The organism is Mesonia aestuariivivens (assembly GCF_019311235.1).
Lineage (GTDB): Bacteria > Bacteroidota > Bacteroidia > Flavobacteriales > Flavobacteriaceae > Mesonia > Mesonia aestuariivivens.
Genome location: NZ_JAHWDF010000016.1, coordinates 1 through 57,671 on the forward strand (window position 1 = coordinate 1; position 57,671 = coordinate 57,671).

Sequence of the window (57,671 nt, forward strand, 5' to 3'; positions counted from 1 at the left end):
ACTAAATGGAAAAGAAGCTGGGGAGGTATATGAAAAAATGGAGAAGAGACTTACCAATTTCAGTCCATCTTGGGTTAAGACCTTGACTTTCGATAACGGAAAGGAGTTTGCACGGCATCAAAAAATAAGGGAGCTACTCAGCGCAAAAACATATTTTACCAGACCTTATACATCACAGGATAAGGGAACCGTAGAGAACAGAATAGGTGTAATACGGAGATTTTTCCCAAAGAAAACAGACCTGAGAAAAGTCTCAGAAAAAAGAATAAAAGAAGTTGAAAGATTACTAAATTACAGACCAATTAGAAAATTTAATTATCAAAACCCAATTGAAGTCCTAAAAAACAAATGTTTTGCACTTATGGGTTGAACTCAGCATATTAAAAAACTTACTATTTAAATTTTACAGGAAAACCCGAAGAAGCAATTCAACTTTTAACTCAATCTAAACCATCGTTTTTACCTCGACTGTTTTTAATAACTTGTTATATTCAACAAGCAGAAATAAAAAAAGCTTATAAAGTTTTATTACAATTAAATCATACTGATTATTGGTATACGAAAAATTATGATGAAATATGGTGCATCAAAAAAGATCTCATTGAAATTATCTTATTAATCGAGCTGAATGAATTTGATGTTTTTAATTCTAGAATCATTTCATTTCAAAAAAAAATTACTTAGTAGCGGCAGCAATAGAGTTTATCTATTCTCTAAAATAATTACTAAATATTACCTTCACGACAATAATCAAGATATTAATATAAGTCTTTTAGAAAATTCTAACCAAGAAAGGGAAGACATCTTCTTCATCTGCTTTTACGCTTAGCTAAAAGCAAAAGTAGAGAAAAAAAATTTGTATAAATTAACGTTAGAATTAATAACTAACAAATTATAATTTAATCGAAATGTTTAAAGTTATTGCTGTTATCATAAAATATACTATTTTTAACAAATAATCATAATATTAAAGCCCTATGAAAAAAATCATTACATTTTTTGCTATAACCATTGGTCTTCTAGTTTCAAGCGCAAATCTTTCAGCTCAAAATTCTAAAATGAGCACTGAAGAAATTAGAAAAGAAGCTCAACAAAAAGTAGTTCAACTTGATAAGCAATTGAATCTTTCTCAAGAACAGGAAAAACTCGTATCTAGACAATATTACAGCAGAATTTTAAATTATGATGAGCATCTTAATGGTCAAGAAAAAGATGAGAAGTATCGATTAAATAAAGAAAAATTTGATACCTCTTTCATGATGCAAATGAAAAAAATACTTGATGATAAACAATTTGCTAAATTTAAAAAATTAGAAGAAAAAAAATAGTAAAAACATACTATACTTATTTAAAAGCCGACTTATACTAGTTGGCTTTTTTTATGTTCTTCAATTAAACTATTATAAATAATAGTAGTCAAATATTTACAAAACAATAATTCATGACTTTTAAATTTAGTTCAAAAATCTACATTCCAATTTTTTTCTTGGTTTTTAGTAGCTGCGCCATTTTTCAACCAAAAAAAAATAAGGCATCAACACCAAAACAAGAGAAAAGCACTTCAGATATAAAAGCTTATCACAAGGTAATTACAGATAAAGCTAAAACTGATAAAGGCTTGTTCAATGTTCATTACTTAGATAAAAAATATTTTTACGAAATACCTGATAGTATTTTAAATAGAGAAATGCTTATGGTTACACGTATAGCAAAAACCGCTACAGGAATTGGTTTTGGTGGCGGCAAGCAAAATTCTCAGGTTTTACGTTGGCAGAAAAAGGGAGAAAATATTTTATTGAGAGTCGTTTCTCATGAAATTGTAGCTTCAGATTCCTTACCTATTCATCAAGCGGTTGTCAATTCTAATTTTGAGCCAATTTTGTATTCATTTCCTATCAAAGCTTTTCACAAAGATTCTGTAAATCAAGCTAGCGTAATTGATGTAACTACCTTTTTTGAAAAAGACGTACGAGCTCTAGGTTTAAGACAAGCACAACGAAAAAAATATAAAATTTCTAAAGTTGATAATAATCGTTCTTATGTAGACACGATTAAAAGTTTCCCTGAAAACATAGAAGTTAGGCATGTAAAAACCTATAATGCTGGCAATCCTCCTTCTAATGAAACCACAGGGTCTATCTCTTTAGAATTTAGCAACTCAATGATTTTACTTCCTAAAGAGCCCATGAAAAGAAGGTATTTTGACGAACGTGTGGGATGGTTTGCTAGAAGTCAAACCGATTATGGCTTAGATGCACAAAAAAGTAAAAAGGTTAAATACTTAGACCGCTGGCGATTAGAAGTAAAAGAAAAAGATAAAAAGAAATTTGAAAACGGAGAGTTAGTTGAACCAAAAAAACAAATTGTTTATTACATAGATCCGGCTACCCCTAAAAAATGGAGAGAGTATATCAAACAAGGAATTGAAGATTGGCAAGTAGCTTTTGAGGCGGCAGGATTTAAAAATGCCATAATTGCCAAAGATGCTCCTAGCAAACAAGAAAACCCAGACTGGAGTCCAGAAGATGTAAGGTATTCTGTTGTTCGTTATTTAGCTTCTCCTATACCAAATGCTAACGGTCCTCACGTTAGTGATCCTAGATCTGGAGAGATTTTAGAATCAGACATTAACTGGTATCACAACGTAATGACTTTATTAAGAAACTGGTATTTTGTACAAACCGCAGCTATTAATGAAGATGCACGTAACGTAAAATTTAAAGACGAAATTATGGGAAGATTAATACGCTTTGTATCCTCTCATGAAGTTGGTCACACCCTTGGCTTGCCTCACAATATGGGAAGCAGTGTAGCGTATGCTGTTGAAGATTTAAGAAGTCCAGAATTCACTAAAAAATATAGTACAGCTCCATCTATTATGGATTATGCGCGTTTTAATTACATCGCTCAACCTGGTGATGGTGATGTTGCATTAATGCCAAATATTGGTCCATATGACAAATATGCGATCGAATGGGGTTACCGACCTATTACCAACAAAACAGCTAAGGAAGAGAAGCCTATTTTAGATGAATGGATTTTAGAACACGCTGGCGATCCTCTTTACCGTTTTGGGAAACAGCAAAGAGGTGTAATCGATCCTACTTCTCAAACCGAAGATTTAGGTGACGATTCCATGAAAGCTAGTGCTTACGGAATTAAAAATTTAAAAAGGATTGTTCCTAAATTAATTGAATGGACTGCAGAAGATGGTAAAAATTATCAAGATTTAGACGATCTATACCTACAGGTATTAGCACAATACAATCGCTATATGGGTCACGTTACCGCTAATATTGGGGGCGTTGTAGAAACTTATAAAACTTACGATCAACAAGGTGCAGTTTATGAGCATGTAGAGAAAGAAAAACAAGAACGCGCGATGGAGTTTTTACAAGAACAACTTTTTGACACTCCAGAATGGTTATTAGATCAAGAAATTTTTGGCAGAATAGAGTTTGACGGAAGCATAGAACGCTTAAGTGATTACCAAACCAGAACATTAAAAAATCTTTTAGATTATGGCAGAATGGCTCGTTTAATTGAAAACGAAGAGCTTAATGGCAAACAAGCTTATGGTCTTTATACCATGATGAACGATCTAAGAAAAGGAATTTTTAGCGAGCTTAATCGAAATAAAAACATTAGCTTATACCGAAGAAACTTGCAACGTACTTATCTAGGTCGTTTAGCTTACCTAATGACAAATGAACAAGAAAAAATTCCCGCTCGTTATAGAAGTTGGGTAACTAGAAGTAATATTGATGTGAACCGAAGCGATATTAAAGCGGTAGTAAGAGCAGAACTAAAAACCTTACTTCGTAATTTAAAATCTTCTCAATACAAATTTTCAGATAACATGAGTAAAATTCACGTACAAGATTTAATAGAACGTGTAGATTTAATTTTAGATCCGAAAAAATAAAAGGTTCAATTGCTAAAAAGCCGACTCAAGAGTCGGCTTTTTTATATTTTCTTGGTAATAAAAAGCAGGAGTCAATGATAAAATTAATAAGGGCTGAATTAAAAACCTAAGAACATAAAATAATAAAAATGTAATTCTGGTTGCATCATGGTGAGCAAATACAAAATATTGGAGCTAAAACCAATAATAAAACACCATAAATAAGAAGAGAAAATTTAAATACGTTTTTAGAAAACAGTAATGTTAAAATACCAAGTGAAATAAATGTATTCAACAAATAACGAAAAATAGTAGTACCAAAAATTTTCCATAATTCAAAATCGGGGGCGGCAAGTTGATGATAATTCCCATGAAAAAAATTTAACAAAGGATCATAAAATATTTCCGATTCATAAAATCGAATTAAAGCTAAAAGTAAAAAACCAATAAATACTAATAGGTATTTAAAAAAATTATTCATCTACTTTCTTTTTATAACCAGCGGCTATTTTCACCCATAATAGCCATAAGGTAAAAACACTTCCGTAAATTATTGCTGGAAAAGCTATGTCATGCAGAAAATCTTGACTTTCTGGATATTTATAAATCCCTATTGCTAGTAAAGTAATACGAAGTACATTAAGTGCATATATTAAAACACTACCTGCGAGTAAATACAAAAAGGTTGCTTTAAATTTTGTATGAAACGCTATAATAAAACTTACAAATAAAATTAATATACTTATCGAGTTACACCCTTCTACAATTCGTACTATATAATTATTATTTATATAAAATTTCATCGAAGGGTTGTTGGGATGTTTAGAAATATAAGAATCATACCCAAAAACTTTAACAACATTAGAAGACTGTTCTGCTACTAAGTTAGTAAAATAATCAGGATAATATTCTGCAGAGCTTCCGTAGAATAAATACAACTTATAACAACCGGCTAGCAACAAATAGCAACCTAAAAAGAGTATCAAAAATTTAATGACCGCTTTATTTTTTAATAAAATATCTTTCAAAATTCAAGGTTTTACTGCAACAAAGTTATACAAATAAGTATATTGATTTCTAAAATATTAAATACTTTTGCCTAAAAAATATAGCAATGAATTTAGAAGAATTAAAACCAGTAGTCTCCAAAATTTTAGAAAAAGAGAAACTTAATGTTGAAGAAAAATTAGAAGAAATTTGTAACCTTTTGCGAGATAACATTTCTTACTACAATTGGGTAGGTTTTTATTTTAAAAATGGAGATAAAAACGAATTAAAACTGAGCTCTTATGCTGGTGAACCAACCGATCACACCATCATCCCATTTGGAAAAGGTATTTGCGGACAAGTAGCCGAATCTAATAGCAATTTTGTGGTACCAGATGTAAAAGCACAAGACAATTATATTGCTTGTAGCATTACCGTTAAAGCAGAGATTGTAGTACCACTATTTGTAAATGGAGAAAACATTGGACAAATTGATATTGACTCCAATACCATTGATCCTTTTACAGAAAAAGATGAAGAATTCTTAGAATTTGTAAATGCTGAAGTCGCTAAAGTTTTAGAAAAATAATTTGGGCGTTCCCTGCCGGGACGGGCTCTCGGCAGTCGCTTTTCTCGATTTCTGCAAATGCAGAAATCGCTAAAGAGCTCCAACAAAGCCTCGATCCCTAACGCGTTTTATAGTTTTGAGTAGTTGAGTTTATTAGTAAATACCTGTTACAGCTCACTAAAAAACTACCAACTGAATTACTATTCCACATAAAACAGATCAGCGGCAATACCATCACTTAAAAATTTACCCTTTCTTGTAATCAGTATTTTATTGTTTTCTTGTTTTAAAAGTCCTTTTTTAAAAAATAATTGGGCTTCTTTTTCAAAATAAGAAGCTAAGTTTTCTCCGAAAAGATTTTTAATCTCGGAAAGATTTACTCCAAATTGAGTTCTCAAGCGCGTCATTACATATTCATTATAACGATCTACTACGCTTAATTTTTCTACTTCAGAAGGTATAATTCCCGCCTGAATAGATTTCATGTATTTGGTGTTGTTATTTATATTCCAACTACGATGTTCCCCATCAAAACTGTGTGCCGAAGGACCAACGCCTAAATAAGGTTTCCCTAGCCAGTAAGCTGTATTGTTTTCAGAAAAATAATCAGGTTTTCCAAAATTAGAAAACTCATAATTTATATAACCAGCTTCTTCTAAAGTGGTTAATAAAATTTCAAAATGCGCTTTAGATTTTTCTTCATCTACCGGAGCTACTTTTCCGGTTTCTATCATTTTCTTTAAAGCTGTTTTAGGCTCAACTGTTAAGGCATAACTTGAAATGTGCGGAATTTGTAAAGCCAAGGTTTGTGCTAAATTTTCTTGCCAACGCTCATCACTCATTTCTGGAATGCCGTAAATCAAATCAATAGATATATTATTAAAATATTGCCTTGCTAATTGTATAGAATGTAAAGCTTCACTGGCATTATGCGCACGATTCATTAGCTTTAAATCTTCTTCAAAAAAAGATTGCACTCCAATACTGAGCCTATTAATCTTAGAATTTGCTAACGTTTGTAATACTTCTTCGGTTAAATCATCGGGATTAGCTTCTAGCGTGATTTCTAGTTTTTCGCTAACCGGGTAGTATTTAAAAACTGCTGTTAGAATTTGGTTCAATTCTTCAGCATTCAACAAACTTGGCGTTCCTCCTCCAAAATAAATTGTTGCTACTTCTCCTTTATTTTCTGCCTTTCTCATCTGCAATTCTGTGATTATTGCTTTCACCAAATCTCCTTTCTTTTTTAGAGAAGTAGAAAAATGAAAATCACAGTAGTGACACGCCTGCTTGCAAAACGGAATATGTATATAAATACCTGACATTATTGCTTTTCTAATTGATTTTTGGCTTCAATCCACTTCGACATATATTTGGTGCTTTGTAAGGTGTGGTGCATTAACATGGCTCCGAAGAAATTTTGATCACGATGCTTTTGAAGGTGATCTTGGATCTTAGTTAATACTTCAAAAAACTGTTCGTCAAATCGATTTTCTTGAAAACGCTCGTTAATAATATTAAATCCGTTTTGTTGTACTTTTTGCCAACGTTTTGGTTTTTCATAAATTTTAATCGCTTCTTCTGCAATCGCTTTATCTTCATTTGCAATTTCTCCAGGCCACGGATATTTTCCGCAAATACCTTCAGCTCCAATAGTGGTTGTTATACTTGGCGTACCGGCCAACATCGCATCGATAAATTTACCTTTTATACCAGCCCCAAAACGTAACGGAGCTAAAAGAACTCGTGCCTTTTTTAAAACTTCTTGTGCATCTTCTGCTCTTCCTTTTACGATAAATCCTTGGCGTTTGTTTTGTAATTGTTCTACCTTTTGAGAGGCATAAGCACCGTAGATGAATAAACGTGCTTTGGGTAATTCTTTGCGGATAAGTGGCCAAATTTTTTCTTTTAAATACAAGACCGAATCCCAATTGGGTTGGTGTAAAAAATTACCGATAAACACAAAGTCTTTTCGCTTTTCGTAACTAGGTAACTTCTTTATTTTCTCTTCTGAAATTGAAGGTGCCAATAACGGAATGTAATGTAAAATTGAAGGATTTATTTTAAAATTTCTAGCCAGTAAATCGACCTCAGCTTCAGAAATAATAAGCGACAAATCGCAGCGTAAAATACTAGCAATTTCTCGTTTCGCTTCGTCTGAATTTAAATCTTCTCGCAATAAAGTTCTCCCTTTTTTTAAGGCTTCGTAACGCGCTTTTCTGAAAAAATGAAGATCTTCTGTATCTAAAATTCGTACTGCATTAGGACAATTCTCTGCGACGCGCCAACCAAATTGCTCTTCCATCATAAAACGATCAAACATCACTACTTGCGGAGCTAATTCTTTTACATACTCATCAAAATCTGAAGAATTAGTAGTAATCTTTTTCTGAGTAATTTCTAATTCTTCAAAATTAATGGCATACATACTTTCTTTGGCTGGGCTTGCGTAAATTACTTCATACTCGCGTGCTAAGAATAATTTAATGAGCTGCATCATTCTGCTTCCAGCGGCAGATGATGCAGGCTCAGGCCAAACGTAACCAATGATAAGTAATCGCTTCATTTTATGTTTTTTTTCACAGTATTAAAAAAGAAATGCTAAAGTATTCTTCGTAATTTTACCGCAAATCTACGTTTATTCATGGCAGAAAACACACATCAGATTAATCCAGATCAATGGGTCGATGAATATTCTGACTACCTGTTTAATTATGCCATTGTAAGAGTGAACGATAGAGAGATTGCCAAAGATCTAATTTCTGAAACTTTTTTAGCAGGATTACGTTCAAAAAAATATTTTAAAGGGGAAGCTACAGAACGTACTTGGCTTATTTCTATTTTAAAACGTAAGATTATTGATCACTATCGAAAGATAAATTCTAAAAAAGGACAGGCTGAAGTAAAAATTAATTACACCGAAGAGGATCAAGAAGGAGAATGGCTGGAAGAAAAAGTAGCCGATAATTTTGAACAATCTGCAGAAGATAATTTAGTGAATAACGAATTGGGGGCTGCTATCTATGATTGTTTAGATAAAATTAACCCCAAACATGCTCAGATTTTTAAAATGAAAACCATCGATAACTTTGATACCGAAGTTATTTGTAATGAATTTGGCATCACTCCGTCTAACCTATGGGTAATTATTCACCGTGCTAGAACTGCTTTGGCAGAATGCATGGAAGAAAAATGGTTAAAATAATTTATGAGTTCAGATAAAACCGACAAGCAGTACTGTAAATGTTCTGAAGCAAATTGTTATTGCGATAAAGCACAATACAATGAAGTCAAAGATTGGGAAAGAGAACAATTAATTTCTCACTTAGACAAATGTCCTAAGTGTAAAGATTATTCTGAACGCAACAAGAAACTTACCGAGCTTTTCAACAAAGCTCAATTAACCACTCTCCAAGAAGAAGAACGCAAAGAATTAAAAAGGTTATTACAACAAAATTTAGATAAGTAATACCGAATCACTCCACCATAAAAAGCCCAACCAAAATATAGGGATAGACTCTACCCAAAAAGAAGCATAATATTTTGATTGCTCTTTTGAAGAAAAATAAATCATAATGCTAGTCACTAAGCTAATAAGTAGTGCCGATATTAAATTACTCCATTTAGTGCTAATTAAAAATTCAAATAGAAAAAAGCAGACCAGTAATAAATAGCCTAAGTGTTTAGTCTTTAAAACACCTATTAACTGCGGAATTGTTTTTAGCTCATTATTATCATAAGTAAGATCTCTAATTTCAAAAGGCAGCATTAAGGCCAGTATCAACACAAAAATTTGTAAAAATCTCCATAAAGTCGTTATGGATAAAATCAATTCAAATTTCTCTAGAGGTAACATAATAGCCGTTACTGCCCATACAAAAGCTATAATAAAAATCTTTAGTGTTTTTAAACTTCTTAAATTTTTTCCTTGAGGCAAAAAAGGAATGGCATACAATAAAGTAAATAAGCCCAAACCACCAGAAATAATCAAAACATTTAACGGCACATGAAAAGCTAGCCAAACTAATAGTATAAAATTTAGAAAAGAAAATGATTGTATTGCTTGAAGGTTTTTAGTAAGTGTACGGTGATGCAATCCTGCCAGACCTGCATATTTCACAAAATTATATCCCGTAATTGTACTCAAAAAAACAAAAGCTAGCAGTTCTAAAGAAACAGTAATATCAAACACATAAGTAGTAGTTAATACTAATGCACAAACTGCTAGTGAGACGTGAATACTACTATCGATATAAAATTTAAAAATTGCTTTTAACCAAGACATGAGGCAAATATAATCTATCATGAGGTAGACCTATTCATTTCTAAAGTAAAAATTAGACTTTTAGTATTAATAACATTTCTAATAATCATACTAAATTGTCTCGTTTCAAAAACAAAAAAACGATTTTAGAAATGTTCTATTAAGAAATTGTCAACAATTCATAGATTTAAAGTGAATAACTTCAATTAAAAATCAGTTTTAAAATTGTATTTTTGCACACCACAATCACAACAATTTTTAAAGCTAATGAATACAGATTCTTTTGCGTTAAGACACATTGGTCCAAGGCCTGAACATCTTTCAGAAATGCTAAAAACCATCGGAGTAGATTCTCTAGACCAGTTAATTTATGAAACTTTACCAGATGGTATTAAATTAGAAAAAGAATTAAACTTACCTGAAGCCCTAAGTGAACAAGAATATTTAGAGCATATCACGAAGTTATCTCAAAAAAATAAAATTTTTAAAACCTATATTGGCTTGGGCTATCACCAAGCAATTATACCTGCGGTAATTCAAAGAAATGTTTTTGAGAATCCAGGTTGGTATACCGCTTACACCCCTTACCAAGCAGAAATTGCGCAAGGGAGGTTAGAAGCTTTGGTAAATTTTCAAACCATGATTGTAGATCTTACCGGTCTAGAATTAGCAAATGCTTCTTTATTAGATGAAGCTACCGCTGCTGCAGAAGCGATGACATTGCTTTTTGCCGTTAGAGAACGTGCTCAAAAGAAAGACAATGTCGTGAAGTTTTTTGTTTCTGAAGAAGTATTACCGCAAACACTTGCTTTATTAGAAACCAGAGCAGAACCTCTAGCTATTGAATTGGTTATAGGAAATCACGAAGAATTTGAATTTTCTTCAGATTTTTTTGGAGCTTTAGTACAATATCCAGGAGCTTCAGGAAAGGTTTACGATTATGAAGATTTTATAAAAAAAGCAAATGATGCAGGTATTAAAGTTGCTGTAGCTGCCGATATTTTAAGTTTAGTAAAACTTCGTGCTCCTGGAGAATTTGGAGCAGATGTAGTTTTAGGAACTACACAACGTTTCGGAATTCCGCTAGGTTACGGTGGTCCACATGCTGCATTCTTCGCCACCAAAGAAAAATACAAAAGAAATCTTCCTGGAAGAATTATTGGAGTTACTAAAGATGTCGATGGCAAACCAGCTTTAAGAATGGCACTTCAAACCCGCGAGCAACATATTAAAAGAGATAAAGCCACCTCTAATATTTGTACAGCACAAGTATTATTAGCAGTCATGGCAGGAATGTATGCGGTATATCACGGACCAAAAGGTCTAGAACACATCGCTAATAAGGTACATCGCTCTACTGCAGAGTTGGCAAATGCACTTGAAAAACTAGGCTATTACCAAACTAATGAATTGTATTTTGATACCATTCAATTAAAAGCTGATACCAAAAAAATTAAAGAATTAGCAGAAGCGAGTGAAATTAATTTTTACTACCCAGATACAGACACCGTTTCTATCTCTATACATGAAGCTACATCTTTAAACGATTTAAACAATATTATTGCGGTTTTCGCTCACGTTGCTGGTAAACCATCAATCAAGATTACTACCTTAGAAAAAAGTGTAATAGAAGATCAAGCTGTTTCTCGTGATACCGAGTTTTTAACGAATGATGTATTTAATAAATATCATTCTGAAACCGAGTTGATGCGATACATCAAAAAATTAGAACGTAAAGATTTATCGTTAAACCATTCGATGATTTCGTTAGGTTCTTGTACGATGAAATTAAATGCAGCTTCAGAAATGCTTCCTTTAAGTTACCCACAATGGGGCAACATTCACCCGTTTGCTCCTGTAGAGCAAGCTGCTGGATACCAGGAAGTTTTAAAACGTTTAGAAGATCAGTTAACAGAAATAACTGGTTTTGCAGCAACTTCAGTTCAGCCAAACTCTGGTGCACAAGGTGAATTTGCAGGCTTAATGGTCATTAAAGCTTATCACGAATCTCGTGGCGATCATCATAGAAATATTTGCTTAATTCCTTCTTCTGCTCATGGAACAAACCCAGCAAGTGCAGTAATGGCAGGAATGAAAGTAGTAGTAACTAAATCTACCGACAAAGGAAATATTGATGTTGATGATTTACGGGAAAAGGCCATTAAATACAAAGACAACCTTTCTGCCTTAATGGTTACCTACCCATCTACACATGGTGTATTTGAATCTGCTATTCAAGAGATCACGCAAATTATTCACGATAACGGCGGACAAGTTTATATGGATGGTGCCAACATGAACGCTCAAGTTGGATTAACCAATCCAGGTAAAATTGGAGCCGATGTTTGTCACTTAAACCTACACAAAACTTTTGCAATTCCTCACGGTGGTGGCGGACCAGGAGTTGGACCAATCTGTGTTGCGAAGCAATTAGTGCCGTTTTTACCAAGTAACCCAGTGATTAAAACTGGAGGAGAAAATGCAATTTCTGCAATTTCTGCTGCGCCTTGGGGTTCTTCTTTAGTTTGTTTAATCTCTTACGCCTACATTTCAATGTTAGGACCAAAAGGATTAAAATCTGCTACACAACATGCTATTTTAAATGCGAATTATATTAAAGAACGTTTAAACAATCATTTTAAAACACTTTATTCAGGAGAACGCGGAAGAGCTGCACACGAAATGATTTTAGACCTAAGACCTTTTAAAGAAAAAGGAGTTGAAGTAGTAGATATCGCAAAACGTTTAATCGATTATGGTTTTCACTCACCAACCGTTTCTTTCCCTGTGGCAGGAACAATGATGATAGAACCTACTGAAAGTGAAAGCAAAGCTGAATTAGATCGTTTTTGTGACGCTTTAAATTCGATTAAAGAAGAAATTGATGCGATTGAAGATCAAGAAAATAATTTATTGAAAAATGCTCCACACACCATGGAAATGCTTACTGCTGAAGAGTGGAACCTTCCTTACTCTCGTAAAAAAGCAGCATTCCCTATGGCTTATGTTTCAGAAAATAAATTCTGGCCCTCAGTAAGACGTGTAGATGATGCATATGGTGATCGTAACTTAATGTGTACATGCGCACCTATTGAAAGTTATATAGATGCTGAATAATTTCAGTTATCATTTATAAGCAGAAAAGCCCGATCAAAAGATTGGGCTTTTTTCATAACCTGATTTTTATCATTTTCTCATAAATTAGAATGTTTTACTTTCAATTCTTCAACAAAATAAATTCTATTCACTTTTCTAATTGTATTAAAAAATTTTATGCTTAGTTTGGTAGTTAGATTGTAAAGCTCGTTCAGTTAAATCTAAAATGAGTTGAAATAAAATAATAATAATTCCGAAGTTAATTCGAAAATTTCAAATCTCGGTTATCGAGTAAAAAAGAAACTATGTCTATAAAAATAACAGGAGTTGGCAGCTGTATCCCCGAAACCAGAGTTAAAAATTCTGACTTTTTGGATCATGAATTTCTTAATGAAGACGGAACTCCTATTCCCGGTGAAAATGAATTAATTATTAGAAAATTCAAAAAAATCACGGGAATAGAGGAACGCAGGTATGCAGATAAAAATTTAACTGCTTCTAATTTGGCCTCTATTGCAGCAGAGAATGCGATAGAAGAAGCTCATTTAGATCGAGAAACTTTAGATTACATTATTGTTGCTCAAAATTTTGGAGACGTAAAATATAAAAACACACAAAGTGATGCGGTTCCCAGTTTAGCTAGCCGAGTAAAAAACTATTTACAGATTAAAAACCCTTCTTGCGTATGTTACGATGTGGTTTTTGGTTGCCCAGGTTGGTTAGAAGGTGTTATTCAAGCACAAGCTTTTATTAAAGCCGGAATTGCTAAAAAATGTTTAGTGATTGGTGCAGAAACCTTATCACGCGTGGTAGATACTCACGATCGCGACAGCATGATTTTTAGCGATGGTGCGGGTGCAACAGTTATTGAAAAAATTGAGGATGAAAATGATAACGGGATTATCGCTCATGAAAGTGCCACTTACGCTAACGATGAAGCTTTTTACTTAAGTTTTGAAGCTTCCTATAATCAAGAGCTCAAAAAAGAAACCCGTTACATAAAAATGAATGGGAGAAAAATTTACAACTTTGCACTCTCTTACGTTCCGCAAGCGATGAAGACTTGCTTAGAAAAAAGTGGGTATGGAATTGATGATGTAAGTAAAATTTTTATTCATCAGGCTAATGAAAAAATGGATCAAGCCATTTGCGAACGTTTCTATAAGCTTTTTGATAAAGAAATGCCAGCTGGCGTAATGCCTATGAGTATTGCAGAATTAGGAAACAGTTCTGTAGCCACCTTGCCTACGCTTCTAGACTTAGTGAAAAGAAATCAATTAGAAAATCAAGAAATAAACAAAGGAGATGTAGTTATATTTGCTAGTGTTGGCGCCGGAATGAATCTAAATGCGCTAGTTTATAAAATTTAAGCTTTGTACGAAAATACCTATCCCGATAAACGCTATCAAAAAACTTTAGCTTTTCTAGAAAAAGTACATCCTCAAAAAACAAGAGTCTTAGATTTAGGTGTAAAAAACCCTTTTTCTAATCTCATGCAAAACGAAGGATATGAAGTTGAAAATACAGCTGGCGAAGATTTAGACCTTGATTTTTCAAACGTTCAAAATTCAGAAGCAGAACTCGTTACCGCTTTTGAAATTTTTGAACATCTCATTGCGCCTTTTAATGTACTTAGAGAAATTAAAGCCAATAAATTAGTAGCCTCTATCCCATTACGCCTATGGTTTGCTCCTGCTTACCAAGGCAAAGAAAAATGGGATAGACATTACCATGAGTTTGAAGACTGGCAGTTTGATTGGCTGCTAGAAAAAGCAGGTTGGCATATTAAATCTCGAGAGAAATGGACAAATCCTGTAAATAAAATTGGGATTAGGCCTATACTTAGAAAATTTACTCCTCGTTATTATATAATTTATGCTAAGCGAAAGGGATAAGTTATGAATTTTTATATCGTAATTCCTGCTCATAACGAAGCTAATTGTATCGGTAGTACACTTCAGTCGTTGGTTGAACAAACACATTTACCTAAAAAAATATTGGTGGTTAATGATAATTCTACCGATGATACTTTAGCCGTAGTTGAAAAATTTTCAGCTAGATATTCATTTATAGAAATCTTCAATAACACATCTTCATCGGTACATTTACCTGGAAGTAAAATTGTGAATGCTTTTTATAAAGGGCTTCAGCAACTTGATGAGCATTACGATGTTATTTGTAAATATGATGCTGACTTAATTTTTCCGAAGAATTATTTAGAACGCTTAGCAGAAGTATTTCAGCAGAATCCAAAAATAGGAATGGCAGGAGGCTTTTGTTACATTAAAAAACAAGAAACTTGGAAGTTAGAAAATTTAACTAACAAAGATCATATTAGAGGAGCGTTAAAAGCATATCGAAAAGATTGCTTCATAGCTATTAAAGGACTTAAACCTTCGATGGGTTGGGACACAGTAGATGAGTTACTCTGCCTCTATCACGGTTGGAAAATAAAAACTCTTCCCGATTTAAAAGTAAAGCATTTACGCCCTACCGGAAACACTTATACCAAAGCTGCAAAATTTAAACAAGGGGAAGCTTTTTATAAATTAGGCTACGGCTTTAAAATTACATTTATTGCTTCTTTAAAACTAGCTTTTCGTAAAAAACAACCTCGATTATTAAGTGATTATCTACAAGGTTACTTGCAGGCCAAACAAAAAAAAATGCCTTCTCTGGTAAGTCCAGAAGAAGGCAAATGGATTAGAAAATACCGTTGGAAAAAAATAAAAGAAAAGATCTTTTAATTCTCTTTATCTATAATTTTATAGAGTACATCTCCCGTCATTCCGTTAGGGAAAGAAATGCCTAATAATGCAGAAATAGTTGGAGCAATATCGGTTACTTCTGTACGCTCAGTAGTAGCTCCGTTCTTGATTCCTTTACCAAAGAAAATAAGCGGAACGTGTGTATCGTGACTCAATGAACTACCGTGAGTAGAACCTTTTTCTGGATAAGAAATATAAGCAGGATCAAATTCAAAAGCGATATCACCACTTCTTTTTTGATTAAACCCATTTTGCACCAAAGCAGGTATACCATTTTGGTAGGTTCCGTTTTCTAACATTTCTCGAGTAAATACTTTATAAACATGTTTATAATTAAGCATGAAACGTTTTAAGTGATTGGCAAAGTCTGCTTCATCTATATTTCTGTTTTTTAAACTTTCGTGATTAAAAAACACCTGATTATTAGAGATATTCTCTATTAAGTCTATGGCTCCATATTCATTTCCTAAAAAGGCTTTCACATCTTCTTTAAACTCTCTCATTGAAAAATATCCTGAAGGTATTTTTTGAGCGCTTAAATAATTAGGCACATCTACCGCTCCATGATCTGCGGTTAAAAAAATAGTATAATTCCCTTCGCCTACATTTTCATCTAAAAAGTTTAAGACTCTTGCTATATCTTGATCTAATCTTAAATAGGTATCTTCAATTTCTTTAGAATTTACTCCAAAATTATGCCCTACATAATCGGTACAAGAATAGCTTAGCGTAAGTACATCTGTGAAATCATCTTTTCCTAATTGCTCTCCTTCAATTGCTGCTAAAGCAAAATCTGTAGTCAAATTATTTCCGAAGGGGGTATTTTTTAAAATACTATAACCACCATTATCGTTACTCAATTTTTTTAAATCGTAAGGGAACTCAGCTGAAGTACTATTTTTAAAACTATATTCATAAGTATTAAGATCGCTACCACTTTCAGCATAAGTATCTATAGGATAAAGCGTGTTCCAAGTTTTTAAATATTTTTCTGCATGGTGTGCTGCATTAAAAGTATTTACCCAAGTTGGTAATTCTTCAAAATAATAAGTACTCGAAATGAAGTTACCGCCAGTTGAACCTTCAAACCAATAAGCTCCATTAGCAGTGTGACCCGCAGGTAAAATCGCACCACGATCTTTTACAGAAACTCCAATAGTTTTTCCTTGAAACTGGGTGTGTAATCTATTTTGGTCTGCAAAACTGGTACTTAACATACGGTGTGGAGACATTTTTCCATCATCAGAAGTTGTTCCTAAAGAATTAACCGAAGGATCTCCAGCACAATACACCATTTGCTTTTCATATTTATTATACCAATCGTTAGCGATGATTCCATGATTTTTTGGAGTTGTACCAGAGAAAATAGAAGCGTGACCAGGTCCGGTCTTTGTAGGGGCATAATTATAGTGATTATTTTTACAATTATAGCCATCTGTAATTAGACGCTTAAAACCATCGTCTCTAAAACGATCCCAAAACCTACTGAGGTAATCGTATCTCATTTGGTCTACTACAATCCCAACGACTAGTTTAGGATTTTCATGAAGTGTATACTTATCTTTAATTACTTGAGTTGGAGTTGAAGTATTTTCAGTAGATTTACAACCGACTAACAAAATGCTCAACCAAAGTAAAACTTGAATTTTTTTCATAATAAATCTTAAATTTAAACTGCAAAAATAAGCATGTGAAAACATTTAAAGATTAATTCTTAGTTAAATACTTTTGTGCTAATTTTTTCTATTTTAGTTTTACAAAAACTGTGTGAATGAAATACCTTCATGATATAGGTGAATATTTTATAATGCTGAAGAAAGTATTCGGCAGAATGACTAAGCCTTCAGTGCTTAGAGGACTAATTTTTAAAGAAGTAGATGATTTAATTATCAGTTCATTAGGGATTGTTATTTTTATTTCTTTTTTTATTGGAGGTGTAGTTACCATTCAAACCGCATTAAACCTTAATAACCCGCTTATTCCTAAAAGTCTAATCGCTTTTACAGCAAGGCAATCTATTATTTTAGAATTTTCTCCAACCTTTATCTCTATCATTATGGCAGGTAAAGTAGGTTCTAACATTACCTCTAGTATTGGTACAATGAGAGTTATGGAGCAAATTGATGCCTTAGAGGTGATGGGAATAAATTCTGCCAATTATCTTATTTTCCCTAAGATTATAGCTATGCTTTTATACCCGTTTGTCATTGCTATTTCTATGTTTGTAGGTATTGCAGGTGCTTATGCTGCGGGAGTTCTTGGAGGCTTTGTACCAGGAGAACAATTTTTAAATGGTTTGCAAAACGATTTTATAGATTTTCATTTGATCTATGCTTTTATAAAAACCTTTGTTTTTGCCATTATATTATCTACCATACCAGCTTACCACGGTTATTATATGAGAGGAGGCGCTCTAGAAGTAGGTAAAGCAAGTACCACTGCGTTTGTTTGGACCAGTGTAGTTTTAATTATCACTAACTATGTGCTAACACAGCTATTACTAAGCTAATGATTGAAGTTAAAAATCTACATAAAAGTTTTGGACAAGAAGAAATTCTAAAAGGAATTAATACTGAATTCTATAAAGGAAAAACCAACTTAATAATTGGTCAGTCTGGAGCAGGAAAAACCGTCTTTTTAAAGTGTCTTTTGGGTTTATTTGAACCCACCGACGGAACTATAGAATACAACGGCAAAGCATATTCTAGCTTAGATAATGAAACACAGCGTGATTTAAGGCAGAAAATGGGAATGGTATTTCAAGGGGGAGCTTTATTTGATTCTATGACCATTGCAGAAAATGTGATGTTCCCTTTACGTATGTTCACAAAACAGAAAAAATCTGAAATGATGGACCGTGTACAAGAAGTATTACAGCGTGTAAATCTAGAAAATGTAAACCATAAATTTCCATCTGAAATTAGTGGAGGAATGCAAAAAAGAGTTTCTATTGCTAGAGCTATTGTTAATAGACCAGAATACCTTTTTTGTGATGAACCTAATTCTGGCCTAGATCCTAAAACTGCCATTCTCATCGATAATCTTATTCAAGAAATTACTAAAGAATATGATATTACAACCGTTATTAATACCCACGATATGAATTCGGTATTAGAGATTGGTGAAAATATAGTCTATCTAAAAGATGGAAATTTAGCTTGGAATGGATCGAAAGATGAAATTTATAAATCTGAAGATAAATCACTTACCGATTTTGTTTATTCTTCAGAGTTATTCAAAAAAGTAAGAAAAGCACAATTAAAAGGAATTTAATTCATTTTTTTCTTCTTTATCAACTTTTGCTTAGGCAAAGTTACCGAACTAAAAATAAGTGTGTCTAACGATAATTTATATTTTAACCACTCTTTCAGTTTCCTATCATTATTAACCACAACTTTAGTTGGTATAGAATCTGCCCAAACCACTTTAAACTCGGCAACAGTATCTAATTGACTAAAATTCGAAATTATCTGGTCAGCATAACTAAATGTTACTAGACCGTCATAATTAATTTTAGCCTCATTACTAATTTGACGAAAAGGAATTTGATGCTTAGCGAACTTTGAAAGTTTACTGAGTTCTGTTTCTAAATAAGAAATACGTTCATCTTTGTTAAGTATACTCAAAGAATCTCTTCGTTTAAATTCATGCATATACTGCAATTTATCGTAAGATTCTGTATTTTCATTCTGAAGAATAATTAAAGAGGCTCCGTCTAAATTTTTATATTTTTTCATTTTCTCACGCCATAACCCAATTACAGAATTTGGTATTTCTTTCCCTAAAAAAGACACTTCAATTTTAGGATCATTACCACCACTATATTCAAATACCGTTGAATTTTTCTGCAGATAAGAATCTTTATAGATTAGGAGTTCTTCTTCTACAAACCGAGTTGCATCTTGCTTGAAGTAAGACTCTTTTAACATATTATAAAACAAATAAATACTAGGTACCATAACAATAATTGCAATGATAGAAGCTGCCTGCGCAATAATTCTTCTTCTTTTAGAATTGGCATATTTCACTAAAGGAAAACCCAACAATTTTGAGACAACAAAGGTAGAAAGCGCTATAAAAGTAGCATTGATAGAAAATAAGTATAAGGCTCCCCCTGCATCAGAAAGATTGCCTTGAGCCAAGCCATAACCTACCGTACATAAAGGCGGCATTAAAGCCGTAGCAATCGCTACACCAAAAATAACGCTAGCAATAGTTCCTTTTTTAGTCTTAGCCACGATAAGCGCTAAACCTCCAAAAATAGCCACTAAAACATCTAAAATTGTAGGATATGTTCTGGCTTCTAATTCTGCATTACTCCCCGTTAAAGGTGAAATCCAGAAATAAAGAAATGCGGTAAGAACACTTAACGTTACCATAACGCCTAAATTGATTAGCGAACGCTTTAAGGTATCTACATCATTAATCGCTACAGATAATCCAATGCCTACAATTGGACCCATTAAAGGAGAAATAAGCATCGCTCCAATAATCACAGCAGTGCTACTTACATTTAACCCTATAGAAGCTACAAAAATAGAGAAGATAAGAATCCAAGCATTATGGCCTTTAAAGGTTATATCTTTCTTAACCGCTTCTATGGTAGAATCGCGATCAGTATCACTTCTTATGTCTAATAAATCTGAAAGAAAGCTTTTAAAACTTCCAAAAGTACCTTTTAAATCTTTAGTTAACTTTTCAGACTTAGAGGCAGACTCATCTGTATTGTTGTTTAATTCTTCTTTCATTCACTAAATAAGGTCTTCACCAAATTTTTCTTTTGCTAGATTTCTAACATTTTTAATTCCTTGTTCATCACCTCTAGGATAAACCAATAATACTTCTTCGTCTTCTACAATAATATAATTATCAATATCTTTTAAAACTACTAATTTATTACCTAAAGTTCTTACGATATTATTAGAAGCATTATCTAAGATACTTTTGGCATTAATAATAACATTTTCATGTTCATCCCGTTCGAGTTCGTCGTGTAAAGCTCCCCAAGATCCTAAATCATTCCAATCGAAACTTGCAGGAATCACACATACATTTTCTGCCTTTTCCATAATGGCATAATCGATAGAGATGTTTTCAGCATCTTCATAATTTTCGTTTATAAAACGCTGTTCTTGTGTGGTATTGTAATACGATTTACCTTCTGCAAAAATTTCATACATTGCTGATGCGTGCTTTTTAAATTCAGCGGTAATCGCTTTTGCACTCCATATAAATATTCCTGCATTCCATAAATAATTTCCTGAAGATAGGTAATTTTTGGCGGTATGGTAATCTGGTTTTTCTTTAAAATTAACCACTTTATTGATAACTGAAGTTTGTTCTTTGTGTTGAATATAACCGTAACCTGTATGTGGAAATGTGGGTTGAATCCCTAAAGTCATTAATAAATCGTCTTGTCGCTGGCAAGCATCAAACGCAATTTGCAAATCATTTACAAAGGCGTCTTCATCTTCTATCCAGTGATCGCTAGGAGCTACCACCATAATAGCATCTTCATTTTGTTTCTGAATTTTTAAAGCCGAAAGTAAAATACAAGGTGCCGTATTTCTCATTACAGGTTCTAGTATAATTTGATTATCAGTCACCATAGGAAGTTGATTTTTAACCAAATCATTATACATTCCATTAGTGAGAATAAGTATATTTTCTTCTGGTATAAGTTTTGACAGTCTTTTAAAAGTACGCTGAATAAGGGTTTCCCCTGTTCCTAAAATATCATGAAACTGTTTAGGCAGCTTTTTTTTACTCACGGGCCAAAAGCGTGAACCTACACCGCCAGCCATTAATATTGCATAATAATTTTTATTCCTATTCATAGTTATACCACTTTTACCAATTCTACTTCTACGTGAGGCTGAAAAATATAAACACTTCCTGAAGACACCTCTTGACATTCATACCGCTTAATGCGTTTTCTTCCTTTTTTAAAAACCCTACCATTATCAAGTCTAAAAATACTACCATAGGGAATTTCAAAAATATAATTCTTATTATTCTGTGAATCAAATTGCTTTAACGCTACAGAAAGTTTAGCATCTGTATCACTACTCGCTTTCGGATTTCTAAAATGATTCGCAACTAATGGCAACACCTGTTCTGGGAAAATACCCGGATTTATAAATGGCAACATTAATTGTTGAAAAGTATACTTCCACTCTTTACCGTGAGGTTTAATAAGTCGTCCATACTTTTCAAAAGCCACAGCGTGAGCAATTTCATGTACTAATGTAATTAAAAAACGGTACGAATTCAAATTAGCATTTACAGTAATTTGTGCAATTCCGTTTTTTTTTCGATAATCACCGTGCCTAGTTTTTCTTTCATTTACAATTTTAAGATAAATTCCATGAGTAACAATTAACTCGAAGGCAGGTTCAACAGCACGCTCGGGAAGGTATTTATTTAAAATTTCTTTCACTTACGGCGTTGAGTTTGATACCTGTAATAATTTACCATTATAAAACTGATGACCTGTTAATGCAAAATTAGCAATATAAGATGCCATTTCTTTTGCAGTGGTTGGAGGTTCGTAACCAGGAAAAGCCTCTGCAAGCATTTCAGTTTTTACCGCTCCCAAAGCCAAAACATTAAAAGCCGGACCTTTTTCTTTATACTCTTCAGCTAGTAACTCAGTTAATGTTATCATCGCAGCTTTACTAGAACTATAAGCTGCTAAACCAGGAAACTTAACACTACCCTGTACACCACCCATGGTGCTAATATTAACCACATGACCCTTAGACCCCATAAAAGGAACTACTTTTTGAATTAACTGAAAAGCACCGATAGCATTGGTTTGATAAACAGACAGCAATTCTTCTGAAGTAATTTCTTCAAAATTTTTATTAACTAATTTCCCTGCATTGTTAATTAACACGTCTACACTTTTCCAGTTTTCGTTTAAAAAAAATTCTACTTTAGTTAAATCTTCCGTTGATGATAGATCAAAAGGTAAAGTGGTAACATTTACTAAGTTTAAATCTTTTACGGGTTGGTCATTTCTTGACAGGGCTAAAATTTCACAATCTTGTTGCGCCAAAAGCTGAACCATTTCAAAACCTATTCCCCGGCTTGTACCTGTAATAATAACTCTTTTCATAACGAATTTTATTTTTTTTCGTTCAATTGAATTTCTTTTTCGGTAGAATTCGCCATTCCTTCGATTCCAGGAATTACTTGCTCCACCAAATTTTTCATATGCGTAACATCCATTAATTTTGCTTCGTCACTCACGTGGTGATAATATGGATAATTAGAAAAATCGAAAGTGCATAAAGTTTGTGCAGGAATATTCATTTCTTGATAAAAAGGAAAATTATCGCTTCTCTTAAATAATTGAAATTCCTTGGCTTTTTCAAAAAAACCAAACACTTCGGCATCGGCGTATTTATTAAACTTTTCAGCTAGATTAGAATTCTCGAACCCTGTTAAATATGCGGTATAATTTACGTTTTCTAATGGCACTCCAATCATTTCAAAATTTAACATAACATAAATCGGTACCTTTTCTTCTGCCAGTCTTTTTGCTAGATGTTTTGAACCGATTAATCCCTCTTCTTCTGCAGAAAAAAGCACATACATTAAACTTCGTTTAGTTTCTACAGTAGAAAAGTATTTAGCTAATTCTAATACCGATACCGTGCCAGCAGAATTATCGTTAGCGCCATTAGCGATAGAATCTTGATTTACTTGTTTTGCTTCAACTACAACACCAATATGATCATAATGCGCGCCCAAAATAATAATTTCATTTTTAAGCACCGGGTCGCTACCTTCTTTAATGGCTATAAGGTTAAAGCCTGATTTACCTCGATGGCTAAAACTATCTCTATAGGTTTTGTAATAAGGTTTAATGTTGTGTTTTTTATAAATCTCTTCTACGTAATTAGCAGCGGTATTAATTTCTTCTGAACCAAACTTTCTACCCTTTAACTCATCTGACGCTAAGTAATTTAAATTTGCCTCTATAGCTGCTTCTGAAATTTGATAATTATGCTCTTTGTTTTCCCGATGAGATTGCGCACAACCTACAGCCCCAATAAAACCTAAAATATAAAGTATTTTTCTCATAAAAATAAATATAAAAAAATCCCGTTGGTTAAACGGGATTTTATTTTTATAAATTTAGTTAGCTTATGCCAACATAGTCACTGGATTCTCTAAATAAGTTCTTAAGGTTTGTAAAAACTGAGCACCAGTTGCGCCATCTACAGTTCTATGATCACAAGCTAAAGTAAGCTTCATAGTATTACCTACTACAATTTGCCCTTCTTTTACTACTGGCTTTTCAACAATAGCGCCTACAGACAAAATAGCTGAATTAGGTTGATTAATAATGCTAGTAAACTCTTGAATACCAAACATCCCTAAGTTAGAAACCGTAAAAGTACTACCCTCCATTTCTTTAGGCTGAAGCTTTTTATTACGAGCTTTACCTGCAAGATCTTTTACGTTAGCTCCAATTTGCGTCATTTGCATTTGATCTGCAAACTTCAATACTGGCACTACTAGACCTTCATCTACCGCTACTGCAACTCCCATATGAATATGTTTTGCGATCTTCATTTGATCTGCCGTCCATTGAGAATTTACCTGTGGGTGTTTACGTAATGCCATTGCAGAAGCTTTAATCACCATATCATTAAATGATACTTTCACCTCTGGCATTGCGTTAATTTGTTTTCTAGAAGCCATTGCATTCTCCATATCTACTTCTATCGTTAAGTAATAATGAGGAGCATTAAATTTAGATTCTGAAAGACGCTTCGCAATGGTTTTACGCATTTGCGAGTTTTTAATTTCTTCAAAACTTTCTTCTCCTGCTGGAGTATAAGTTTGCACCGCTGGAGCTTCTGAAGATTTTTCTTCTTTTTTAGCTGCTGGTGCAGATTTTTGAGAAGGTTTAAAGCTTTCAATATCTTTCTTTACAATTCTTCCATTTTCACCAGAACCATCAACATCATTTAAATTGATGCCTTTTTCTTCTGCCATTTTCTTCGCTAATGGAGAAGCAAAAATTCTTCCGCCATCATTTGAAGATGAACTTGACGTTTCTTCTGATTTATTTTCTGAAGTTGACTCTTTAGATTTTTCTTTATCTGAAGATTCTTTCTTGGTAGAAGATTTCTTTTTATCTGAAGATTTCACTCCAGATTTCGCATTTTCTAAAAATCCAGAAACATCGGTTCCTTTTGGGCCAATAATTGCCAATAAAGAATCTACCGGTGCGCCTTCTCCTTCTTGAATACCAATATGTAATAACGTACCAGAATAGAAAGATTCAAACTCCATCGTAGCCTTATCGGTTTCAATTTCAGCTAAAATTTCTCCTTCTTCTACCTCATCTCCTTCTTGTTTTAACCAAGAAGCAACAGTACCTTCTTCCATGGTATCTGAAAGACGTGGCATAGTAACCACCTCTACACCATCAGGCATTTCTGAGTCTGAAGCATCACTCTCTGTATCTTCTTCGTTTTCTTCATTGTCAGAATTTTCTTCATCTTGTGAAGATTCTTTCTTTTCGTTTTTACCGCCTATCAAATCTGAAATATCTTCACCTTCTTCACCGATAATTGCTAATAAAGAATCTACCGGAGCTCCCTCTCCTTCTTCAACTCCTATATGCAATAGTGTCCCTTCGTAAAAAGACTCAAACTCCATGGTGGCTTTATCGGTTTCAATTTCAGCTAAAATATCACCTTCTTCTACTTTATCACCTTTTTTCTTCAGCCATTGCGCGACAACACCTTCTTCCATGGTATCACTTAGCCGTGGCATATTAATTACTTCAGCCATAATATTTTTTTATAATTTATGAGATAAAAACGGATAATCTTCTTGTTCGTAAACCACGTCGTACATGATGTTTTTGTCTGGGAAGTCTGACTCATCAGCAAACTGTTCACACTCTTTCACCCTGTCTTTCACACGCTGATCGATTTCTTTAATTTCGTCTTCGCTCGCCCAATCGTTCTCTTTAATTTTATCTAAAACCTGAGTGATTGGATCTATTTTTTGGTATTCTTTTACTTCGTCTTTCGTTCTGTACTTTTGAGCATCACTCATCGAGTGTCCTCGGTAACGATATGTTTTTAAATCTAAGAACGTTGGTCCTTCGCCAGAACGTGCTCTTGAGATGGCTTCATCCATCGCTTCAGCAACTTTTTCAGGATTCATTGCATCTACAGGACCACAAGGCATTTCATAACCTAAACCAAGTTTCCAAATATCTTCATGACTCGCTGTTCTTTTAACAGAAGTCCCCATAGCATACCCATTATTTTCTACACAGAAAACAACTGGTAATTTCCAGTTCATTGCCATGTTAAATGCTTCGTGAAGTGTACCTTGACGTGCTGCACCATCTCCAAAGAAGCAAAGGGTTACATTATCTCTTTTGAAGTATTTATCTCCAAATGCCATACCTGCACCTAGAGGGATTTGCCCTCCTACGATACCATGACCTCCAAAGAAATTTTTCTCTTTAGAAAAAATATGCATTGAACCTCCAAGTCCCATAGAAGTACCTGTCTTTTTCCCATACAATTCAGCCATTACTCGCCTAGGATCTACTCCCATACCAATTGGCTGAACGTGATTACGGTAAGCGGTTATCATGCGGTCTTTACCTAATTCCATTGCATGCAGGGAACCAGCTAAAATTGCTTCTTGACCATTATAAAGGTGTAAGAAACCACGTACTTTCTGTTGAATATATACTTGGGCTAATTTATCTTCAAATTTACGCCAGAAGAGCATTTCTTCGTACCAATTAAGGTAAGTGTCTTTAGTTATTTCTTTCATGAATATCGTATTTATTACGCTCAAAAAAATTGCGAAATACAAAAATAAGATAATAAGTCTTCATAAGAAAACTCTTTTAAATTAATTAAAGGTAATTTTTACAAAGAAGAACCGTCGAAGGCCAAAGGCAAAATATCTAAAAGAGCATTTACTTTAATCACCTTACCTATTTCTGCCATAAACATAATTTTTATGGGGTGCTCTTGTTTAAACTCATATTCTGCAATTGCCTGTCTACACGCCCCACATGGTGCCGCAGGAACAATCACCTTCTTTTTCTGAGATTTCACTGTAATTGCAATTGCTTCTATTTTTTCATTAGGGTACAAAGCTCCCGCTTGGTAGATAGCATTACGCTCAGCACATAGTCCCGAAGGATAAGCAGCATTTTCTTGGTTACTACCAATAACTACCTTTCCGTTAGCCATTAATATTGCCGCACCTACCATAAATTTAGAATAAGGAGCATAAGCATTATTTCTAGCTTCAGCTGCTTGCTTCATAAGTTTGATATCTTCTTGGTTCATCTCTTCTAGATGATCATAAATTTGATAAGAAGCGGTAAATTGTTTTTCTATCATAGAATTTAAATTAAAAGAACAAGATAAACAAAAAAGCACCGAATAAAAATTAGGTGCTTTTTTGTTTATCTATTTTATGAATAACTAAGCCTACCTTTCGTTGTAAGTGTCTCCAAAATTAAAGGTTAAACTAAAACGCAAACTTCCTTCTAAAGGACTTTGTACCGCTTTTGCGGTAGAAAATAAGTATGACGCATCTATATCTATAGCATTGTATCTAAAACCAGCACCTAAACTTAAAAATTTTCTAAATCCTTTAACTTCACTCTCGTTAAAATAACCTAATCTTAAAGCAAAGCTTTCTCTATACCAATATTCAGCTCCTAAAGCCCAAGTAATTTCTTTTAATTCTTCGCTCATCCCATCTGGAGCATCTCCCCAAGAAGAAAATATAGATCCGATAGCGCTCTCACTTTGATAATCTTCTATTGCTTCATTTTCTGCAACATTAATCTCATCTTGGCTATACAAACCATCACCGTCTAAATCTTGGTAATTTGGTTTTTTAGGTGTTGGTACTAACAATTTATTAATTTCAGCATAGACCCCAATTGTATTATCTGGGTCTAAAATAAAATCGAATCCAGCACCCGCTTTAAAGTTAGTAGGTAAAAAGTTTTCTGAACCCGCATCATCGTATTTTATTTTTGGACCAATATTAGAAATATTAACCCCAGCACGCCAGCGACCGTTAAAATCACGATAAGGTATTTCTTCACTCTGGTAGAAAGCAGAAACATCTGCCGCAAAACTATTAGCTGAACTCGCATCTACGTTATCTGTAGGTATTCTGAGATCTGAACGAATATAACGCCCAGTAACTGCCATAGAAAAGCGTTCACTTAATCTTAATGCATAAGTTAAATCTAAAGCAAGCTCGTTAGGCTTCACTGTTCTACCCACATCTTGAGCACTATTTCTCAGTTCTACCTCACCTTGACTAAAATAACGAAAACTCCCCGCTACAGCACTTCGTTCTGAAATTCTATTAAAGTAACTGAGTTGTGCGATATTAATATCATTCACTAATTCTCTTAAATAAGGTACATAAGAAAAACCTATCCCGTTTTTCATTTCTGCAAACGCAAATTTTGAAGGGTTCCATTGTTGAGAAAAAGCATCTGGCGATGTAGCCACCCCTTGATCTCCCATACCTGATGCTCGTGCATCACCAGAGATTAGCAAAAAAGGTACTGCGGTAGTAATTACACGATCACTTGGCCTATGTGAAGGAGGATTTTCACTTTGCGCATACATATTCATGCTAATAAATGTAACTCCTAATAAAAGTAAAAATGTATTTTTCATAAGTAATATTCAATAATTCGCAAATATATATTTTTATTTAACTACAGAATGACGAGTTTTTCAAATTTCTCTACTTTCTTATTGGTTAACGTAGATTTTACCGTTAACTTATATATGTAAACTCCTTTTCCTATAGCATCACCAAAATCATCTTTTCCATTCCACGTAATTTCTCGAGCCAAAAATCCATCTGTGGTGATGGTTTGATTTTTTGTCCATACAATTTTTCCTGAAACTGTCAATACTTGCACTTGTACCTCAAGCGGTTCATAAGGACGATTATGATTGAACCAAAACTCCGTATAATTATGAAAGGGATTAGGATAATTTAAAACCCGATCTATTTTTAACTCATCATCTGCTGAAACTCTAAATTGAATTTCGGCAATGCTCGAATTATTATAGACATCCCAAGCTTTAAAACTTAAGGTATGTAAACCTTCTTCTAAATCTCGCAACTTATAATTAACGGTCCCTTTGGTATAATCGTCTAATTCTGTCTCGTAATAATCATTCACAACAAAAGGTTCGGTTTCATCTCCATCTAAAATTGCAACTAAATCATGGCCTATACCACTAGCGGTGTTAATTCCGTTTTCATCACTTAGTTTAACTAATAAAATAGGCTCATTGTTTGTAATTCCTCCAGAAACAAAACTTTCATCATTCATATATAACTGAATTTCTGGACCAATATTATCTTCGGGAGCATTTTCATTTATTCCTCCTATCAATAACTCATTATCATAACCGCGCTGATCTTGTAAAACGTTATTTTTTTTTGCATAAAAACTAATACGACCACTACCTACTGGAATAGCTATATCTTTAGGCACCACAAAATCAAAATTGAATTTCCCGTTATTTACAGATGCGTTACCTCTAAAAACGATTTCTCCCAAAGTGGTAAATTCAAAAACTCCCTGCCCATCATTATTTAGCGTATTTCTATCTATTCGTTTATCGAAAATACTAGTGGCTAAATCTCCGTTATAGTTAGTTAATAAATTCCCGTTTTGATCTTGCACTTCCCCCCCCAACTTTACATAACTCAATGCTTTTAAAGTATCTGCAGTTTGTGAGACCGGCAACTCATTGATGGTAGTTAATTTAATTTGCGGTTCTGCTAATTGTAGTTTCATAGCAGGATCTCCAAAATAAAAGACCACCCGCACATCTAGACCACCAATATCATTTTTAGCTTTTCTAACCGCTTCTGCAACCGAGTCGTCACCGCCTGCATAATTAAATAAATAAGGAGCTATTAAGTTATTAAAATTAGTTCCTGTACTTACCAAAATTGACCGAGTGGTTGTAACCATAGCCACAGACCCCCCTTGATTATTTAATAAATTATATTCTCCAGGTGAAAGACGTGCAGGATTATCAAACCTTGTAAATTCACAGGTTACCGTCACAAAGAGGTTGTACTTATTGGTGTTTTTCCAACTTACAATGTCTTCTACTGTAACAATTCGTTCTGCAGCTAATCCATTTTCACCGCCATGACCAAAATAATTTACCACAGCAGCTCCAACTTCTACAGCTTCTGTGATGCTTTTGTTCACTTCAGGATAACGAAAACCACCTGCTGAAGATATTTGCTGAAAGGCATCACTATGTATTTTCTTCACATTAATAAATGGCTTATTTGTAGAAATATCATCACCTATAGCATCAAGTTGTACTTGCAAACCATAACCAGCGGCACCACTTTCATCTGCATCGTCAGAAATTAAAACAAAATTATTTCGCCACGCTCCGTAAGAATCTTCATTCTCATATGCAATAATTTTATCGACCAAAGTTTTTGCAGTTGCTGGACTATCGGCTAGAATTCTACCTATTGCAATATCTAACATTCCATTATTAACGGTTTCTCCAGCATCCATCATTCCATAAAAATCATCGGAAGCATAAGATGCAGATCCAGATGAAAAACCGTTTAAACGCTCATAAGTTGGGACAACATTATTATTATTTTGCAATCTATCTTTATAATCTACAGAAGCATCTCCAAACAAACAGAGGTACTTTATTTTCGAAGATGAATTAACAGCATTATCATAAATATATTTTACAAAATTTCTAATTGCTGAAACATCTTGTTTACCAGAATTAAACTCTTGATAAATTTCTTCTAGCTTGACTACTTTTATATTCAAGTCATCTTTTTGCGCTCTATATTCTGCTAAACGTGTAGCTTGAGAGAATAATAATGAAGAGGTCACCATTAAATAATCTACATCCTGCTCATTTCCGTTAGTAAGAAACACATTACCCTTAAGGTTAACATTATTAACTAACGATTTGCCTTCTTTTTTAGGCGAATAAAAATTAGCTCCTACTAAAGCAACGTATTCTCTTACTTCTCCAAGGTTTACTTTAAAAGAGAAAGTTTCTACGGAATTTGCATTAGGAATTCTCAACACTTGCTGAGGATTAGTTACATCCCACACTTCTAAAATTTGAGCTGCATTTTGAATTACATACTCGCCGACACCTGAATTTAAAGCTACCTCTTGATTTTTAAACTTAAACTGACGATTACTTGCTATTAAATTTCTTTTAACAGAAATGTTAATATAATCTAAATAAGCAACACTTGCTGGGTTACCACTATTATTATAAGTGACGGTCACTTCAAGATCATCACTATTTACGGTTGTATTATATTCACCAGACCTTCCGCTTGCATATCTATTGTCGGATATAGATGAAAAATTTAAACTCCCTAAGTCTGTCCCATTTAAAGAATAATTTAAACTTGTATTTACCTCTGAAACTCCAACTCCGTAAACTTCAACTTGAATAGGCTCAGACTGCACTAAATTTGGAAAATTGAACTCATAAGTTCGTTCATTTTCAAAATCAAAACGATCTCCTACCCAGCGTCTACCTAAATTAGCTACATTATAATCGTCTACTTCATAATATTGACGATCATCAAAAGTAGTGATCGTTTGAGATGCACTACCCGCTGGTTCACTATATATTCCTACTCTATTCCCTGTAGCACCATCTGCAGAAACATAATAATAAGACCGCTCTGCATACAAGTTTAAATTGGTATCACTCTCATCGTTCCATTGACCATCGGCAGCAGTTCCATAAAACAAAATATAATCACCCGCATCAAAACTTCCATCTTCACCACCTACTATCTTTATAGAAACTTCTGGCGGATCATAAAACTCATTTTCAGCATTAAGAAGCGGTAACATTTCACCCCCATGACCTACAATTTTTAAAAGATTAGGATCTATGGAAGAAACATCCATCCCTAAACTAGATAAAAAATCTTTTGTAATTTTCTGAACTCCTGTTTGATCTATATAAAATTTATACCAATTTCCAGTTGAAAAAATAGAATTAGAAAGCGTATTGAAGTTTGTAAATTCACTATTTCTAGCTGTCACATTACCAGCTTGGTAGGTAACCACAAAAGATTTAACCAGTTGAATAATTCCGTTTTTCTTCACCACGGGATTAATTGCAATAGACGCATAAGTCACCCCTCTTGCCTTTACAGGAAAATATTCTAACGAATAATTATCTAAAACTTTTTGACCTTCTAATTTTTCTAAAATTGCAGCAGAAGCAGGAATTAATTCTACTTGAGAAATATTAAAATTACGCAATCCTTGATTTTCTCTCCACCTATTTTGGTAAACAAAAATTTTCTCATAAGAATTATAAGATAATTTTGAAATCTCTGCAGCATCAACATTAGACTCATCACTAGCAACAGAGGCATCAAAGGCTTTCCAATTTATAGAAAACGATTTTTGCTGAGCCAAACTGACGTAGCAAATCATAAAAAAAAATAGGCTAAAAGTAAACTTCATCAATAGAAATAACGAATTTTAAATAATTGTATTATATTTAATTTTTCAAAAATACTTTTTTATTTGAAGAAAGTAATAATAATGTAATATATACGTTATTATAACACAAGAATTTTTAAGCTTTAACGTTAAATCTCAAAAGATTGTTGTTAATTTAGCGTTAATTACTATATTGCGAACCCAAATTTTACAAACATATTGAGGATTATGAGATTTAATTTTGCTCTTAAAACTATGTTATTTGTTGCTATTGCTACTAGTGTAGTAAGCTGTAACAAGTCCAAAGACTACAAAGACAACTCACGAGCTACCGGATGGAGACTAGACGGAAGAGATGGCTCTATGAAATACCAAACCGACTACAAAGGTCAAGAAACAGGTCCTGGACTTGTTTTTGTTGAAGGAGGTACTTTTACCATGGGACGTGTTCAAGATGATGTTATGCACGACTGGAACAACACCCCAACCCAACAACACGTACAATCCTTTTATATGGATGAAACTGAAGTTACCAATAGAATGTATCTTCAATATTTAGACTGGTTAAAATTCACCTTTCCTCCTACAGAAAAAAAATACGCTAACATCTACAAAGGTGCACTTCCTGATACCTTGGTATGGAGAAACCGCTTAGGCTATAATGAAACGATGACCAATAACTACCTTCGCCACCCGGCTTATCAAAATTACCCGGTTGTTGGAGTTAATTGGATTCAAGCTACAGAATTTAGTAAATGGAGAACTGATCGTGTAAATGAATTGCAGTTAGAACAAAAAGGCTATCTTGAAGACGGCGCAAAATATGGAGCGGATGCTGAAAACACTTTCAATACCGAAACATACATCAATGCTCCTTCTAAAGTTTACGGAGGAAATGACTCTTTAAGTAAAGGAAGAAACAATGAAAGATTAACACAAGTCATCAAAGAAGATACTGTTCATAATTTCGTACAACGCAAAGACGGAGTATTACTACCTGCTTACCGCTTACCAACTGAAGCTGAATGGGAATATGCAGCTCTTGGACTTTCAGGAATTAGAGAGTACAATCAATACAGAGGAAGAAAAAAATATCCTTGGGACGGTCAATATACAAGACAAGGTGGTAGAAAAAAGAGAGGTGATCAATTAGCAAACTTCAAACAAGGCAATGGTGACTACGGTGGTATTGCAGGCTGGAGTGACGATGGCGCAGATATTACTGCAGAAATAAAAACTTACCCTCCAAATGATTTTGGATTATATGATATGGCTGGAAATGTAGCTGAATGGGTTGCCGATGTTTACAGACCTATTATCGATAACGAATTTAACGACTTTAATTATTTCCGTGGAAATGTGTATACTAAAAACGCCATTAATAAAGACGGAACTGTAAAGATAGTAACTTCAGACTCTATTGTTTTTGACACATTAAGTAACGGTAGCATTATAGCCAGAACTTTACCAGGACAAATTAAACAAGAAGCTGTAAATACTGAAGACACTTACTTAAGAACACAATTCTCTGAAAGCGACAATAGAGACTTTAGAGATGGAGACAGAGCTTCTTCTAGAGGTTACATGAATAATAGCAGCGAAGCTAAAAGAATGTATAACTCACCAGAACACTCCGTAACTGCCGTCAAAGATTCTACAGGAACATCACAAGGTTTAGACAGACAATACGACACCAATTCTAACAGAACTACTTTAATTGATAACGAAGTAAGAGTATTTAAAGGTGGTTCTTGGAGAGATAGAGCTTATTTCTTAGACCCAGCACAAAGAAGATACTTCCCACAAGATATGGCAACAGACTATATTGGGTTCAGAAATGCAATGTCTAGAGTAGGATCTAAATCTCAAAAAGGAAAAAGAGCAAGAGACTAAAAAACATATTATATATTTTCAAAAAAGCCTTTTCAAACGAAAAGGCTTTTTTTATATCTTTAATTTATGAAAGAACTAAACCACATACACCAATTGTTTTTAGAAAGTACCGGTATCTGTACCGATACAAGAAAGCTAGAAAAAAGAAATATCTACATCGCCTTAAAAGGTGAAAACTTCAATGGAAATAATTTTGCCTTAAAAGCATTAAAAAATGGCGCATCACATGTTATTGTCGATGATGATATAACTCCAACTCCTGAAGAAAGCAGAATTATTAAGGTAAAAAATACATTATCTACTTTACAAAATCTTGCGGCTTATCACCGGAAATATTTGAACATTCCAATTATCTCCATCACAGGAAGCAATGGCAAAACCACTACAAAAGAATTAATTAATGTAGTTCTTACTGAAAAATATAAAACGGTTTGCACACAAGGAAATCTTAACAATCATATTGGCGTCCCCTTAACATTACTTGCGATGAACAAACAAACAGAACTTGGAGTGGTAGAAATGGGCGCTAATCATCAAGGAGAAATCAAAAAATTATGCGAAATCGCGCAACCAGATTATGGCTATATCACTAATTTCGGGAAAGCACACCTCGAAGGCTTTGGCGGATTCGAAGGTGTAATTAAAGGGAAAAGCGAGCTTTACCAGTACCTTATTAAACATCAAAAAACAATATTCATTAATGCTGATGACGAGATACAAGTAGAAAAGAGCAAAGGCTGTGAAATAGTTTCATTTAGCGAAGGAAAACATGCAAGCCAACAAATTACATTTCTAAAAGCCGATCCCTTTGTTAAAATAAGCACAGAAGATAATGAGATTAATTCCCAACTTATAGGTACTTATAATGCTAAAAATATTGCAGCTGCCATTTGTATAGGTAAACATTTCCATGTTTCTTCAGAAGCCATAAAAAATGCCATAGAAGAATATACACCAAATAATAACAGATCACAAATTATAACAAAAAACACCAACAACATTATTCTAGATGCCTACAACGCAAATCCAACAAGCATGAAAGCAGCGTTAGAAAATTTAGAGAAGCTAGAAGCAGAACAAAAAATGGTTATTTTAGGAGATATGTTTGAAGTCGGAGACACTTCCGCTCAAGAACATCAAGAAGTGATAAACGAACTAGAGAAACTAAATTTTAAAAACATGTACGTATGCGGCAAAGCCTTTTACCATTGCAACACTAAAAAAACAAGAAAGTTTGAAGATTTTAATGCTTTAAAAACACAATTAGAAACAGAAAATTTCGAGAACACCACTATCCTTATAAAAGGCTCTAGAGGAATGGCATTAGAAAGAATTGTAGGAATCTTATAAATATTGTGGGCTATACTGGATTCGAACCAGTGACTTCCACGTTGTCGACGTGACACTCTGAACCAACTGAGTTAATAGCCCATTCATTAAACTAAAAAAACCTGAAGATATCTTCAGGTTTTTTTTGGTGGGCAATGAGGGATTCGAACCCCCGACCCCCTCGGTGTAAACGAGGTGCTCTGAACCAACTGAGCTAATTGCCCTCTATTGTTGCAATGCGAGTGCAAATATAAGTCTTTTTTACAATGCACCAAATAAAAAATTAATTTTTTTTAAATTATTTCTGCAACTGTAAATGTACTTCCTCCTACAAAAATTAAATCTTCATTTTTAGACAACTCATTAGCAGCTGAATAAGCTTTTTTAACTGAAGAATAAACCTTTCCATTCAATTGAAATTTTTCTGAAATATTTTTTAATTCTTCCGCCGCTAAGCCTCTCGGAATATTAGGAGAACAAAAATAATAGCTAGCTTGCTTAGGAAATAAAGGTAAAATACTTGATAAGTCTTTATCGTTAACTACTCCTAAAACAATATGAAGTTTTTGAAAGCTTTCATGCTGGAGTTGCTCCATCACAAATTTCAATCCTTCTTGATTGTGCGCAGTATCGCAAATTATCTTCGGTGAATTATTCAAAATATCCCAACGTCCACGTAGGCCTGTATTTTTCACCACATGTTTCAGTCCGCTACTAATCGATTCGTTTTTTAATTGCCAACCTTGAGAAATTAAAACTTCTACCGTTTTTAAAACCGTTCTAATATTATATACCTGATAATTTCCTTTTAAATCGCAATCTATGGTTGGCAAAGCACTCTCTTCAGCATAAATAATTGCACTATGCATCGATGCTACTTTTTTCTCAAACACAGTTTTAGTAGAAGCTATCGTTGTGCCTATCACTACAGGCACATTTGGTTTAATAATCCCAGCTTTCTCAAAAGCGATTTCTTGATACGTGTTTCCTAAAAACTGCGTATGATCTAAACCTATATTAGTGATAACAGAAACTTCTGGAGTAATAATATTGGTAGAATCTAACCTTCCTCCCAACCCTACTTCTATAATTGCTATATCTACTTGCTCTTTAGAAAAATATTGAAAAGCCATAGCTACACTCATTTCAAAAAAAGAAAGCTGCTGAGCTTCTAAAAATGCCTGATGTTGCTGAATAAATTTAACTACAAAGTGTTCAGAAACCATCGAGCCATCTACCTTTATGCGTTCACGGTAATCTTTTAAATGCGGTGAGGTATATAAGCCTACTTTATACCCCGCTTCTTGCAATATAGAAGCTAACATATGACTAGTAGAACCTTTACCGTTTGTGCCGCCTACGTGAATAGTTTTATAATGTTGATGCGGATTTTCTAAGCGTTCTGAAAACTTTAAAATATTGGTTAAATCTTTTTTAAAAGCAGTCTTTCCCTGCCTTTGATACATTGGAAGTTGCTGAAACATCCAATCAAGGGTTTCTTGATATGAATTCATGAAATGATTATTAAAACTATTCGGAAAGTTTAAACTCGTATTCGATATAACCAGTTTGCTTTACTGGTGCATCGGCGTCGCTATTGAACTTTGTAGCTAAAGCAGCTCTTCGAGCAGGTTCCATTAAACAACTTGCGTTATTAGTTGTTCCTTTAGCGCCTGCGATTGCATTCACCACCTGCCCTCGTTGATTTACTTCAATTTTTACCACGACAATTCCAGATTCATTACAATCTTGTACAAATTTTTCTTTATTTAAGGCTTTTCTTCCTCCCAGACGGTAATTACCATCGCCATCTAAACCTTTTCCTTGTCCGTAATAAGAACTCGCATTCGGGTCGCCATTAGGATTACCTTTATCTCCCGCTTGTTGATTATTTCCTTCTCCTCCATTTGTTTTGCCTTCTTTTTTTGAACCGTTCAAAAGACCATTCATCGCATCGGAGGTATTCTTATCTGGCTTAGGGTCTGGCTTCTTCACCTCTTTTATAGGTTCTGGAGTAGTTTTGGTTTCTAAAGGCTTCTTAGGCTCTTCTTGTGGTTTCTTTTTTTCAACTTTTTTCTTTTCCTCTTCCTTTTTAATCACAGGAGCATCTTCTGTCTCTTGCGTGGTGACTTTTTCGTTTACTTCTGGAGTAACTGGTGTAGGTTGAGGTTTGGGCTGTGAGCTATTTTGTTGTGGGGCAGACTTTACAGGTTCTGTAGGTTGAATATCTCCCGAGCCTACTTCTGAAGTTCCAAAATTAATGGCGATACCATTTTCTGGTGGCGGATCTAAGTAAGTAAAACCAAACAAAAACAACAATATTAAAATTGCACCGGATATAATTGCGGTTATCGTTGCTGATTTTTTTTCATATTTAGTTTCAAACAAAGTCATAATTTTTACGGTTTTACCGCCAATACTATTTTGTATTTATTTCTTTTTGCAATATCCATAACATTTACGGCATCTTGAATAGGAACGCTTTGTTCTGCTCTCAAAATAATTGTAGGATCTTCCTCTGCTCGCAATCGCTTTTGTAACTCTATTTCTAATTGATTTTTATTAATTTTTTCTGAATTGATAAAAACCTCTAAATCTTTATTGATGCTTACCGCTAAATTCTGTTGATTACTTGTTTTTCCCTTAGCTTTTGGTAAAAGTAAATCTAAAGCTTCAGGAGTAACTGCAGGAGAAGTAAGCATAAAGAATACCAATAACAGAAAAACAATATCTGTCATAGACGACATACTGAATTCTGGACTTACTTTATTTCTTCCTCTTAAATTCATATTAAGCAGGTTCGTTTAATAAGTCTAAGAAATCTACTGCTGTGGCTTCCATTTGATGAACTACTTTATCTGTTTTCACCACTAAGTGATTGTAACCAATATAAGCAATAATACCTACAATTAAACCAGCAACAGTGGTGGTCATGGCTACGTAAATTCCTTCAGCGAGTGTTCCCATTTCTGCTTGACCACTACTCGACGCCAATTCATGAAATGCTAAAACCATACCAATTACAGTACCTAAGAAACCAATCATCGGTCCTGCCCCGGCGATGGTAGCTAAAATAGAAACATTTTTTTCTAAATTATAAACCTCTAATTTTCCAGCATTTTCGATAGCGGTATTAATGTCTTCTAATGGGCTACCAATTCTAGAAACTCCCTTTGCGGTTAATCTTGCTACTGGAGAATTTTCTTGTGCACATCTAATTTTAGCAGCTTCTACATTTCCATTTGCAATATGATCTTTAATTTGCGACATAAAGTTTACATCTGTTTTTGAGGCTGCTTTTATAGCAAACAGTCGTTCAAAATAAATGTAGAGAGCTACCACCAATAATATAAATAGTATGCCAATAACAAGGGTTCCTGCAACGCCGCCCCCTAAAATTAATTCAATAAAAGATAAGGTCTTTTCTTCCGGCATCTGCTCGGCTGTCTCTTCAACCACTTCTTGCAAAAATGTAGCTAGCATAAGTTTTGTTAGTTTAATATAAGGATAACGTTAAATACTTTAATAAATTATAATCTTCTTAATAAGCTAAATTAGCTATAATTGTTTACATAAAAAACCAAATTCCTAAAAAGCCAATTCCAGTTAAAACAATCGTATAAGGCAATGCCATTTTCACCATTTTAAAGTATGAAAGGTTAATTAACGGAGCTAAAGATGAAGTTAATAAAAATAAAAATGCTGCTTGTCCATTTGGTGTCGCTACACTCGGTAAGTTTGTACCTGTATTTATGGCGACAGCTAAATCTTCTAAATGTGCTCTAGAAATTTCGCCAGCATCAAAAGCTTGCTGCACCTCACCTATATAAACCGTCGCAACAAATACATTATCACTAATCATAGAAAGCAAACCATTAGCTGCATAAAATACGGAGGGTTGGGTTGCAATATCTAATGAAAGTGCCCAATAAATAATAGGGTGAAACAATTGTTGGTCGTGAATCATGGCTACAATAACGAAAAAAACTACAATTAATCCAGTAAAGGGTAATGCTTCTTGAAAAGCTTTTCCTATACTATGTTCATCTGTAATCCCCATAAATGCAGTTTGAACAATAATTAAGGCTAAGCCTATAAAGCCTACTGGCGCAATGTGTAAGGCTAAACCCAAAATTAAAAACACAGCGGATAATGCTTGAACCACCAACCCATATTTTTCAGATTTGGTGCGTTGTCTATCTTGTTCTGCTGTATAATTCTCTATAATTGTTCTGGCTACCGATGGAAGCTTTTGTCCAAAACCAAAACTCCCTGTCGTTTCTAAAACAATAGTGGTAAGTAAACCCGAAAATAAAACTGGAAGTGTGATAGGAGACATGTGTACAAAAAAGTCTATAAAATCCCAATTCATCTTTTCACCAATCAATAAGTTTTGCGGCTCACCCACTAAAGTACAAACGCCACCAAGCGCGGTACCTACCACGCCATGCATAATTAAACTCCTCAAAAAAGATTTAAATTCTTCTAAGGTTTGTCCGCTTAATTCTTTTCGATCTAAAATACCGCTAACATTATAATCTGTATTAGCCGATTGAATCTTATGATAAACACCATAAAAACCGACCGCTACACTAATTAAAACTGCGGTAACCGTAAGTGCATCTAAAAAAGCTGAAAGTAAAGCTGCCAATAGCAAAAATAATAATGATAGAAATAGCTTAGATTTTATTTTTGTAAAAACCTTACTAAAAATGTACATGAGTAGAGGTTTCATAAAATAAATACCGGCTACCATAAACATCAATAGAAAAATAACTTCAAAGTTTTGAATTACTTCTTCTTTTGCAGCTGCAGGACTGGTTAATTTTAGAAGTAAAATCTCTAATGCTAATAAACCGCCTGTTTGCAAAGGATAACATTTTAATGCCATTGCTAAACAGAAAATAAATTCTGCAATAAAAATCCAAGCGGTTAGCGTTGGTCCAATTGTATAATTAGCAACAATATTGAAAACCAAAAATGACAATATGGTATATTTCAACCATAGCGGGCTATTGCCCAAAAAGTTTTTAAGCATTTGTTATACTGTGAGGTAAATAACTAAAAGTCTATACTAATTGTTTTAGAGCAATCTCAAAAGCAGTTTTACTAATATTAGTTTTACTGCTATTATGGTCGAATGTATTCTTAATTGCATTTTTGATGGTCATTGAAGTATCGTTGAAAATAGCCTCATCTGTCATTTGCACACGACGCTCCATAAAATATGCAAACACTCTAGCCATACCACAATTAGAAATAAAATCTGGAATTAAACTTACTCGCTGATCTGTATATTCCATAATACTACCAAAGAAAATCTCTTTATCTGCAAACGGCACATTTGCACCACAAGAAATAACCTCTAAACCTTGCTCGATCATACTTGATATTTGGTCTTGAGTAATTAATCGAGAAGCTGCACAAGGAGCAAAAATCTCAGTCTTTAAAGCCCATACTTTTTCGTTAACCTCATCAAAAGGAATTAAATTATCAGCTGCAAGTGTATTGCCATCTTTAGCCAAGAATAACTGTTTAATTTCTTCAAAAGAAAAACCTTCTTCATTAATTAAACCGCCAGCACGGTCAATAATACCTACAACTTTAGCACCCATCTGCGCTAAATAATAGGCCGCTGCAGAACCTACATTACCAAAACCCTGTACAACGGCACGTTTACCTTTTACATCGCCACCGTATATTTCGTAATAATTTCGTACCGCTTCAGCTACGCCGTAACCAGTAATCATATCTGCAACCGTATATTTTCTTGAAATATCAGGAGAATAGGTTGTGTTTTCTAACACCTTGATTACTCCTTGACGAAGCTGACCTATTCTATTAATTTTATCGGCTTCGGTTGGTTGAAAATGACCTGTAAAAACACCTTCTTGCGGATGCCAAACTCCACAATTTTCAGTAATAGGAATTACCTCATGAATTTCATCTACATTTAAATCTCCTCCCGTACCATAATAACTTTTTAAGAGTGGAGAAACCGCTTTATACCAACGCTCTAAAACCCCTTTTTTTCGAGGATCTTGTGGGTCAAAATTAATTCCAGATTTAGCACCACCAATGACAGGGCCTGAAACCGTAAATTTCACTTCCATTGTTTTTGCTAATGAAAGTACTTCATTCATATCTAAACCCTTACGCATACGCGTACCACCGCCAGCAGCACCGCCTCGTAAAGAATTGATAACCGTCCAGCCTTCAGCTTCAGTTTCAGAATCTTTCCAATTAAAAACAATTTCTGGTTGTTTATTTTCGTATATTTCAAGTAAATCCTTCATAATAAAAAATTAGTTTTTCGCACACAAAGATAGCTAAACCCATAGGGGTATGTGAAAGAAATCTTAATTTTTTAAGGCTCAAAAATTTTACCCGAAGAATGGTTTTTAGAAGCTCCGGTAACACTACTTAATACATTAATTTGATTGGTTAATTTTAAGACCCCTAAAAAACCAAAAATTAAAGCTTCTTTAAATTCAATTAACTCATTAGAAGGTAATATAATTTGTGCTGAAGTTTTTCCCCGAAGACGTTCTATAAGGAAACGATTAAATGCACCTCCTCCAGTTACTAATACTTTCTTAGAAGAATGATTTTCAATATTTTCTGAAAGCTGAATAGCCACGTGCTCTGTGTATGTTGCTATAATTTCTTTTGGACTGCAACCGCTATTTTCTAATAACGGAAAAACAATGGCGTGCACCCATTCTATCCCTAAAGATTTTGGAGGTTTTTTAGCGTAAAAATCTAATGCATTTAATTTAGCGAGCAAAGCATTATTTACCTGTGTGCTCTTGGCAATAATTCCATCGCGATCATAATCAAATCCTAATCTAGCAGCATAAGCATTGATCACTGTATTGACCGGGCAAACATCATAAGCCACTCGATTTGTTTTGTCTTCAATTTCTTTAGAAATATTTGCAAAACCACCCAAATTCAAACAGTAATCATATTCTTTAAAAAGCAATCGGTCGCCTATAGGTACCAAGGGAGCGCCTTGACCTCCCAATGCAACATCTTGCACTCGAAAATCACACACTACTTTTTGCTTAATTAATTTAGCGAGTTGGGGTAAATTACCTATCTGAATTGTAAACCCTTCCGCTGGCTGATGTAAAACTGTATGCCCATGAGAGCAAACGGCATCAAGACCTTTAATTTGATTTTTCTCTATAAATTGAAGAATAACTTTAGATAGATATTTGGTATAAGCTTCATCTAAATTAGAGATCTCTTCCCTAGATAATTCTGAAGAATTTTTAAGCAGCTTATACCATTTTTCAGAATACGCTACAGTTTCAGCCATTAAAATAGAAGCATTCCAATGCTCTTCGTATTCAAATTGCAGGCAAGCAAGATCTATACCATCTAAAGATGTGCCAGACATTATTCCTAAAACTTGATATTGTTTTCTTTTCATATTCGCAAAAATAAAGTATTACTATTGATAATTTAATTACTAAAAGCTATATTTGTGTAGTTTCAATAAAAATTTGACAAACTCTATATAGAATGGATTTTAAGCTTACTGAAGAGCACCTCATGATTAAAGAGGCAGCCAGAGACTTTGCTAATGCAGAATTACTACCCGGAGTCATAGAAAGGGACAATAAACAAGAGTTCCCAACAGAACAAGTAAAAAAAATGGGAGAGCTTGGTTTCTTAGGCATGATGGTTTCTCCTGAATACGGCGGCGGCGGGATGGATACCATCTCTTACGTATTAGCCATGGAAGAACTCTCTAAAATAGATGCTTCAAGTTCAGTTATTGTTTCAGTAAACAATTCTTTAGTTTGCTGGGGATTAGAAACTTATGGAAACGAAGCCCAAAAGAAAAAATATTTAACCAAACTTGCCACAGGAGAGTCTATCGGTGCTTTTTGTTTAAGTGAACCCGAAGCAGGTAGTGATGCTACTTCACAAAAAACCACTGCAATTGATAAAGGAGATCACTATATACTAAACGGTACTAAAAACTGGATTACCAATGGAAATAGTGCAGATTATTATTTAGTGATTGCACAAACCGATAGAGAAAAAGGCCATAAAGGTATTAACGCTTTTATTGTCGAAAAAAACTGGGATGGTTTTGAAGTTGGCCCTAAAGAAGATAAATTAGGGATTAGAGGAAGTGATACCCATACTCTTAATTTTAATGATGTAAAAGTACCTAAAGAAAATAGAATAGGAGAAGACGGCTTTGGCTTTAAGTTTGCCATGAAAACACTTTCTGGCGGAAGAATAGGAATTGCAGCACAAGCTTTAGGCATTGCAAGCGGTGCTTACCAATTAGCTAGAGATTACTCAAAAATTAGAAAAGCTTTTGGTACAGAAATTTGCAACCACCAAGCCATCGCTTTTAAATTAGCAGATATGTATACCGAAATTGAAGCTGCAAGGCATTTAGTGATGAAAGCGGCTTGGGATAAAGATCAAAAAAATAATTACGATATGTCTGGTGCTATGGCGAAACTTTACGCCTCTAAAACAGCAATGAACGCCAGTGTTGAAGCCGTACAAATTCACGGCGGTAATGGTTTTGTAAAAGAATACCACGTAGAGCGTTTAATGCGTGATGCAAAAATCACTCAAATTTACGAAGGAACCTCAGAAATTCAGAAAATTGTGATCTCCAGAGGCTTACTCCGTGATTAAGAATCATTATAAATTATTTCAAAAACCCGATTTTTAAAAATCGGGTTTTTTATTTCTCAAAAATCACCGCCTCAAATTTAATAATATTGATTTTATTGAATTACAATTAAATTATTATCAAAAATTTAAATTTCGATTAACAATACTTCAATTAAAGTACAATTTTAGGATATAAAGAGCTTTTTATTTACCTTATCATTTCGTTTTTACTGAACATTTTAAGCTAAAGAAAAAGACTATATGAAGCCACAAAAACAAGGATTATACTCACCGGAATTTGAACATGACAATTGTGGAGCCGGTTTTATATGCAACCTCGAAGGAAAGCAAACCAACGACATTATTCATAAAGCCATTGATATTCTTATTAGGCTAGAACACCGAGGTGCTGTAGGTGCCGACGGAAGAACAGGAGATGGTGCCGGAATTTTAATTGAAATACCACATCAATTTTTTAAAAAAGTATGTGATTTTGAATTGCCAGAATTTAAAGATTATGCAGTAGCCATGACTTTTCTTCCAAAAAGTGCAAATCAACTACTCATTTGTAAAGAAATATTTGAAGAAGAAATTAAGGCTCAACAACTGCAGCTTATAGGTTGGCGTGAAGTACCCGTAGACCGATCCTGCTTAGGAAGTATAGCCGAACTTTCAGAACCCAACGTCTATCAAGCATTTATCGCAAAACCACATGAAAATTCATCCGAAGAATTTAATGCCAAATTATTTGCGGCTCGTAAAATTGCTGAACATCGTATAGATGATTCTGAACTTTCAGAAAAAGAGCATTTTTATGTTTCTAGCTTCTCTACCAATACTATTATTTATAAAGGGCTTTTAATGCCTAACGACATTAATACGTATTACCCTGATTTAAACGATAATGATGTAGTTACAAAATTAGCATTGGTACACCAACGCTTCTCGACCAACACTTTCCCTACTTGGGATTTAGCGCAACCTTTTCGCTATATGTGCCACAATGGAGAAATCAATACGCTTCGCGGAAATTTAAGCAGAATGAAAGCACGAGAAGAATTATTTGAAAATGATTTTTTCGGCAAAGATGTAAAGAAAATTATCCCAATTACCATGGAAGGAAAATCAGATTCCGCCTCTATGGATATGGCTTTAGAATTATTATTACACACGGGTAGATCTTTGCCAGAGGCCATGATGATGATGGTGCCTGAAGCTTGGGAAAAAAACCCATTAATGACCGATGATAAAAAAGCATTTTATGAATATAACGCTTGTATTATGGAGCCTTGGGACGGGCCTGCTTCCATTCCCTTTACTGATGGAAATTACATTGGTGCACTATTAGATAGAAATGGATTGCGGCCTTCTCGCTATACCGTTACCAAAGATGGCTATGTAGTGATGGCTTCAGAAACAGGAGTGATTGATATTAAACCAGGAAATGTAGAACACCATGGAAGGTTAGAACCAGGAAAAATGTTTCTGGTAGATATGGTCAAAGGCAGAATTTTAGAAGATGAAGAAGTAAAATATGATATTGTTTCTAAACGTCCGTATCGAGATTGGTTAAACAGTAATTTACTTCAACTTTCCGATATTCCTTACACAGGAAATCAAACTCCGGTAGAAAAAGTAGCGATCAAAAAAAGACAGCAACTTTTTGGGTACACGCTTGAAGACATGAAGACCATCATTACTCCTATGGCTACACAAGGTAAAGAAGCCATTGGGTCAATGGGTGCAGATATTCCTTTAGCCGTTTTATCAGACCAACCACAATTATTGTTTAATTATTTTAAGCAACTATTTGCACAAGTTACCAATCCGCCATTAGATGGTATTCGTGAAGAAATTGTCACCGATATTAGCTTAACCATAGGAGAAGACAAAAATTTATTCGACATCACTCCTGAGCACTGTAAGAAATTACGCATACAAAATCCGGTAATATCTAATGAAGATTTAGATAAAATTAAATACATCAATCAGCCCGATTTCAAATCCAAAACTATTTCTATGCTTTACCAAGCAGACAAAGGTTTAAATGGTTTGGAAGCACGCTTAGATGAAATGATTCAAGAGATTAATGAAGCGGTAGATGAAGGTTGTAACGTCATTATTTTATCTGATAGAGATGTGCATGAAGGCCTCGCTCCTATCCCTTCTTTACTTGCTTGTTCATTTGTGCATCACCGAGTAAAAGATTATGATCGGCGTTCTTCATTTGGTATTGTCATTGAATCTGCAGAACCACGTGAACCGCATCATTTCGCATTATTATTTGGTTATGGTGCAAGTGCTATTAATCCTTACATGGTGAATGAGATTATCTTCAACATGGCGAAAGAAAATGAAATTGAAGAAGAACCAGAAGTAGCGGTTCAAAATTTCAATAAAGCCATAGGAAAAGGAATCGTTAAGATTATGAATAAAATTGGAATTTCTACACTTTTATCTTATCGAGGATCTCAAATTTTTGAAATTCTAGGACTTAATCAAAAATTTGTTAATAAATATTTTTGTAATACTCCCACCAGAATTGAAGGGATTGGGCTATATGAAATTGAAAAAGAAATCCAAAAACGTTACCATAAAGCTTTTCACCCCAAACCTACAGATGTTGGGCTAGACCTAGCTATTGGTGGTGACTATCGCTGGAGAAGAAATGGCGAGCGCCATATGTTTAATCCTGCAACTGTCGCAAAATTACAGCAAGCAGTTAAACAAAATAACCCCATTAGTTATAACGAATATGCTAACCTCATTAACGAACAGAATGAACGCCTAATGACACTTAGGGGCTTATTTAAATTTCGTGATCTAGATCCTATTCCAATTGAAGAAGTAGAACCATGGACTGAAATTGTAAAGCGTTTTAAAACTGGAGCCATGTCTTTTGGTTCAATTAGTAAAGAAGCACATGAGAACTTAGCCATTGCAATGAACAGATTGCAAGGAAAAAGTAATTCTGGTGAAGGCGGAGAAGATGCAGATCGCTTTCATAAAGACCTGAACGGCAATTGGCGAAACAGCGCTATTAAACAAGTAGCGTCTGGTAGATTTGGAGTCTCTATTAATTATTTAAGTAGTGCTCAAGAAATTCAAATTAAAATGGCACAAGGAGCAAAACCTGGAGAAGGTGGTCAATTACCTGGAGCTAAAGTTAACCCTGACATTGCAAAAACTAGAAATTCTACTCCATACGTAGGTTTAATTTCACCTCCACCTCACCACGATATTTATTCTATTGAAGATTTAGCACAATTAATTTTCGACTTAAAAAATGCCAATCGTGAAGCTCGAATAAATGTTAAACTCGTTTCTAAAGTTGGCGTAGGCACCATTGCAGCAGGTGTAGCGAAAGCAAAGGCCGATGTTGTACTTATATCTGGCTTTGACGGCGGCACAGGTGCCTCACCACTAACCTCGCTGCGTCATGCTGGTTTACCTTGGGAGTTAGGCATTGCCGAAGCCCAGCAAACTTTGTTGCTTAATAACTTAAGAAATAGAATTACCGTAGAATGTGACGGACAATTAAAAACGGGGCGTGATGTAGCCATTGCTACCTTATTAGGTGCTGAAGAATTTGGATTTTCTACCGCACCGCTTGTGGCTTCTGGCTGCATTATGATGCGTGCTTGTCACTTAAACACTTGTCCCGTAGGGATTGCTACTCAAGATCCAGAATTACGTAAAAACTTTAAAGGCACCCCAGAAAATGTAATTAACTTTATGTATTTCGTTGCCCAAGAGCTTCGCCAAATTATGGCAAATTTAGGCTACCGTACTTTAAATGAAATGGTGGGACAAAGTCAGAAATTAGATATGAACCGCGCCATTAAACATTATAAAGCTCAAGGGATAGATTTATCAAATATACTTTACAAACCAGCTATTGCTAAAAATATGCCACTTTATCGTACAGAAAAGCAAGATCATCAGTTAGAAAAAGTATTAGATTTTAAAATTTTAAACAAAGCTCATCCCGCTATTTATAGAAAAGAGAAAATGAGTTTAGACTTTCCTATACATAATATGAACCGAACTACGGGTGCAATCGTGAGTAATGAAATTTCTAAAATACACGGGGAAGCTGGCTTACCAGAAAATACGTTAAACATTAATTTCACAGGTTCTGCAGGACAAAGTTTTGGAGCCTTTGCCACTAAAGGCCTTAATTTACACGTAATAGGAAACACAAATGATTATTTCGGAAAAGGTCTTTCAGGTGCCAAACTGAGTGTAAAAAAACCAGCTTCTGCAACTTTTAAATCTAATGAGAATATCATTATCGGGAATGTAGCCCTTTATGGAGCTACTGCTGGTGAAGCCTATATTAACGGAATTGGCGGCGAGCGTTTCTGTGTAAGAAATTCTGGAGCAAAAGCAGTTATTGAAGGTATTGGCGACCATGGTTGCGAATATATGACCGGAGGTATAGCGGTAATTCTTGGTAAAATAGGAAGAAACTTTGCGGCAGGAATGAGTGGCGGAATTGCTTATATCTACAACCCTACAAATGAATTAGAGTATCATAACTTCAACATGGAAATGATTGAATTGGAAGAGCCTTCCCAAGAAAACAAAAATGAATTGAAGCAATTAATTAGTAATCATTACAAATTCACTCAAAGTAATGTTGCGAAAGAAATATTGGAGCATTGGCAAGATGCTGCTAATCATTTTATAAAAGTCATGCCTACGGAATTTAAAAAAGCATTGCAAAAAATTGAACAAGAGAAAAAAGAAAACAACAAAGAATTAACAACGGCATCATGGGAGAGTTAAGAGGATTTATTGAACACGAAAGAAAGACAGAAGAGAACTTGGACCCAAAAGAAAGGATCCAGAATTATAAAGAGTTTGCAAAACCCCTAAGCGAAAAAGAACTCAACACTCAAGGTGCTCGTTGTATGGACTGCGGTATTCCGTTTTGCCATAGTGGTTGCCCACTAGGTAATTTAATACCTGATTTTAACGATGCCGTGTATCAAAATGAATGGAAAAAAGCAGTACAAATTTTACATTCTACCAACAATTTCCCTGAATTTACTGGTAGGTTATGTCCCGCCCCTTGTGAGTCGGCTTGTGTATTAGGTATTATAGAACCTCCTGTTACGATAGAGCTTATTGAGAAATCTATAGCTGAAAAAGGTTTTGATAAAGGTTGGATTCAACCCCAACCTCCAAGTGTTGAAACAGGGAAAAATGTAGCTATTGTAGGTTCAGGGCCTGCAGGCTTAGCTGCGGCGCAACAATTAAGAAGAGCCGGACATACGGTAACAGTATTTGAGCGAGATGAAAAGGTAGGAGGATTATTACGCTACGGAATCCCTGATTTTAAAATGGAAAAACACGTAATTGATCGCCGTATCCAACAAATGGAAACGGAAGGCATTACCTTTAAGACAGGTATTCACGTAGGTGAAAATTATAAAGCAGCACAACTAGAAGAATATGATGCCGTGGTATTATGTGGTGGTGCTACACAACGCCGCCCTTTACCGATTGATGGAGCCAATGCACCAGGTGTAGTACAAGCCATGGAGTTTTTGGCACATAATAATCGTGTGGTCGATGGTTTAGCTAAAACTACAGAAAAACTTTCAGCTAAAAATAAGCACGTAATTGTAATTGGAGGTGGTGATACTGGTTCTGATTGCATAGGAACGTCAAATAGACATGGTGCAAAATCAGTCACAAATTTTGAGATTATGCCCATGCCTACGGAAAGTAGATCTAAAGAACACCCTTGGCCGTATTGGCCTTTTACACTAAAAACCAGTTCTTCTCATGAAGAGGGAGTAGAGCGAAATTGGAGTATTCTTACAAAAGAATTCATCAAAGATGAACAAGGTAATTTAAAAGCTTTAAAAACGGTTGAAGTTGAATGGATTACCAATGAAAGCAACCGACCTCAACTTAAAGAAATCGAAGGTTCTGAAAAAGAATGGCCGTGCGATTTAGTTCTTCTAGCTCTTGGATTTACTGGACCTGAGAAAAGTTTAGTGGACCAATTAGGACTAAAAACCGATGAACGCACCAATATCAAAACTGAAAAAAATTACCAAACCAATAAAAAGAAGTTTTTTACTGCAGGAGATATGCGCCGTGGACAATCATTAATTGTTTGGGCTATCTCTGAGGGGCGTGAAGCAGCTTATGAGGTCGATAAATTTTTAATGGGAAAATCTGAACTACCACGTAAAGGCGAAGGAGATTTGCCTAGTGTATAAATTTCATTTTTTTTAAATAATTTATAATTGTAAAGAAATATTGGGTTCAGTCAAAACAAAACAGCTTCTCCTTTATAAAGGAGAAGCTGTTTTGTTTTGACTATTGTTATTCTAGTTTTCGATTCTATTTTAAAAGTCTATAGGTAACCACATTATGAGCGGGAATCGTTAACTTAATTCTATTTTTTGTATTACCTACACTTTTATGTTTCCAAACATCTCTCAATTTATAGGTTGTTTCATTAAAGTTAGCAGCTAAATTATTTAACTCATCCATTACCTTTTCATTTTTCCAGTCGAAAGTAATTTTTTGTTCTTCGTTTCCTCTATTTAAAAATGTTACTGCCCATTCTTTATTCTGTAAAGGTTTAAACCAGACTTCTACCTCTCCAATTGTTTTATATTTAAACCCTTGAATACCTAATGGATCTTGATTAATTGCAATCATCTCTTTATTGGTTAGAATATCGATTGTCTCTTGTGACATATTCGCTAGGTCATTTCCTGCAATTAGAGGTGCTGCAATCATACACCACATTGTAAAATGAGCACGATCTTCATTAACACTCATTCCGTTTCCTACTTCCATCATATCAGGATCGTTCCAATGACCAGGACCAGCGTATTCTCTAAGTCCGTCTTGCATATCTAAAATTTGTAATACGCCAAATGAAGACCAAGTTCCATGATTTTCTTCACAGTCAAAACAGTTATAAATATCTCCAGTAGTTCGCCATAAATGCCCTACATCCTCTCCCCATTCCCAAGGTTGATTATCTCCCCACTCACAAATGCTTAACACAATTGGTCTGCCTGCTTCGCGAAGCGCATTTCTCATCGTCATGTAAGCGCCTTCTGCTTTTAAACCTTCTGTTTCACACCAATCATACTTTAAGTAATCTACTCCCCACTTAGCATAAGTCTGCGCATCTTGAAATTCTCTACCTCGACTACCAGGACGCCCTCCACAGGTTTGCCAACCAGCGTCACTATAAATACCAAACTTTAAGCCTTTGCTATGTACGTAATCTATCAAAGCTTTCATTCCCGAAGGAAATCTTTCTTTATCTGCGGTAATAAAACCTAAACTATCTCTTTCACCATGCCAGCAATCATCAATAACTACATAGTTATAACCAGCATCTTTCATTCCGCTAGAAACCATATAATCTGCAGCATCTTTAATGACTTGTTCATTAACATTACAAGCAAATTTGTTCCAACTGTTCCAACCCATAGGGGGAGTTTGTGCTAAATTTTCAAATTTCTGACCAAAATTTTTAGTGAATATGAGTAAGAAAATTAGACCGATTAATTTTGTTTTCATAATAGTTTTACTTTTTAAGCTTTTTATAAGTAAATGAATTGTAACAAGCTGGCTTGGAGTTTTGCTTACCGTTTCCGGTAGCGTAAATCCCTATTCCAGGACCGTTGAACTGATTACCATTACCATCTGCAATGACCTCTAAGGATTGTATTTCTCCTAAAAGTTTTAATTCTTCTTTAGAACTTCCGTATTTAAATTGAATTTCTAAACCGTTCCCTTCAACTTCAAGAAAAACATTTTTCTGAGCATAAGGTGCTTCAGCAACAATTTCTTTTTCCCCTTTAAATTTTTTAATAATTACAATTTTATCTTTCTGTTTGGCGAAGTAATAATAGGTGTTATTTGTTCTGTAAATCACTAAGCCAGCTTGCTCTTTTGGTGATTTAGATTTAAAATTTAATTCTGTAGAAGCTAAAAAATTAAAATCTTTAATGCGTTTAAGTAGCATTGAAGTATTTACTAAACTATCGATAGTTTCTGGTAAACCTTTAATACAGAGTTTTTCGTTTTTAAGGGTGTAAAACTCTTTTTGTGGTGTTCTTATAAAACTCCAATCAGCTTTTAATTCATCTTTATCAAAATTATCGGTAGTCGAATTTTCTTTGACCGGTGACCAAGGCAAGTCTGGTCGCTTTTGGTTGAGAACCACTTTTCCTACTTCGGGATTGAAAATAGGTGTTTGATCTTGAAATTCTACTTTTGCTAAGAAAGTTTCTCTACCTAAGGTGAATTTGCCGTCTATCATTCTCTTACCCAAAACTACCGACCACCATTCTCCGTTTTGTGTTTCCACCAAATCTGCATGACCAATTGCTTGAACAGGATAATTGATACCTAAATGACGATGTGTCATCACAGGATTTACATAATCGGTAACATAAGGACCCCATAAAGAATCGCTATGATGAACTGTTACCGCGTGGTTTTTTTCAGTTCCTTCTTCAGAAATAAGCAAAACGTATTTACCATTCACTTTATAAATGTGCGGACTTTCAGGAAATGAGGCGTTATTAGCATGACCGTAAGTTAATACTTTTCTTTCGCCAAATAATTTACCTTTTTTAAGGTCTATTTCTTGCATCCAAACTTCGCCTTGATTAAGCCATTCTGATGTTTCTGGACGCGTTGTGCCGATATAATAAGATTTACCATCGGTATCCCAAAAAAGTGAAGGGTCTACTCCTGACGCATCTTTTAAAAATACAGGATCACTCCACGGCCCCGATGGATCTTTAGCGGTAATGTAAAAATTACCTTCACATTCTACACAGGTAGAGGTGATATAAAACATCCCGTTATGATAACGAATGGTAGGTGCGAAAATTCCGAATTTATCAATCACACCATCAAAGTTTAATTGTTCTTTTCTTTGAATACCGTGACCTATTAATTTCCAATTCACCAAATCTTTACTATGATAAATAGGAATACCAGGATACCAAACAAAAGTAGAATTTACTAAATAATAGTCGTCTCCCACTCTACAAATTGAAGGATCTGGATGAAAACCCGTTAAAATAGGGTTCTTAAATTCTTGAGGTTCGGTTTGAGAAAACGCTGTCGTAATTAAAAAAAATATGAATATTTTTAAAAAAACTTTCATTTTTTAAATTGATAAAGGTTAGGTAAATCATCTTGAAAAAGAATATTCTTTTCTTGGTAAAAATTATTAAAATCTTTAGCGGCAGGATGCTTTGGATTGGGCACATATTCTCCTCTCCACAAAGCCACATAAGAAAGATTCACATTTGGCGCATTAATTACTTTTAAAAGTTTGGTAGTGAACCATAAACTATCTGGCACATTTGCTACACCACCTTCTGTAAGTGCTGCTATTTTATTTTTCTTTTTTGCGTATGCTGAAATAATTTGAATTTTTTTAATAATAGAATCTATCCCTTCTCCTTCTGGAGTAAAATCCCAATAATTATCCATCCCTACCACATCTATAAATTCATCACCAGGGTACCGTTTTAAATATTCTTCTTCTGAATGAAAATTTCTATCGGGAGAAAATGCATACAGAAAGTTATTCACCTTCAAAGTATCTCTTAAATAAGTAACGGTAAATTGAAAAAGTTCTTTAAAATCTTTTTGAGAAACAAAGTTTTGCCCCCACCAAAACCAGTTTCCATCAAACTCGTGCCAAGGACGGAATATGATAGGGATTAAATTACCCTCTTCGTCTTTTACATTTTTCGCAAACGATGCTATTTGTTGTAAACTGTGTTTAAATTTATGATGTAAAGCCCCTTTAGGCAGTAATTCTTTTGCTACTTTGGTGGTATCATAAAAATTCTTACCAGTTTTAGGATTGTAGTAATGCCAACAAAAAGACACTACTCCACCTTCTTTGTAGGTTCTTTGGGTTAGTTTATTTAAGATACGCCTGCCTCTTGCGGTATCTTTATTTGGGTTGGTAATAAGGTAGAAGTCTAAACTATTTAATGCAGGATGAGAACCAGTTATGGCTTTCACATTAGAAAGTTCATCCATATTATCCCAACCGCGATTATTGGCTGTATAATCTTGCTGGCCAAATAGCGTTTTACCAGAATCTGCTAATGTTTTTAAGTGATGAAAAAGCGCTACGGTTTGACGATTAGCTTTTTTATCAGACAATTCTTGCTGAAGTTTTTTAAATTCAGCTTGACTCATCGCTTTTTTAGATTTTTCACAACTAAGAAATAATAGTATAGTAGTGAAAACTAAACCTATAATTGTTAGAGAAAATAATTTTTTGGGGTGAAATATTCTCATCGAAAAATAATTTAAAAAATATACCCCAGTAGTTACTAGGGCATATTTTCATAATAAATAAAATGCTAATTCTAAAAAATAAAAACTAAGTTTAAAGTTATATCAAACCTAAATCGTCTATATAAATTATAGCTGGCGCTTGACCACTAAACTCTTGAATTACAATTTCGTTAAGCGTACCTGATGTTGCTCCTAAATCACTGAAAGGAATGGTGAAATTATTCCATTCTCCTTGGTTGATCGTAATGATTTTACCATTATCATAATCACCATTAATCACCATTTTCACATCACTGATACCATCACCGCCATAAATAGAAACCTTAATCGCAGCATAGTCTGAAATTTCTAGTGGAGCACCTCCATTTCCTAACTGAAAGCCACTAAAAGTACCTTCATAGATTCTCTTAATAGCATATTGTCCTCTTTTTACTTGCTCGGTACTTTCAAAATCCTGAGTACCTCCCCATCCACCAGACCACCAACTAGCGTTTAGTACATCATCATAGATAACAAATTTAAAACCAAATGCCTGTTCAGATTGAGTTACACCACCAGGAGTTTCTACAAAAATAAAACTCTGTACAATCCCTTCTGGCACTTCTACTTGAATTTCATTTTCTGTTGCTGAAACAATCACCGCTTCAGTTTCTCCAAATTTTACAGATTCTAGTCCTTCAAAAACACTACCCGTAATGGTTACAATTTCTCCTGCTCCAGCAGCTAAAGGTGTAAATGAGTCTATAATTGGTGCGGGTTGAGCAATTACAAAATCTAAGCTAGCTTCACCTTCTGAAGTAACCACACGTAACTTATCACTTGCTCCAAAATAAGGAGTCTCCTTAGGTACAGAAACTAAGATTGTATTATTTGTCACTAAAGTTGGATTGAAATACGCTTCTGTATCATTAAAAAATATCATTTGAGTAGTAGCTAGATTATCCCCATAAACTCTATACATATTTTGGCGCATTCCTACGCTTGTGGTAGAATCTTTAATTGCTAAACTTACGCGTTCTAAACTTGGCGGGCCATCTACAGTGGCAGGACCGGTATCGTCACCTTCACAAGAAGTAAAGCTTACTAGCAACAATGCTAATAAACCAAAACTCCATAATGTTCTTTTTTTGAAATTTATATTTTTCATTGTTTAACTAATTTTTAATTAAAATTATAAGGTTGTGGCTCTTCTAATAATCTTGGGTTTAATGCAACATCAGAAGAAGGATATGGCATCGTAAAATCTTCAGCTGAAGGGGTAAACTTTTGCGAATAAATTACAGGCGGGGTATCATTACTATAGGTTCCTCGCTCTTGATTACTTATAATCTCAATAGCCATTTGTCTATCTATTCTTCCCAAATCGAACCAATATTCGCCTTCAATTGCAAATTCTAATCTTCTTTCTTGAAGAATATTTTCTAAAGTTATAGAAGGCAAACTTCCTAAACCAGCTCTTTCTCTAATCGCATTAAAAGAATTAAGTGCTGCAACATTACTGGTACTTTCTTGACCAGCCAATATAGCTTCTGCATGAATTAATAATACATCAGCGTAACGCATAATATAGGTGTTATTAGGTGCTGCTTGAGCTGCTCCTTCTCCACCATTATCTTCTGGCGTACCTACGACATATTTTTTAATTCCGGCTTTAGTATTTTGTGCGTTTATATCATCTGGAACGGTAAAACCACCTTCTGAAGATAGAATACTTGGGTAATAATCATTGGCAAGCATAATTGTTGCTTTTCTTCTTTCATCACCATCTTCATATGCTTCTTGTAAATCTATCGTTGGACCTATTACACTATACCCATCTCCTGTACCGGTAATTTGCGAACTAATAGCGAAAGATGCCTGCATAGCGTTACCAACACCGTAACCTTGAGATGACCATTGCATTTGTACAATAGATTCTTCATTATTGTTATTCGCTGTTAAAAATAAGTCTGAATAACTTTTAGAAGGAATATCGATACCAAATAATTTAAATTCGCCACTATTAATTACTTCTTCTGCAAGTTGTCGAGCTTCATCATATTCTTCTTGATACAAATGCACTTTAGCTTTTAATGCTTTAGCTGATCCGCTAGAGACATGTATATTCGCTTCATAGTTTCCGCCTCTTGTCTTTTCGTAACAATTATCTATAGCAAACTGCAAATCTCTCTCCATAAACTCATAAATATCTTCTACTCTGTTGGTAGGAATTTGAGGATCATATACATTTTCCAAATTATTTTCTATAATTGGCACGGCTCCCCAAATTCTTACTAGATAAAAATAAGCAACGGCACGCATAAAATGAGCTTCGCCTAAAACATTATCAACAGCTGCTTGTGGTACTGAGCCAGCTACTCGCTCTGGAACAAAATTAATAATTGCATTAGATTGAGCCACAACTCCCCATAAACTCTCCCAGCCATTGGTTAGTTCGTTATTATCTCCAGTAACTGTAAAGTTCCCAAAATTAATTACATCTCCTGAAAATGTTCTTGCATTACCTCCTGTTAACTCTGTAATAGACCAAAAAGCTTTTGAGTTAAAGTTAAACCATACCGTACCATAAAGTACATTTGCGTTAGCGATTAATTCTTCTTCACTAGAATAAAAATTATCTAATGCAACCGAATCTTCTGGTGGTCTATTTAAAAAATCTTCACTACAAGCACTTACTAAGAATAGTACACTCAGTAGAAGCGAAGCTTTTATTTTTAAGTTTAAATTTTTCATAGTGTGTGTTTTTTAAAATTCTGCGTTTAAGCCTAATGTGAATGTTCTTGGTATTGGGTATCTACCTCGATCTACTCCTGTTTGTAAAGCATCACCATTATAAGATCCAATTTCAGGATCGTAGCCAGAATAATCTGTAAAAGTGTAGAGGTTTTGAATAGTTCCGTATAATTTTAGGTTGCCTATTCCCATTTTTTCAGTTAAATCAGAAGGAAAATTATAACCTAAACTCACATTTTGGATTCTTAGGTAAGAACCATCTTCTATATATCTATCTGAAATAAAAAGGTTTTGGTTATCGTCACCTCTTCTTGGTCTTGGATATTTAGCTCCTGTATTTTGTGGGGTATAATAATCTTGTGCTTCTACTAGTTGATTAGTATATAATCTAGCTAAACCTGTGGTTTCTTTTCTGGTTAAATTTAAAACATCGTTACCATAAGAACCTTGAAGAAAAATACTTAAATCGAAGTTCTTATAAGAGAAATTATTAGTGAATCCAAAGGTAAAATCTGGATGCGGATTCCCAATATAAGTTCTATCTTTTTCATCTATTTTTCCATCACCATTAATGTCTTCATATTGAACATCTCCTAAATAATTATCTCCTA

General features: G+C 34.3%; 45 protein-coding genes, 2 tRNA genes and 1 pseudogene (1 of these 48 running past the window's edge). 17 read left to right on the plus strand and 31 right to left on the minus strand.

Annotation, left to right across the window (positions count from 1 at the left end; translation table 11 throughout):
- The 3 genes from KW502_RS12875 to KW502_RS12885 form a co-directional block, all read left to right on the plus strand.
- The coding region (locus KW502_RS12875; protein WP_219040967.1) for an IS30 family transposase at window positions 1-370 on the plus strand (370 nt) is incomplete at its 5' end.
- A gap of 607 nt (window positions 371-977) precedes the next feature.
- Window positions 978-1,328, plus strand: coding sequence for a hypothetical protein (locus KW502_RS12880; RefSeq protein ID WP_219040968.1), 351 nt, complete (start codon window positions 978-980; stop codon window positions 1,326-1,328).
- A 113-nt stretch (window positions 1,329-1,441) separates the two neighbouring features.
- Window positions 1,442-3,925 (plus strand): zinc-dependent metalloprotease, encoded by a 2,484-nt coding sequence (locus tag KW502_RS12885; protein WP_219040969.1) that lies wholly within the window; start codon window positions 1,442-1,444, stop codon window positions 3,923-3,925.
- A gap of 12 nt (window positions 3,926-3,937) precedes the next feature.
- On the opposite strand, the pseudogene KW502_RS12895 reads toward KW502_RS12885, so the two are convergent.
- Window positions 3,938-4,385, minus strand: a pseudogene (locus KW502_RS12895) (exosortase F system-associated membrane protein).
- Window positions 4,378-4,932, minus strand: a complete 555-nt coding sequence (xrtF, locus tag KW502_RS12900; protein WP_219040971.1) for an exosortase family protein XrtF — start codon at window positions 4,930-4,932, stop codon at window positions 4,378-4,380. Before xrtF ends, KW502_RS12895 begins: the two are co-directional and overlap by 8 nt.
- An 86-nt stretch (window positions 4,933-5,018) precedes the next feature.
- Here xrtF and KW502_RS12905 point away from each other — a divergent pair, with 86 nt between their 5' ends.
- Window positions 5,019-5,480, plus strand: a complete 462-nt coding sequence (locus KW502_RS12905; RefSeq protein ID WP_219040972.1) for an XrtF-associated fRMsr-like GAF protein — start codon at window positions 5,019-5,021, stop codon at window positions 5,478-5,480.
- A 179-nt stretch (window positions 5,481-5,659) separates the two neighbouring features.
- On the opposite strand, the gene hemW is transcribed toward KW502_RS12905, so the two are convergent.
- Together hemW and KW502_RS12915 are read right to left on the minus strand one after the other, a co-directional pair.
- Window positions 5,660-6,784 (minus strand): radical SAM family heme chaperone HemW, encoded by a 1,125-nt coding sequence (gene hemW / locus KW502_RS12910; RefSeq protein ID WP_219040973.1) that lies wholly within the window; start codon window positions 6,782-6,784, stop codon window positions 5,660-5,662.
- On the minus strand, window positions 6,784-8,025 hold the full coding sequence (locus KW502_RS12915; RefSeq protein WP_219040974.1) for a glycosyltransferase: 1,242 nt from the start codon (window positions 8,023-8,025) through the stop codon (window positions 6,784-6,786). The genes hemW and KW502_RS12915 overlap by 1 nt, the downstream gene beginning before the upstream one ends.
- Window positions 8,026-8,103: 78 nt before the next feature.
- Here KW502_RS12915 and KW502_RS12920 point away from each other — a divergent pair, with 78 nt between their 5' ends.
- Both KW502_RS12920 and KW502_RS12925 read left to right on the plus strand, forming a co-directional pair.
- Window positions 8,104-8,664, plus strand: coding sequence for a sigma-70 family RNA polymerase sigma factor (locus KW502_RS12920; protein WP_219040975.1), 561 nt, complete (start codon window positions 8,104-8,106; stop codon window positions 8,662-8,664).
- A gap of 3 nt (window positions 8,665-8,667) precedes the next feature.
- The gene (locus KW502_RS12925; protein WP_219040976.1) at window positions 8,668-8,928 is read left to right on the plus strand and encodes a hypothetical protein; all 261 of its coding nucleotides are present in this window, start codon (window positions 8,668-8,670) and stop codon (window positions 8,926-8,928) included.
- Here KW502_RS12925 and KW502_RS12930 read toward each other — a convergent pair.
- Window positions 8,917-9,765 (minus strand): UbiA prenyltransferase family protein, encoded by an 849-nt coding sequence (locus KW502_RS12930; protein ID WP_255554246.1) that lies wholly within the window; start codon window positions 9,763-9,765, stop codon window positions 8,917-8,919. The genes KW502_RS12925 and KW502_RS12930 overlap by 12 nt on opposite strands.
- A gap of 225 nt (window positions 9,766-9,990) precedes the next feature.
- Here KW502_RS12930 and gcvP point away from each other — a divergent pair, with 225 nt between their 5' ends.
- The 4 genes from gcvP (at window position 9,991) to KW502_RS12950 (ending at window position 15,566) form a co-directional block, all read left to right on the plus strand.
- Window positions 9,991-12,840 carry an aminomethyl-transferring glycine dehydrogenase gene (gcvP, locus tag KW502_RS12935; RefSeq protein ID WP_219040977.1) on the plus strand — a complete coding sequence of 950 codons (2,850 nt, stop codon included), beginning with the start codon at window positions 9,991-9,993 and terminating at the stop codon, window positions 12,838-12,840.
- Window positions 12,841-13,124: 284 nt separating this feature from the next.
- Window positions 13,125-14,189: a 3-oxoacyl-ACP synthase III family protein gene (locus tag KW502_RS12940; protein ID WP_219040978.1), complete on the plus strand. Its 1,065-nt coding sequence runs from the start codon at window positions 13,125-13,127 to the stop codon at window positions 14,187-14,189.
- Window positions 14,190-14,192: 3 nt separating this feature from the next.
- Window positions 14,193-14,714, plus strand: a complete 522-nt coding sequence (locus KW502_RS12945) for a class I SAM-dependent methyltransferase (protein WP_219040979.1) — start codon at window positions 14,193-14,195, stop codon at window positions 14,712-14,714.
- A gap of 3 nt (window positions 14,715-14,717) precedes the next feature.
- On the plus strand, window positions 14,718-15,566 hold the full coding sequence (locus tag KW502_RS12950; protein ID WP_219040980.1) for a glycosyltransferase family 2 protein: 849 nt from the start codon (window positions 14,718-14,720) through the stop codon (window positions 15,564-15,566).
- On the opposite strand, the gene pafA is transcribed toward KW502_RS12950, so the two are convergent.
- On the minus strand, window positions 15,563-17,242 hold the full coding sequence (gene pafA / locus KW502_RS12955) for an alkaline phosphatase PafA (RefSeq protein ID WP_219040981.1): 1,680 nt from the start codon (window positions 17,240-17,242) through the stop codon (window positions 15,563-15,565). The two genes, KW502_RS12950 and pafA, sit on opposite strands and share 4 nt — an antisense overlap.
- Window positions 17,243-17,358: 116 nt before the next feature.
- Between pafA and KW502_RS12960 the strand changes: the two genes are divergently transcribed.
- Window positions 17,359-18,096: an MlaE family ABC transporter permease gene (locus tag KW502_RS12960; protein ID WP_219040982.1), complete on the plus strand. Its 738-nt coding sequence runs from the start codon at window positions 17,359-17,361 to the stop codon at window positions 18,094-18,096.
- Entirely contained in the window at window positions 18,096-18,860 is a 765-nt protein-coding gene (locus KW502_RS12965) for an ABC transporter ATP-binding protein (RefSeq protein WP_219040983.1), read from the plus strand. Before KW502_RS12960 ends, KW502_RS12965 begins: the two co-directional genes overlap by 1 nt.
- Here KW502_RS12965 and KW502_RS12970 read toward each other — a convergent pair.
- From KW502_RS12970 to porU, 10 genes are all read right to left on the minus strand, one after another.
- Window positions 18,857-20,335 carry a DUF389 domain-containing protein gene (locus KW502_RS12970; protein ID WP_219040984.1) on the minus strand — a complete coding sequence of 493 codons (1,479 nt, stop codon included), beginning with the start codon at window positions 20,333-20,335 and terminating at the stop codon, window positions 18,857-18,859. The genes KW502_RS12965 and KW502_RS12970 overlap by 4 nt on opposite strands.
- A gap of 3 nt (window positions 20,336-20,338) precedes the next feature.
- The gene (locus KW502_RS12975; protein ID WP_219040985.1) at window positions 20,339-21,424 is read right to left on the minus strand and encodes a mannose-1-phosphate guanylyltransferase; all 1,086 of its coding nucleotides are present in this window, start codon (window positions 21,422-21,424) and stop codon (window positions 20,339-20,341) included.
- 2 nt (window positions 21,425-21,426) lie between these two features.
- On the minus strand, window positions 21,427-22,026 hold the full coding sequence (locus KW502_RS12980) for a SprT-like domain-containing protein (RefSeq protein WP_219040986.1): 600 nt from the start codon (window positions 22,024-22,026) through the stop codon (window positions 21,427-21,429).
- Window positions 22,027-22,707 (minus strand): SDR family NAD(P)-dependent oxidoreductase, encoded by a 681-nt coding sequence (locus KW502_RS12985; protein WP_219040987.1) that lies wholly within the window; start codon window positions 22,705-22,707, stop codon window positions 22,027-22,029.
- Between the two features lie 8 nt (window positions 22,708-22,715).
- Window positions 22,716-23,678, minus strand: a complete 963-nt coding sequence (locus tag KW502_RS12990; RefSeq protein ID WP_219040988.1) for a M28 family peptidase — start codon at window positions 23,676-23,678, stop codon at window positions 22,716-22,718.
- 63 nt (window positions 23,679-23,741) lie between these two features.
- Window positions 23,742-25,403, minus strand: a complete 1,662-nt coding sequence (locus KW502_RS12995; RefSeq protein ID WP_219040989.1) for a pyruvate dehydrogenase complex dihydrolipoamide acetyltransferase — start codon at window positions 25,401-25,403, stop codon at window positions 23,742-23,744.
- 9 nt (window positions 25,404-25,412) lie between these two features.
- On the minus strand, window positions 25,413-26,411 hold the full coding sequence (gene pdhA / locus KW502_RS13000) for a pyruvate dehydrogenase (acetyl-transferring) E1 component subunit alpha (RefSeq protein WP_219040990.1): 999 nt from the start codon (window positions 26,409-26,411) through the stop codon (window positions 25,413-25,415).
- Between the two features lie 98 nt (window positions 26,412-26,509).
- On the minus strand, window positions 26,510-26,992 hold the full coding sequence (gene cdd / locus KW502_RS13005) for a cytidine deaminase (protein WP_219040991.1): 483 nt from the start codon (window positions 26,990-26,992) through the stop codon (window positions 26,510-26,512).
- A 90-nt stretch (window positions 26,993-27,082) separates the two neighbouring features.
- A complete protein-coding gene (gene porV / locus KW502_RS13010; RefSeq protein WP_219040992.1) occupies window positions 27,083-28,300 on the minus strand; it encodes a type IX secretion system outer membrane channel protein PorV in 1,218 nt (405 codons plus the stop codon).
- Between the two features lie 41 nt (window positions 28,301-28,341).
- The gene (gene porU, locus KW502_RS13015) at window positions 28,342-32,148 is read right to left on the minus strand and encodes a type IX secretion system sortase PorU (RefSeq protein ID WP_219040993.1); all 3,807 of its coding nucleotides are present in this window, start codon (window positions 32,146-32,148) and stop codon (window positions 28,342-28,344) included.
- A gap of 207 nt (window positions 32,149-32,355) precedes the next feature.
- Here porU and gldJ point away from each other — a divergent pair, with 207 nt between their 5' ends.
- Window positions 32,356-34,020, plus strand: coding sequence for a gliding motility lipoprotein GldJ (gldJ, locus tag KW502_RS13020; protein ID WP_219040994.1), 1,665 nt, complete (start codon window positions 32,356-32,358; stop codon window positions 34,018-34,020).
- A 66-nt stretch (window positions 34,021-34,086) separates the two neighbouring features.
- The gene (locus KW502_RS13025) at window positions 34,087-35,370 is read left to right on the plus strand and encodes a UDP-N-acetylmuramoyl-tripeptide--D-alanyl-D-alanine ligase (protein ID WP_219040995.1); all 1,284 of its coding nucleotides are present in this window, start codon (window positions 34,087-34,089) and stop codon (window positions 35,368-35,370) included.
- Window positions 35,371-35,376: 6 nt separating this feature from the next.
- On the opposite strand, the gene KW502_RS13030 is transcribed toward KW502_RS13025, so the two are convergent.
- From KW502_RS13030 to KW502_RS13070, 9 genes are all read right to left on the minus strand, one after another.
- Window positions 35,377-35,451: transfer RNA gene (locus KW502_RS13030), tRNA-Val, on the minus strand.
- Between the two features lie 44 nt (window positions 35,452-35,495).
- Window positions 35,496-35,573: transfer RNA gene (locus KW502_RS13035), tRNA-Val, on the minus strand.
- A 69-nt stretch (window positions 35,574-35,642) separates the two neighbouring features.
- Window positions 35,643-36,863, minus strand: a complete 1,221-nt coding sequence (locus KW502_RS13040; RefSeq protein WP_219040996.1) for a bifunctional folylpolyglutamate synthase/dihydrofolate synthase — start codon at window positions 36,861-36,863, stop codon at window positions 35,643-35,645.
- Window positions 36,864-36,879: 16 nt separating this feature from the next.
- Window positions 36,880-37,743 (minus strand): energy transducer TonB, encoded by an 864-nt coding sequence (locus tag KW502_RS13045; RefSeq protein ID WP_219040997.1) that lies wholly within the window; start codon window positions 37,741-37,743, stop codon window positions 36,880-36,882.
- A 5-nt stretch (window positions 37,744-37,748) separates the two neighbouring features.
- Window positions 37,749-38,138, minus strand: coding sequence for an ExbD/TolR family protein (locus KW502_RS13050; RefSeq protein WP_219040998.1), 390 nt, complete (start codon window positions 38,136-38,138; stop codon window positions 37,749-37,751).
- 1 nt (window position 38,139) lies between these two features.
- Window positions 38,140-38,832 carry a MotA/TolQ/ExbB proton channel family protein gene (locus KW502_RS13055; RefSeq protein WP_219040999.1) on the minus strand — a complete coding sequence of 231 codons (693 nt, stop codon included), beginning with the start codon at window positions 38,830-38,832 and terminating at the stop codon, window positions 38,140-38,142.
- 85 nt (window positions 38,833-38,917) lie between these two features.
- Window positions 38,918-40,387 carry a sodium/proton antiporter NhaB gene (nhaB, locus tag KW502_RS13060; protein WP_219041000.1) on the minus strand — a complete coding sequence of 490 codons (1,470 nt, stop codon included), beginning with the start codon at window positions 40,385-40,387 and terminating at the stop codon, window positions 38,918-38,920.
- Between the two features lie 31 nt (window positions 40,388-40,418).
- Window positions 40,419-41,645 carry a Glu/Leu/Phe/Val dehydrogenase dimerization domain-containing protein gene (locus KW502_RS13065; protein WP_219041001.1) on the minus strand — a complete coding sequence of 409 codons (1,227 nt, stop codon included), beginning with the start codon at window positions 41,643-41,645 and terminating at the stop codon, window positions 40,419-40,421.
- A gap of 71 nt (window positions 41,646-41,716) precedes the next feature.
- On the minus strand, window positions 41,717-42,787 hold the full coding sequence (locus KW502_RS13070; RefSeq protein ID WP_219041002.1) for an anhydro-N-acetylmuramic acid kinase: 1,071 nt from the start codon (window positions 42,785-42,787) through the stop codon (window positions 41,717-41,719).
- 92 nt (window positions 42,788-42,879) lie between these two features.
- Between KW502_RS13070 and KW502_RS13075 the strand changes: the two genes are divergently transcribed.
- The 3 genes from KW502_RS13075 (at window position 42,880) to KW502_RS13085 (ending at window position 50,240) form a co-directional block, all read left to right on the plus strand.
- Window positions 42,880-44,022 (plus strand): acyl-CoA dehydrogenase, encoded by a 1,143-nt coding sequence (locus KW502_RS13075; protein WP_219041003.1) that lies wholly within the window; start codon window positions 42,880-42,882, stop codon window positions 44,020-44,022.
- Between the two features lie 240 nt (window positions 44,023-44,262).
- Window positions 44,263-48,792 (plus strand): glutamate synthase large subunit, encoded by a 4,530-nt coding sequence (gltB, locus tag KW502_RS13080; protein ID WP_219041004.1) that lies wholly within the window; start codon window positions 44,263-44,265, stop codon window positions 48,790-48,792.
- Complete coding sequence (locus KW502_RS13085; protein ID WP_219041005.1) at window positions 48,780-50,240, plus strand: glutamate synthase subunit beta; 1,461 nt, start codon at window positions 48,780-48,782, stop codon at window positions 50,238-50,240. The genes gltB and KW502_RS13085 overlap by 13 nt, the downstream gene beginning before the upstream one ends.
- Before the next feature lie 124 nt (window positions 50,241-50,364).
- Here the strand turns inward: KW502_RS13085 and KW502_RS13090 are convergent, their stop codons facing one another.
- From KW502_RS13090 to KW502_RS13115, 6 genes are all read right to left on the minus strand, one after another.
- Window positions 50,365-51,567 (minus strand): glycoside hydrolase family 27 protein, encoded by a 1,203-nt coding sequence (locus tag KW502_RS13090; RefSeq protein ID WP_219041006.1) that lies wholly within the window; start codon window positions 51,565-51,567, stop codon window positions 50,365-50,367.
- 7 nt (window positions 51,568-51,574) lie between these two features.
- A complete protein-coding gene (locus tag KW502_RS13095) occupies window positions 51,575-53,170 on the minus strand; it encodes a glycoside hydrolase family 43 protein (RefSeq protein ID WP_219041007.1) in 1,596 nt (531 codons plus the stop codon).
- Window positions 53,167-54,327 carry a glycoside hydrolase family 26 protein gene (locus KW502_RS13100; RefSeq protein WP_219041008.1) on the minus strand — a complete coding sequence of 387 codons (1,161 nt, stop codon included), beginning with the start codon at window positions 54,325-54,327 and terminating at the stop codon, window positions 53,167-53,169. Before KW502_RS13100 ends, KW502_RS13095 begins: the two co-directional genes overlap by 4 nt.
- A gap of 97 nt (window positions 54,328-54,424) precedes the next feature.
- Window positions 54,425-55,474, minus strand: a complete 1,050-nt coding sequence (locus KW502_RS13105) for an IPT/TIG domain-containing protein (RefSeq protein WP_219041009.1) — start codon at window positions 55,472-55,474, stop codon at window positions 54,425-54,427.
- A gap of 14 nt (window positions 55,475-55,488) precedes the next feature.
- Window positions 55,489-57,060 (minus strand): RagB/SusD family nutrient uptake outer membrane protein, encoded by a 1,572-nt coding sequence (locus tag KW502_RS13110; protein ID WP_219041010.1) that lies wholly within the window; start codon window positions 57,058-57,060, stop codon window positions 55,489-55,491.
- A gap of 12 nt (window positions 57,061-57,072) precedes the next feature.
- Window positions 57,073-57,671, minus strand: the 3' portion of a protein-coding gene (locus tag KW502_RS13115; protein WP_255554248.1) for a SusC/RagA family TonB-linked outer membrane protein. Its footprint extends 2,563 nt past the window's final position; only the last 599 of its 3,162 coding nucleotides appear in the window; its start codon lies beyond the right edge, outside the window — the gene reads right to left on this strand; it ends in the stop codon at window positions 57,073-57,075.

Coding starts and splice junctions, on each gene's coding strand:
- KW502_RS12990 (WP_219040988.1), bottom strand. CDS start 23,678: ATGAGAAAAATACTTTATATTTTAGGTTTTATTGGGGCTGTAGGTTGT.
- KW502_RS12995 (WP_219040989.1), bottom strand. CDS start 25,403: ATGGCTGAAGTAATTAATATGCCACGGCTAAGTGATACCATGGAAGAA.
- hemW (WP_219040973.1), bottom strand. CDS start 6,784: ATGTCAGGTATTTATATACATATTCCGTTTTGCAAGCAGGCGTGTCAC.
- gltB (WP_219041004.1), top strand. CDS start 44,263: ATGAAGCCACAAAAACAAGGATTATACTCACCGGAATTTGAACATGAC.
- KW502_RS13045 (WP_219040997.1), bottom strand. CDS start 37,743: ATGACTTTGTTTGAAACTAAATATGAAAAAAAATCAGCAACGATAACC.
- KW502_RS13085 (WP_219041005.1), top strand. CDS start 48,780: ATGGGAGAGTTAAGAGGATTTATTGAACACGAAAGAAAGACAGAAGAG.
- KW502_RS12975 (WP_219040985.1), bottom strand. CDS start 21,424: ATGAATAGGAATAAAAATTATTATGCAATATTAATGGCTGGCGGTGTA.
- KW502_RS12885 (WP_219040969.1), top strand. CDS start 1,442: ATGACTTTTAAATTTAGTTCAAAAATCTACATTCCAATTTTTTTCTTG.
- KW502_RS12925 (WP_219040976.1), top strand. CDS start 8,668: ATGAGTTCAGATAAAACCGACAAGCAGTACTGTAAATGTTCTGAAGCA.
- KW502_RS12915 (WP_219040974.1), bottom strand. CDS start 8,025: ATGAAGCGATTACTTATCATTGGTTACGTTTGGCCTGAGCCTGCATCA.
- KW502_RS12905 (WP_219040972.1), top strand. CDS start 5,019: ATGAATTTAGAAGAATTAAAACCAGTAGTCTCCAAAATTTTAGAAAAA.
- KW502_RS12940 (WP_219040978.1), top strand. CDS start 13,125: ATGTCTATAAAAATAACAGGAGTTGGCAGCTGTATCCCCGAAACCAGA.
- gldJ (WP_219040994.1), top strand. CDS start 32,356: ATGAGATTTAATTTTGCTCTTAAAACTATGTTATTTGTTGCTATTGCT.
- pafA (WP_219040981.1), bottom strand. CDS start 17,242: ATGAAAAAAATTCAAGTTTTACTTTGGTTGAGCATTTTGTTAGTCGGT.
- nhaB (WP_219041000.1), bottom strand. CDS start 40,387: ATGCTTAAAAACTTTTTGGGCAATAGCCCGCTATGGTTGAAATATACC.
- porV (WP_219040992.1), bottom strand. CDS start 28,300: ATGAAAAATACATTTTTACTTTTATTAGGAGTTACATTTATTAGCATG.
- KW502_RS12965 (WP_219040983.1), top strand. CDS start 18,096: ATGATTGAAGTTAAAAATCTACATAAAAGTTTTGGACAAGAAGAAATT.
- KW502_RS13040 (WP_219040996.1), bottom strand. CDS start 36,863: ATGAATTCATATCAAGAAACCCTTGATTGGATGTTTCAGCAACTTCCA.
- KW502_RS13065 (WP_219041001.1), bottom strand. CDS start 41,645: ATGAAGGATTTACTTGAAATATACGAAAATAAACAACCAGAAATTGTT.
- KW502_RS12950 (WP_219040980.1), top strand. CDS start 14,718: ATGAATTTTTATATCGTAATTCCTGCTCATAACGAAGCTAATTGTATC.
- KW502_RS12930 (WP_255554246.1), bottom strand. CDS start 9,765: ATGATAGATTATATTTGCCTCATGTCTTGGTTAAAAGCAATTTTTAAA.
- gcvP (WP_219040977.1), top strand. CDS start 9,991: ATGAATACAGATTCTTTTGCGTTAAGACACATTGGTCCAAGGCCTGAA.
- KW502_RS12985 (WP_219040987.1), bottom strand. CDS start 22,707: ATGAAAAGAGTTATTATTACAGGTACAAGCCGGGGAATAGGTTTTGAA.
- KW502_RS13110 (WP_219041010.1), bottom strand. CDS start 57,060: ATGAAAAATTTAAACTTAAAAATAAAAGCTTCGCTTCTACTGAGTGTA.
- KW502_RS13090 (WP_219041006.1), bottom strand. CDS start 51,567: ATGAAAACAAAATTAATCGGTCTAATTTTCTTACTCATATTCACTAAA.
- KW502_RS13070 (WP_219041002.1), bottom strand. CDS start 42,787: ATGAAAAGAAAACAATATCAAGTTTTAGGAATAATGTCTGGCACATCT.
- KW502_RS12960 (WP_219040982.1), top strand. CDS start 17,359: ATGAAATACCTTCATGATATAGGTGAATATTTTATAATGCTGAAGAAA.
- KW502_RS13075 (WP_219041003.1), top strand. CDS start 42,880: ATGGATTTTAAGCTTACTGAAGAGCACCTCATGATTAAAGAGGCAGCC.
- KW502_RS13050 (WP_219040998.1), bottom strand. CDS start 38,138: ATGAATTTAAGAGGAAGAAATAAAGTAAGTCCAGAATTCAGTATGTCG.
- KW502_RS12920 (WP_219040975.1), top strand. CDS start 8,104: ATGGCAGAAAACACACATCAGATTAATCCAGATCAATGGGTCGATGAA.
- porU (WP_219040993.1), bottom strand. CDS start 32,148: ATGAAGTTTACTTTTAGCCTATTTTTTTTTATGATTTGCTACGTCAGT.
- KW502_RS12880 (WP_219040968.1), top strand. CDS start 978: ATGAAAAAAATCATTACATTTTTTGCTATAACCATTGGTCTTCTAGTT.
- KW502_RS12970 (WP_219040984.1), bottom strand. CDS start 20,335: ATGAAAGAAGAATTAAACAACAATACAGATGAGTCTGCCTCTAAGTCT.
- KW502_RS13100 (WP_219041008.1), bottom strand. CDS start 54,327: ATGAGAATATTTCACCCCAAAAAATTATTTTCTCTAACAATTATAGGT.
- pdhA (WP_219040990.1), bottom strand. CDS start 26,411: ATGAAAGAAATAACTAAAGACACTTACCTTAATTGGTACGAAGAAATG.
- KW502_RS13055 (WP_219040999.1), bottom strand. CDS start 38,832: ATGCTAGCTACATTTTTGCAAGAAGTGGTTGAAGAGACAGCCGAGCAG.
- cdd (WP_219040991.1), bottom strand. CDS start 26,992: ATGATAGAAAAACAATTTACCGCTTCTTATCAAATTTATGATCATCTA.
- KW502_RS13105 (WP_219041009.1), bottom strand. CDS start 55,474: ATGAAAAATATAAATTTCAAAAAAAGAACATTATGGAGTTTTGGTTTA.
- KW502_RS13025 (WP_219040995.1), top strand. CDS start 34,087: ATGAAAGAACTAAACCACATACACCAATTGTTTTTAGAAAGTACCGGT.
- KW502_RS13095 (WP_219041007.1), bottom strand. CDS start 53,170: ATGAAAGTTTTTTTAAAAATATTCATATTTTTTTTAATTACGACAGCG.